The organism is Chelativorans sp. ZYF759, assembly GCF_012911015.1.
In the GTDB taxonomy this organism is placed as follows: domain Bacteria; phylum Pseudomonadota; class Alphaproteobacteria; order Rhizobiales; family Rhizobiaceae; genus ZYF759.
In genome coordinates, this window is sequence record NZ_WVVV01000014.1 from 1 (window position 1) to 55,060 (window position 55,060).

61 protein-coding genes (1 of these 61 cut by a window edge) are annotated in these 55,060 nt (G+C 63.6%); 17 read left to right on the forward strand and 44 right to left on the reverse strand.

The features are described 5' to 3' along the window. From GRZ55_RS18280 to rpsL, 4 genes are all read right to left on the reverse strand, one after another. Window positions 1–148: GTP-binding protein (locus GRZ55_RS18280; protein WP_246734594.1), on the reverse strand; the 148-nt coding region annotated here is incomplete at its 3' end. 65 nt (window positions 149–213) lie between these two features. Continuing rightward, entirely contained in the window at window positions 214–2,304 is a 2,091-nt protein-coding gene (gene fusA / locus GRZ55_RS18285) for an elongation factor G (protein WP_169288401.1), read from the reverse strand. Window positions 2,305–2,340: 36 nt separating this feature from the next. Beyond that, entirely contained in the window at window positions 2,341–2,811 is a 471-nt protein-coding gene (rpsG, locus tag GRZ55_RS18290; protein ID WP_169288402.1) for a 30S ribosomal protein S7, read from the reverse strand. Between the two features lie 62 nt (window positions 2,812–2,873). Further along, window positions 2,874–3,245: a 30S ribosomal protein S12 gene (gene rpsL / locus GRZ55_RS18295; protein ID WP_169288403.1), complete on the reverse strand. Its 372-nt coding sequence runs from the start codon at window positions 3,243–3,245 to the stop codon at window positions 2,874–2,876. 490 nt (window positions 3,246–3,735) lie between these two features. Between rpsL and GRZ55_RS18300 the strand changes: the two genes are divergently transcribed. Next, window positions 3,736–4,017: a transcriptional regulator gene (locus GRZ55_RS18300; RefSeq protein ID WP_169288404.1), complete on the forward strand. Its 282-nt coding sequence runs from the start codon at window positions 3,736–3,738 to the stop codon at window positions 4,015–4,017. 69 nt (window positions 4,018–4,086) lie between these two features. On the opposite strand, the gene GRZ55_RS18305 is transcribed toward GRZ55_RS18300, so the two are convergent. The 3 genes from GRZ55_RS18305 to GRZ55_RS18315 all read right to left on the reverse strand — a co-directional run bounded on the left by GRZ55_RS18305 (window position 4,087) and on the right by GRZ55_RS18315 (window position 7,482). Then, window positions 4,087–6,216 (reverse strand): sodium-translocating pyrophosphatase, encoded by a 2,130-nt coding sequence (locus GRZ55_RS18305; RefSeq protein WP_169288405.1) that lies wholly within the window; start codon window positions 6,214–6,216, stop codon window positions 4,087–4,089. Between the two features lie 202 nt (window positions 6,217–6,418). Continuing rightward, window positions 6,419–6,697, reverse strand: a complete 279-nt coding sequence (locus GRZ55_RS18310; RefSeq protein WP_368856644.1) for an Atu4866 domain-containing protein — start codon at window positions 6,695–6,697, stop codon at window positions 6,419–6,421. Between the two features lie 62 nt (window positions 6,698–6,759). Further along, a complete protein-coding gene (locus GRZ55_RS18315) occupies window positions 6,760–7,482 on the reverse strand; it encodes an SDR family oxidoreductase (protein ID WP_169288407.1) in 723 nt (240 codons plus the stop codon). Window positions 7,483–7,578: 96 nt separating this feature from the next. Here GRZ55_RS18315 and GRZ55_RS18320 point away from each other — a divergent pair, with 96 nt between their 5' ends. After that, complete coding sequence (locus tag GRZ55_RS18320; RefSeq protein WP_169288408.1) at window positions 7,579–8,499, forward strand: LysR family transcriptional regulator; 921 nt, start codon at window positions 7,579–7,581, stop codon at window positions 8,497–8,499. Between the two features lie 6 nt (window positions 8,500–8,505). Here the strand turns inward: GRZ55_RS18320 and GRZ55_RS18325 are convergent, their stop codons facing one another. The 10 genes from GRZ55_RS18325 to GRZ55_RS18370 all read right to left on the reverse strand — a co-directional run bounded on the left by GRZ55_RS18325 (window position 8,506) and on the right by GRZ55_RS18370 (window position 17,160). Further along, entirely contained in the window at window positions 8,506–9,723 is a 1,218-nt protein-coding gene (locus GRZ55_RS18325; protein ID WP_169288409.1) for an MFS transporter, read from the reverse strand. Then, complete coding sequence (gene nusB / locus GRZ55_RS18330; RefSeq protein WP_169288493.1) at window positions 9,720–10,226, reverse strand: transcription antitermination factor NusB; 507 nt, start codon at window positions 10,224–10,226, stop codon at window positions 9,720–9,722. The genes GRZ55_RS18325 and nusB overlap by 4 nt, the downstream gene beginning before the upstream one ends. A 5-nt stretch (window positions 10,227–10,231) precedes the next feature. Next, entirely contained in the window at window positions 10,232–10,678 is a 447-nt protein-coding gene (locus tag GRZ55_RS18335) for a 6,7-dimethyl-8-ribityllumazine synthase (protein WP_169288410.1), read from the reverse strand. A 149-nt stretch (window positions 10,679–10,827) separates the two neighbouring features. Next, entirely contained in the window at window positions 10,828–11,436 is a 609-nt protein-coding gene (locus GRZ55_RS18340) for a riboflavin synthase (protein WP_169288411.1), read from the reverse strand. Beyond that, a complete protein-coding gene (gene ribD, locus GRZ55_RS18345; RefSeq protein ID WP_169288494.1) occupies window positions 11,436–12,512 on the reverse strand; it encodes a bifunctional diaminohydroxyphosphoribosylaminopyrimidine deaminase/5-amino-6-(5-phosphoribosylamino)uracil reductase RibD in 1,077 nt (358 codons plus the stop codon). Before ribD ends, GRZ55_RS18340 begins: the two co-directional genes overlap by 1 nt. A 47-nt stretch (window positions 12,513–12,559) precedes the next feature. Then, window positions 12,560–13,018 carry a transcriptional regulator NrdR gene (gene nrdR, locus GRZ55_RS18350; RefSeq protein WP_169288412.1) on the reverse strand — a complete coding sequence of 153 codons (459 nt, stop codon included), beginning with the start codon at window positions 13,016–13,018 and terminating at the stop codon, window positions 12,560–12,562. Between the two features lie 35 nt (window positions 13,019–13,053). After that, on the reverse strand, window positions 13,054–14,367 hold the full coding sequence (glyA, locus tag GRZ55_RS18355) for a serine hydroxymethyltransferase (protein WP_169288413.1): 1,314 nt from the start codon (window positions 14,365–14,367) through the stop codon (window positions 13,054–13,056). Between the two features lie 179 nt (window positions 14,368–14,546). Further along, window positions 14,547–15,815 carry a murein L,D-transpeptidase gene (locus GRZ55_RS18360; protein ID WP_169288414.1) on the reverse strand — a complete coding sequence of 423 codons (1,269 nt, stop codon included), beginning with the start codon at window positions 15,813–15,815 and terminating at the stop codon, window positions 14,547–14,549. A 253-nt stretch (window positions 15,816–16,068) separates the two neighbouring features. After that, window positions 16,069–16,584, reverse strand: coding sequence for a MarR family winged helix-turn-helix transcriptional regulator (locus tag GRZ55_RS18365; RefSeq protein WP_169288415.1), 516 nt, complete (start codon window positions 16,582–16,584; stop codon window positions 16,069–16,071). Between the two features lie 144 nt (window positions 16,585–16,728). Then, window positions 16,729–17,160 (reverse strand): DUF6163 family protein, encoded by a 432-nt coding sequence (locus GRZ55_RS18370; protein WP_246734864.1) that lies wholly within the window; start codon window positions 17,158–17,160, stop codon window positions 16,729–16,731. A gap of 165 nt (window positions 17,161–17,325) precedes the next feature. Between GRZ55_RS18370 and hemB the strand changes: the two genes are divergently transcribed. The 5 genes from hemB (at window position 17,326) to GRZ55_RS18395 (ending at window position 21,770) form a co-directional block, all read left to right on the forward strand. Further along, complete coding sequence (gene hemB, locus GRZ55_RS18375) at window positions 17,326–18,357, forward strand: porphobilinogen synthase (protein WP_169288416.1); 1,032 nt, start codon at window positions 17,326–17,328, stop codon at window positions 18,355–18,357. A 75-nt stretch (window positions 18,358–18,432) separates the two neighbouring features. After that, entirely contained in the window at window positions 18,433–18,903 is a 471-nt protein-coding gene (locus GRZ55_RS18380) for an RDD family protein (RefSeq protein WP_169288417.1), read from the forward strand. 125 nt (window positions 18,904–19,028) lie between these two features. Continuing rightward, a complete protein-coding gene (locus GRZ55_RS18385) occupies window positions 19,029–19,787 on the forward strand; it encodes an arginyltransferase (RefSeq protein ID WP_169288418.1) in 759 nt (252 codons plus the stop codon). Between the two features lie 128 nt (window positions 19,788–19,915). Further along, entirely contained in the window at window positions 19,916–20,860 is a 945-nt protein-coding gene (locus GRZ55_RS18390; protein ID WP_169288419.1) for a diacylglycerol kinase family protein, read from the forward strand. Between the two features lie 4 nt (window positions 20,861–20,864). Beyond that, complete coding sequence (locus GRZ55_RS18395; RefSeq protein WP_169288420.1) at window positions 20,865–21,770, forward strand: metallophosphoesterase; 906 nt, start codon at window positions 20,865–20,867, stop codon at window positions 21,768–21,770. Here GRZ55_RS18395 and GRZ55_RS18400 read toward each other — a convergent pair. From GRZ55_RS18400 to GRZ55_RS18475, 16 genes are all read right to left on the reverse strand, one after another. After that, on the reverse strand, window positions 21,736–21,987 hold the full coding sequence (locus GRZ55_RS18400) for a GlsB/YeaQ/YmgE family stress response membrane protein (protein ID WP_169288421.1): 252 nt from the start codon (window positions 21,985–21,987) through the stop codon (window positions 21,736–21,738). The genes GRZ55_RS18395 and GRZ55_RS18400 overlap by 35 nt on opposite strands. Window positions 21,988–22,049: 62 nt before the next feature. Continuing rightward, window positions 22,050–23,228 carry a lipid-A-disaccharide synthase gene (gene lpxB / locus GRZ55_RS18405; protein WP_169288422.1) on the reverse strand — a complete coding sequence of 393 codons (1,179 nt, stop codon included), beginning with the start codon at window positions 23,226–23,228 and terminating at the stop codon, window positions 22,050–22,052. Then, a complete protein-coding gene (locus GRZ55_RS18410; protein WP_169288423.1) occupies window positions 23,225–24,115 on the reverse strand; it encodes an LpxI family protein in 891 nt (296 codons plus the stop codon). The genes lpxB and GRZ55_RS18410 overlap by 4 nt, the downstream gene beginning before the upstream one ends. Further along, on the reverse strand, window positions 24,099–24,929 hold the full coding sequence (gene lpxA / locus GRZ55_RS18415) for an acyl-ACP--UDP-N-acetylglucosamine O-acyltransferase (RefSeq protein ID WP_169288424.1): 831 nt from the start codon (window positions 24,927–24,929) through the stop codon (window positions 24,099–24,101). The genes GRZ55_RS18410 and lpxA overlap by 17 nt, the downstream gene beginning before the upstream one ends. Before the next feature lie 17 nt (window positions 24,930–24,946). Further along, complete coding sequence (gene fabZ / locus GRZ55_RS18420) at window positions 24,947–25,426, reverse strand: 3-hydroxyacyl-ACP dehydratase FabZ (protein ID WP_169288425.1); 480 nt, start codon at window positions 25,424–25,426, stop codon at window positions 24,947–24,949. Next, entirely contained in the window at window positions 25,419–26,474 is a 1,056-nt protein-coding gene (lpxD, locus tag GRZ55_RS18425; RefSeq protein ID WP_169288426.1) for a UDP-3-O-(3-hydroxymyristoyl)glucosamine N-acyltransferase, read from the reverse strand. Before lpxD ends, fabZ begins: the two co-directional genes overlap by 8 nt. 54 nt (window positions 26,475–26,528) lie before the next feature. Then, window positions 26,529–28,889 carry an outer membrane protein assembly factor BamA gene (gene bamA, locus GRZ55_RS18430; RefSeq protein WP_169288427.1) on the reverse strand — a complete coding sequence of 787 codons (2,361 nt, stop codon included), beginning with the start codon at window positions 28,887–28,889 and terminating at the stop codon, window positions 26,529–26,531. 205 nt (window positions 28,890–29,094) lie between these two features. Beyond that, window positions 29,095–30,234: an RIP metalloprotease RseP gene (gene rseP / locus GRZ55_RS18435; RefSeq protein WP_169288428.1), complete on the reverse strand. Its 1,140-nt coding sequence runs from the start codon at window positions 30,232–30,234 to the stop codon at window positions 29,095–29,097. A gap of 75 nt (window positions 30,235–30,309) precedes the next feature. Continuing rightward, window positions 30,310–31,173 carry a phosphatidate cytidylyltransferase gene (locus tag GRZ55_RS18440; protein ID WP_169288429.1) on the reverse strand — a complete coding sequence of 288 codons (864 nt, stop codon included), beginning with the start codon at window positions 31,171–31,173 and terminating at the stop codon, window positions 30,310–30,312. Further along, window positions 31,170–31,931, reverse strand: coding sequence for an isoprenyl transferase (locus GRZ55_RS18445; RefSeq protein WP_169288496.1), 762 nt, complete (start codon window positions 31,929–31,931; stop codon window positions 31,170–31,172). The genes GRZ55_RS18440 and GRZ55_RS18445 overlap by 4 nt, the downstream gene beginning before the upstream one ends. Then, entirely contained in the window at window positions 31,932–32,492 is a 561-nt protein-coding gene (gene frr / locus GRZ55_RS18450) for a ribosome recycling factor (protein WP_169288430.1), read from the reverse strand. 63 nt (window positions 32,493–32,555) lie between these two features. Next, window positions 32,556–33,278: a UMP kinase gene (pyrH, locus tag GRZ55_RS18455; RefSeq protein WP_169288431.1), complete on the reverse strand. Its 723-nt coding sequence runs from the start codon at window positions 33,276–33,278 to the stop codon at window positions 32,556–32,558. A gap of 100 nt (window positions 33,279–33,378) precedes the next feature. Continuing rightward, entirely contained in the window at window positions 33,379–34,302 is a 924-nt protein-coding gene (tsf, locus tag GRZ55_RS18460) for a translation elongation factor Ts (protein WP_169288432.1), read from the reverse strand. Window positions 34,303–34,409: 107 nt separating this feature from the next. Then, the gene (gene rpsB, locus GRZ55_RS18465; protein ID WP_169288433.1) at window positions 34,410–35,255 is read right to left on the reverse strand and encodes a 30S ribosomal protein S2; all 846 of its coding nucleotides are present in this window, start codon (window positions 35,253–35,255) and stop codon (window positions 34,410–34,412) included. 188 nt (window positions 35,256–35,443) lie between these two features. After that, window positions 35,444–37,492 carry a hypothetical protein gene (locus tag GRZ55_RS18470; RefSeq protein ID WP_169288434.1) on the reverse strand — a complete coding sequence of 683 codons (2,049 nt, stop codon included), beginning with the start codon at window positions 37,490–37,492 and terminating at the stop codon, window positions 35,444–35,446. 117 nt (window positions 37,493–37,609) lie between these two features. After that, window positions 37,610–38,431 carry a cell envelope integrity EipB family protein gene (locus tag GRZ55_RS18475; protein WP_169288435.1) on the reverse strand — a complete coding sequence of 274 codons (822 nt, stop codon included), beginning with the start codon at window positions 38,429–38,431 and terminating at the stop codon, window positions 37,610–37,612. Between the two features lie 132 nt (window positions 38,432–38,563). Between GRZ55_RS18475 and GRZ55_RS18480 the strand changes: the two genes are divergently transcribed. The 6 genes from GRZ55_RS18480 (at window position 38,564) to GRZ55_RS18505 (ending at window position 42,898) form a co-directional block, all read left to right on the forward strand. Continuing rightward, window positions 38,564–39,031, forward strand: coding sequence for a RidA family protein (locus tag GRZ55_RS18480; RefSeq protein WP_169288436.1), 468 nt, complete (start codon window positions 38,564–38,566; stop codon window positions 39,029–39,031). 10 nt (window positions 39,032–39,041) lie between these two features. Further along, entirely contained in the window at window positions 39,042–39,752 is a 711-nt protein-coding gene (locus GRZ55_RS18485) for a glycerophosphodiester phosphodiesterase (RefSeq protein ID WP_169288437.1), read from the forward strand. A gap of 88 nt (window positions 39,753–39,840) precedes the next feature. Then, window positions 39,841–41,043 (forward strand): GNAT family N-acetyltransferase, encoded by a 1,203-nt coding sequence (locus GRZ55_RS18490; RefSeq protein ID WP_169288438.1) that lies wholly within the window; start codon window positions 39,841–39,843, stop codon window positions 41,041–41,043. A gap of 23 nt (window positions 41,044–41,066) precedes the next feature. Further along, window positions 41,067–41,210: a DUF2256 domain-containing protein gene (locus tag GRZ55_RS18495; protein WP_368856643.1), complete on the forward strand. Its 144-nt coding sequence runs from the start codon at window positions 41,067–41,069 to the stop codon at window positions 41,208–41,210. Between the two features lie 85 nt (window positions 41,211–41,295). Next, the gene (locus GRZ55_RS18500; protein ID WP_169288439.1) at window positions 41,296–41,718 is read left to right on the forward strand and encodes a CopG family transcriptional regulator; all 423 of its coding nucleotides are present in this window, start codon (window positions 41,296–41,298) and stop codon (window positions 41,716–41,718) included. Window positions 41,719–41,743: 25 nt separating this feature from the next. Further along, window positions 41,744–42,898 carry a PHB depolymerase family esterase gene (locus GRZ55_RS18505; RefSeq protein WP_169288440.1) on the forward strand — a complete coding sequence of 385 codons (1,155 nt, stop codon included), beginning with the start codon at window positions 41,744–41,746 and terminating at the stop codon, window positions 42,896–42,898. A gap of 45 nt (window positions 42,899–42,943) precedes the next feature. Here the strand turns inward: GRZ55_RS18505 and GRZ55_RS18510 are convergent, their stop codons facing one another. Beyond that, complete coding sequence (locus tag GRZ55_RS18510; protein ID WP_169288441.1) at window positions 42,944–43,273, reverse strand: multidrug efflux SMR transporter; 330 nt, start codon at window positions 43,271–43,273, stop codon at window positions 42,944–42,946. A 173-nt stretch (window positions 43,274–43,446) separates the two neighbouring features. On the opposite strand from GRZ55_RS18510, the gene GRZ55_RS18515 reads away from it, so the two are divergent. Then, window positions 43,447–44,058, forward strand: coding sequence for a LysE family translocator (locus tag GRZ55_RS18515; RefSeq protein WP_169288442.1), 612 nt, complete (start codon window positions 43,447–43,449; stop codon window positions 44,056–44,058). Window positions 44,059–44,214: 156 nt separating this feature from the next. Beyond that, complete coding sequence (locus tag GRZ55_RS18520; RefSeq protein WP_169288443.1) at window positions 44,215–44,643, forward strand: HIT family protein; 429 nt, start codon at window positions 44,215–44,217, stop codon at window positions 44,641–44,643. Here the strand turns inward: GRZ55_RS18520 and GRZ55_RS18525 are convergent. From GRZ55_RS18525 to GRZ55_RS18545, 5 genes are all read right to left on the reverse strand, one after another. Continuing rightward, a complete protein-coding gene (locus tag GRZ55_RS18525) occupies window positions 44,640–44,987 on the reverse strand; it encodes an AzlD domain-containing protein (protein WP_169288444.1) in 348 nt (115 codons plus the stop codon). The two genes, GRZ55_RS18520 and GRZ55_RS18525, sit on opposite strands and share 4 nt — an antisense overlap. Further along, window positions 44,984–45,739 (reverse strand): AzlC family ABC transporter permease, encoded by a 756-nt coding sequence (locus GRZ55_RS18530; RefSeq protein ID WP_169288445.1) that lies wholly within the window; start codon window positions 45,737–45,739, stop codon window positions 44,984–44,986. Before GRZ55_RS18530 ends, GRZ55_RS18525 begins: the two co-directional genes overlap by 4 nt. 85 nt (window positions 45,740–45,824) lie before the next feature. Continuing rightward, window positions 45,825–48,302 carry an ATP-dependent Clp protease ATP-binding subunit ClpA gene (clpA, locus tag GRZ55_RS18535; protein WP_169288446.1) on the reverse strand — a complete coding sequence of 826 codons (2,478 nt, stop codon included), beginning with the start codon at window positions 48,300–48,302 and terminating at the stop codon, window positions 45,825–45,827. Window positions 48,303–48,312: 10 nt separating this feature from the next. Further along, complete coding sequence (clpS, locus tag GRZ55_RS18540; protein WP_169288447.1) at window positions 48,313–48,642, reverse strand: ATP-dependent Clp protease adapter ClpS; 330 nt, start codon at window positions 48,640–48,642, stop codon at window positions 48,313–48,315. 255 nt (window positions 48,643–48,897) lie between these two features. Further along, a complete protein-coding gene (locus GRZ55_RS18545) occupies window positions 48,898–49,227 on the reverse strand; it encodes a phasin family protein (RefSeq protein WP_169288448.1) in 330 nt (109 codons plus the stop codon). A 233-nt stretch (window positions 49,228–49,460) separates the two neighbouring features. Between GRZ55_RS18545 and GRZ55_RS18550 the strand changes: the two genes are divergently transcribed. Next, window positions 49,461–50,930, forward strand: coding sequence for a D-alanyl-D-alanine carboxypeptidase (locus GRZ55_RS18550; protein WP_169288449.1), 1,470 nt, complete (start codon window positions 49,461–49,463; stop codon window positions 50,928–50,930). Window positions 50,931–50,974: 44 nt separating this feature from the next. Here GRZ55_RS18550 and GRZ55_RS18555 read toward each other — a convergent pair whose 3' ends face one another. The 5 genes from GRZ55_RS18555 to GRZ55_RS18575 form a co-directional block, all read right to left on the reverse strand. Beyond that, window positions 50,975–51,670 (reverse strand): DnaJ domain-containing protein, encoded by a 696-nt coding sequence (locus tag GRZ55_RS18555; protein ID WP_169288450.1) that lies wholly within the window; start codon window positions 51,668–51,670, stop codon window positions 50,975–50,977. Continuing rightward, complete coding sequence (locus tag GRZ55_RS18560) at window positions 51,667–52,407, reverse strand: VWA domain-containing protein (RefSeq protein WP_169288451.1); 741 nt, start codon at window positions 52,405–52,407, stop codon at window positions 51,667–51,669. The genes GRZ55_RS18555 and GRZ55_RS18560 overlap by 4 nt, the downstream gene beginning before the upstream one ends. A 79-nt stretch (window positions 52,408–52,486) precedes the next feature. Continuing rightward, on the reverse strand, window positions 52,487–52,897 hold the full coding sequence (locus tag GRZ55_RS18565) for a universal stress protein (protein WP_169288452.1): 411 nt from the start codon (window positions 52,895–52,897) through the stop codon (window positions 52,487–52,489). Window positions 52,898–52,996: 99 nt separating this feature from the next. Next, the gene (locus GRZ55_RS18570) at window positions 52,997–53,428 is read right to left on the reverse strand and encodes a CBS domain-containing protein (protein ID WP_169288453.1); all 432 of its coding nucleotides are present in this window, start codon (window positions 53,426–53,428) and stop codon (window positions 52,997–52,999) included. 98 nt (window positions 53,429–53,526) lie between these two features. After that, window positions 53,527–54,246, reverse strand: a complete 720-nt coding sequence (locus tag GRZ55_RS18575) for a rhomboid family intramembrane serine protease (RefSeq protein WP_169288454.1) — start codon at window positions 54,244–54,246, stop codon at window positions 53,527–53,529. Between the two features lie 341 nt (window positions 54,247–54,587). On the opposite strand from GRZ55_RS18575, the gene GRZ55_RS18580 reads away from it, so the two are divergent. Then, a protein-coding gene (locus GRZ55_RS18580) for a PAS domain-containing protein (protein WP_246734867.1) crosses the window boundary here: on the forward strand, window positions 54,588–55,060 show its 5' portion. It continues 178 nt past the right edge of the window; the window shows 473 of its 651 coding nt (coding positions 1–473); its start codon is at window positions 54,588–54,590; its stop codon lies off the right edge, out of view.

Here is a 55,060-nt window from a genome sequence, read left to right on the forward strand (position 1 = left end):
CAGGCGCCGCGTCGATCTGGTCATAGGCGCGGAACTCGCCGAAATACTTCGTGATCGCAGCCGTCAAAGACGTCTTGCCATGGTCAACGTGACCAATCGTGCCAATGTTCACATGCGGCTTGTTGCGCTCGAATTTGCTTTTGGCCATGTGAGTTCTCCACTTCTATCAGCCCAGCAGGGGCCTGAATTAACTTGTTGTTCTGGAACGCCCGATCAGGCGAATTTCTTCTGGATTTCCTGGGCGACAGCAGTCGGCACAGGCTCGTAATGGTCGAACTGCATCGTGTACTGGGCGCGGCCCTGGGACATCGACCGCAGCGTATCGACGTATTTGAACATGTTGGCGAGCGGGACCATCGCATTGATCACCACCGCGACGCCGCGTGTCTCCTGACCCTGGATCTGGCCACGACGGCCGTTCAGATCGCCGATCACGCCGCCCACATAGTCTTCCGGCGTCACCACCTCGACCTTCATAATCGGCTCGAGAAGCTGAGCGCCCGCCTTCTGGGCACCCTCGCGGAAAGCCGCACGCGAGGCGATTTCGAAGGCAAGAACGCTCGAATCGACGTCGTGATAGGCACCATCGATCAGCGTCGCCTTGACGCCAAGCATCGGGAAGCCAGCCAGCGGACCGGAGGACAGAACACTCTGGATGCCTTTCTGGACGCCCGGGATGTATTCCTTCGGCACGTTGCCGCCGACGATCTTGGATTCGAAAACGAACTCGTCGCTTTCCGGGTTCGGCTCGAAGACGATCTTGACGCGGGCGAACTGACCCGTGCCACCGGTCTGCTTCTTGTGGGTGTAGTCGATCTCGGCAACCCGCGTGATCGTCTCGCGATAGGCAACCTGCGGCGCACCGACATTGGCCTCGACCTTGAACTCGCGCTTCATGCGGTCGACGAGAATGTCGAGGTGAAGCTCACCCATGCCCGCGATGATCGTCTGGCCGCTTTCCTCGTCGGTCTTGACGCGGAAGGACGGGTCCTCAGCGGCGAGGCGATTGAGCGCGAGGCCCATCTTCTCCTGGTCGCCCTTGGTCTTGGGCTCGATCGCGATCTGGATGACCGGATCGGGGAACTCCATGCGCTCGAGAATGACGGGGTTCAGCGGATCGCAGAGCGTGTCGCCCGTGGTCGTGTCCTTCAGACCGGCCAGCGCAACGATGTCGCCCGCATAGGCCTCGTCGATGTCGGAACGGGAATTGGAGTGCATCTGCAGCATGCGGCCGATGCGCTCCTTCTTGCCCTTCACGGTGTTCTCCAGCGAAACGCTCTTCTTCAGGACGCCCGAATAGACGCGGCAGAAGGTGAGCGAGCCGACAAAGGGATCGTTCATGATCTTGAAGGCAAGCATGGAGACCGGCTCGTCATCCGAAGACTTGCGGGTGATCTCCTGCTCGTTCCTGGGATCGACGCCCTTGATGGCGAAGACATCCACGGGCGAGGGAAGGAAATCGACCACACCATCAAGAAGCGGCTGCACGCCCTTGTTCTTGAACGCGGAACCGCAGAACATCGGGAAGAACTTGACGAGGATGGTGCCCTTGCGGATGAGCGTGCGGATCTCGTCATTGGAGGGCATTTCGCCTTCCAGATAGCGCTCCATCGCGGCCTCGTCCATTTCGACGGCCTGCTCGATCATCTTCTCGCGGTATTCCTCGGCCCTGTCCTTGAGGTCGGCCGGAATCTCGACGATGTCCCACTCGGCGCCGAGGTTCTCGGACTTCCAGACGAGGGCCTTCATCTCGATGAGGTCGACGACGCCGACAAAATCATTCTCGGCACCGATGGGCAGCTGCACGACAACCGGGTCGGCACCCAGACGGCTCTTCACCATCTCGACGGAGCGGTAGAAGTCGGCGCCGATCTTGTCCATCTTGTTGCAGAAGATCATGCGCGGGACGTGATACTTGTCGGCCTGGCGCCAGACGGTCTCGGTCTGGGGCTCCACGCCGGCATTGGCATCGAGAAGCGCGATTGCACCATCGAGCACGCGCAGCGAACGCTCGACCTCAATGGTGAAGTCGACGTGTCCGGGGGTGTCGATGATGTTGAAGCGGCGCTTCTTGCCGTCACGGCCTTCCCAGAAGGTCGTGGTCGCGGCGGACGTGATCGTGATGCCGCGCTCCTGCTCCTGCTCCATCCAGTCCATGGTCGCGGCGCCGTCGTGGACTTCGCCGATCTTGTGCGACTTGCCGGTGTAGAAGAGCACGCGCTCGGTGGTCGTGGTCTTGCCGGCGTCGATATGCGCCATGATACCGAAATTGCGGTAGTCTTCGATCTTGTATTCGCGGGCCATGGGGAGGATGCCTTTCGAGTCTCGATCGCGCCGGTATTACCAGCGGTAATGGGCGAAAGCGCGGTTGGCTTCGGCCATCTTATGGGTGTCTTCGCGCTTCTTGACGGCGGTGCCGCGGTTGTTGGCCGCGTCCATGAGTTCGCCGGACAGGCGCTCGATCATGGTCGTCTCGTTGCGGTTGCGCGCAGCGGTGATGAGCCAGCGGATGGCCAGCGCCTGACGGCGCTCCGGACGGACATCGACCGGCACCTGGTAGGTCGCACCACCGACGCGGCGGGAACGAACCTCGACATGCGGAGCGACGTTCTCGAGCGCCTGGTGGAAGACGCCGACCGGCTCCTGCTTGGTCTTGTCGCTGACCTGATCGAGCGCACCGTAGACGATGCTCTCGGCAGCCGACTTCTTTCCGTCATACATGACGGCATTCATGAACTTGGTGATCACCAGATCGCCGAACTTGGGATCGGGGTTGATCTCACGCTTTTCTGCACGGTGGCGTCGGGACATATCTTTAGTCTCTCACGATCAGCGGCCGGCGCCCGAAAACGGAAGCGCCGAAGCCGGAAAACCTACTTCGGACGCTTTGCGCCGTACTTGGAGCGGCGCTGCTTGCGGTTCTTGACACCCTGGGTGTCGAGCACGCCGCGGATGATGTGGTAGCGCACGCCGGGCAGATCCTTCACGCGACCGCCGCGGATCATGACCACCGAGTGCTCCTGAAGATTGTGGCCTTCGCCAGGAATGTAGCCGATCACCTCGAAGCCATTGACGAGGCGGATCTTGGCGACCTTACGCAGAGCCGAGTTCGGCTTCTTCGGCGTCGTGGTGTAGACGCGCGTGCAGACACCCCGCTTCTGCGGGTTTTCCTGCATGGCCGGAACCTTGTTGCGCTTCACCGGCGCAGTGCGCGGCTTGCGGATCAGCTGGTTGACGGTAGGCATCAAACCTTCCTTCTGTCTCAATACCTGTCGAGCCCAAAGGGCCGTTACGAACATTTCCATGCACAAATCCGGGCAACGCACCGCTTGCTTGCGGTCCTGCCCGAACAAATCGCAGAGGAAGCGCCTGGGCACTTCATGCAGCCGGAGATGTCATTCGCTCGTAGAACGAACCCTGTTTGAGGCGAACTTCAGCGCGGGTCGCACCGAATGAACAGGCCTCACATCGGCTCAGTTGATGCGGCTTCTATCTCCAGACCCCTTCCCCGTCAACCCCGAAGCCACGAAAATCGCGGATCAGCGGGCTGTACCGAGCCTTGCGGAAGATTCTTTCGCGAGACCGGCGACACGTCATACAAAATGACTGTCCGGAGACTGCCCCCATGCCCCCATCCATGTAAAAATGGCAGCAGAAGACAGGGCGGGGTGAAGCCCGACTCGTTAAATGGGCGCCCAGGCACGAATCGCAAGACCAGGCAGGAAGGGAATCAATGTGAACGACAATGAAGAATCGCGGGTCACGCTGATCTCGGGTCGCGTCTGGAAGGAAAAAGGCGGCGACAGCGAGGGCGTGCATGTCATGCTGGTGGCGCCGGATGACGATTCCGCGGTGCGCCTGGCGCTCGAGGCTCTCGCGCAGGAGGGTTATGCGGAAGCCGAGCTCGACCAGATCGGGGAGATGGAAGGCCAACCCCTCGAGGAGCCGCATCAGTCGGCATGGCAGGGTGCGATCGAGGGCGATGTGTCGGTCGTCACCTTCGAGGAACCGGTCTGACCGAACCGGTCCCGGAATCAAGAGGGCCGCGGGAGCAATCCCGCGGCCCTCTTCAATTTCCGCTGCCGATCAGTGTGCCAGTACGGCCAGGAGCAGCAGGGCGATGATGTTGGTGATCTTGATCATCGGGTTCACGGCCGGGCCGGCCGTATCCTTGTAAGGGTCACCCACCGTGTCGCCGGTGACGGCAGCCTTGTGGGCTTCCGAGCCCTTCTCGTGACGTACGCCGTCCTTGTCGACGAAGCCGTCCTCGATCAACTTCTTGGCGTTGTCCCAGGCGCCGCCGCCGGCGGTCATGGAAATGGCCACGAACAGGCCCGTGACGATGACTCCGAGCAGCATCGCGCCCACGGCGGCAAAGGCCTGGTCCTTGCCGGCAACGAAGTAGAACACCAGGAAGACCACGATCGGCGAGAGCACCGGCAGCATCGAAGGAATGATCATCTCCTTGATGGCCGCCTTGGTCAGAAGGTCGACGGCGCGGCCGTAATCCGGCTTGACCTCGCCCTTCATGATGCCCGGGTTCTCCCGGAACTGACGGCGCACCTCTTCGACGATCGCGCCGGCCGCCCTGCCGACAGCCGTCATCGACATGCCGCCAAACAGGAACGGCAACAGCCCGCCGATGAGCAGACCGGCGACGACATAGGGGTTGGACAGCGCAAAGTCGACGGTCACCCCCTCGAAGAAGGAACCAGGTTCGGCGACGGAGGCGAAGAACCGGAGGTCCTCCGTATAGGCGGCAAAAAGCACCAGCGCGCCGAGACCGGCCGAGCCGATCGCGTAGCCCTTGGTAACCGCCTTGGTCGTGTTGCCAACGGCGTCAAGCGCGTCGGTGGTGTTGCGCACCTCCGGCGGCAGGTCGGCCATCTCGGCGATGCCGCCCGCATTGTCCGTGACCGGCCCGAACGAATCGAGCGCCACGACCATGCCCGCAAGGGCCAGCATGGTCGTCACTGCAATGGCGATGCCGAACAACCCAGCCAGAAGATAGCTGATGACGATGCCCGCAACGATGACGATCGCCGGCATGGCGGTCGCTTCCAGCGAGACGGCGAGGCCCTGAATGACGTTGGTGCCATGGCCCGTCACGGAAGCCTGGGCGATGGAGCGGACCGGGCGATAGTTGACGCCGGTATAATACTCCGTGATCCAGATGATCAGGCCCGTGACGGCAAGCCCCACAACGCCGCAGAAGAAGAGGTTCGACGCCGGAAATGTGGTGCCGTTCGCCATCGTGTAGGCGGTGCCGCCGCCGAGCCAGCCCCAGACGATGATGCCGACGGCGATCACCGACAGACCGGCCGTCGCCCAAAAGCCCTTGTAGAGCGCGCCCATGATCGAGTTGTTGGCACCGAGCTTGACGAAGAAGGTGCCGGCGATCGATGTGACCACGCAGGCCGCGCCGATCACGAGCGGGAACAGCATCAGCGTGAATGCCGTATCGCCGGTGAAGAAAAGAGACGCCAGCACCATGGTGGCGACCATGGTCACCACATAGGTCTCGAAGAGATCCGCGGCCATGCCGGCACAGTCGCCGACATTGTCACCCACATTGTCGGCAATCGTGGCCGGGTTGCGCGGATCGTCCTCGGGAATCCCGGCTTCCACCTTGCCGACGAGATCACCGCCGACATCGGCGCCCTTGGTGAAGATGCCGCCGCCCAGTCGGGCGAAGATCGAGATGAGCGAAGCGCCGAAACCGAGCGCCACCAGCGCGTCAATCACGGTGCGTCCGGTCGCGTCATAACCCATGCTCAGCAGGACCGCGAAATAGACGGAGATCGACAAGAGTGCGAGACCCGCCACCAGAAGGCCGGTGATGGCGCCCGACTTGAAGGCGATGTCGAGGCCGGCGGCCAGGCTGTGGGAGGCTGCCTGGGCGGTCCGCACATTGGCGCGGACGGAGACATGCATGCCGATGAACCCGGCGGCGCCGGAAAGCACCGCGCCGAGCAGGAAGCCCACGGCCGCCGCCCAGGTCAACAACCACCAGGCCAGCACGAAGACCACTGCGCCGACGATGGCGATGGTCGTGTATTGTCTTGTCAGATAGGCTTGCGCACCCTCCCGGATCGCACCCGCGATTTCCTGCATGCGTGCATTGCCCTGATCGGCCGCGAGGACCGACTGCGTCGCCCATATGGCGTAAAGGACTGAAAGCAGACCGCAGGCAATGACGACGTAAAGCATTGTCATGCCGAATTTCCCTTATTCTGGCCCGAACGTTACCCCTCCCCGGACCGATGAAGGCAGACGGAATCGCCGGAGCGAAATCCGGCGCCATTCGCACTTATCGGAAACACTTCTGTCAAGATCAGAAGTTGGCGGGTGTGCATCGGTACTGGAAAAGGTCCCCCCAACCACCCGACTCCGCGGCTTGGTCAGGCGGCATCGGCGATCACTGCCGGTGGAGAACCATCCCCGCATGATAGAGAACGTCGTCAACGAACTCGCCATCCGCGGTGAAACCCGTATCGTCCCAATAGTCGATATGGTCGCCTCGGATCTCATAGCGCCCCTGATAGGCGCGTTCGCGGTTGCCTCTGGCCTCGACATATCTGCCATTGGGCAGCAATTCGTGCCGAATGTGTCCGTCTGCGGTATGCCACATACCGACATAGGCATGTTCTGCCATGGGGGAATTCTCCAATGCGTGGATGGCCGATGTCGCCAGGATCCCGGCGGCCGTGACCAGCGAGGTCAGCGCCGAGGTCCTGCGGCAATTGCGGCTGCGAAAGGTCACCGCGGCGAGGCCGTGGGGCGGATGGTGATCTCACTGGTATCAACATCATCCGGCGCCTCGACGACATGGCGGACCGCGCGCGCGATGTCCGCGGGCTTCAAGGCGATGGCGCGGTACTCATCCATCGCCGCCCTGGTCTCTTCATGGGTAATGGTGGAAGCCAGTTCGCTCTCGACGACACCGGGATTGACGCAGGTGACCCGTATCTTGGAACTCTCCTGACGCAGGCCTTCGGAAATGGCGCGCACGGCGAACTTGGTCGCGCAATAGACGGCTGCGGTCGGCACCACACGCAACCCACCGATGGAGCCGATGTTGACGATCTGCCCATGCCCCTGCCGTTCCATGATCGGCAGGACCGCACCGATCCCCCACAACACCCCCTTGATGTTGACGTCCACCATTCGCTCCCACTCGTCGTGCATGCCGGCCGACAGCGGCGAGAGCGGCATGATGCCCGCGTTGTTGACCAGGACATCCACGCGTCCCCAACGATCCTGGGCGGCGCGCACGAAATCAAACATCGATTGCCGGTCGGCGACATCGAGCCCCACGGCATCGGCGGTGCCGCCCGTCAGGCGGATTTCGGCCGCTATCGCCTCGACGCGTTCGAGACGGCGCGCGCCGAGGAGCACGGTGGCGCCGTGCGCGGCCAGTTCCCGCGCGATCGCCTCCCCTATCCCGCCAGATGCACCGGTTACCAAAATGACCTTGTCCATTGTCCACTCCTGTTCGTTTGCCAAACAAGAGTGGACCTTCCTGGCTGTTGTCGGTATCCGTCCAGTGCTTGACTTATTGGTTATCAGAGCTGGACAATGAAAATCGACATGAACCTGCTGGCGCTGTTCCAGGCCGTCTCCGAAGCGAACAATTTCCGTGCTGCCGCAGACCGGCTCGGGGTAACGCGTTCCGCCGTTAGCCAGGGCATACGCCGGCTCGAGGATCTGCTCGGCATCGCGCTCGTCACCCGCACCACCCGCTCGGTCCGCCTGACGGAAGCGGGCGAGCGGCTACGCGACAGCGTGTCCGGGCCGATGACGGACATCATGGCTGCACTGGAAGACGTCTCGGCGGACGACGCACCGCGTGGCCTGCTCCGGCTGGCCGTCACCTCGATCGCGGAGGAATTCCTATCCGGCCCGCTGTTGGCGAGCTTCGCTGAAGCGCATCCCCGCATAACCATCGACGTGACGGTGACCGACGACATCTTCGACATCGTAGCCGAAGGATTCGATGCGGGAGTGCGGCTGGGCGAAGTTGTCGAACAGGACATGGTCGCCGTGCCGATCACCGGCCTCCAACGTGAGGCCGTGGTGGCGGCACCAACCTATGTTGCCGCGTATGGCGCGCCGTCCCATCCGCGCGACCTCGTCCATCATCGCTGCATCGGGTGGCGTCCAGCGCCCCACTCGGCACCGTATCGTTGGGAGTTCGAGGAGAACGGCATTGCCCTGGACGTGGCGGTCAATCCCCGCATCACGACGAACGACCTGCGGCTGATGCTGCGTAGCGCACTCGCCGGTGCCGGGATCACATTCGCGACACGCGAGACGTTTCGCCCCCATGTGGAGAAGGGTGATCTCGTCTGGCTGCTCGAAGATTTCCTGCCGCCGTTTCCGGGTTTCCAACTCTACTATCCGCAACGCCGGAACATTGCCCCGAAACTGCGCGCGCTGGTCGACCATGTCCACCGCTGGCGGCGGAGCCGGGAGGAGGATGCGCGCAAGAGTGTCTGAAAACCCTCAGGGGGTGGCGAGCGGCGTGCGGCGGGCAACCATCACCAGATAGGCCAGCGCGACAAGGCAGAACACCGTGACCGGGAAGACGATCCAGTTCAGCATGTCCCAGCCCCAGACATTGTAGACCACGCCCGACATGAAAGAGCCGAAGGCGACGGTGGAGAACAGGATGAAGTCGTGGAAGCCCTGGACCTTGCTGGTCTCGCTCGGACGGTAGGTCACCGCGACCATGACGGTCGACCCGATGAAGGCGAAATTCCAGCCCACACCAAGAAGAACGAGCGAGGTCCAGAACTGCCACAGCTGGATACCCGATAGCGCGACGATGGCAGAGCCGATCAGGAGGATCATGCCGGTCGTCACGATCGTCTCCTTGCCGAAACGCCCGATCAGGCGCCCGGTCACGAAGCTCGGAGCGAACATGGCCAGCACATGCCAGGAAATGCCCAGGGCGGCTTCATCCGGCGTGAAGCCGCAACCGACCATGGCCAGCGGCGCGCCGGTCATGACGAAACTCATCAGCGCATAGGAGCCGACACCACAGCTCATGCCGGCGATGAAACGCGGCTGGGAAACGATCTGCTTGAGTTCGCGGGCCGGCTGGGGCGGCGTGGCCGCCGCGACCGGGACCGAGGCATCCGGCACACGCAGAAAGGACAGGACGAAAAGACCGAGAAGCGCCAGGACGACGATGGCCGCGAAGGCACCCGCAAACATCACCGGGGCAAAAAGATCGCGGGTCCAGATGACGGCTTGCGGGCCGATGATGGCGGCAAAGACACCGCCAGCCAGCACCCAGGAAATGGCGTTGGCCTTGAACTGGGCCGGCGCGTTGTCGGCGGCGGCAAAACGGTATTGCTGGACGAAGGAATTGCCGGCGCCGACGATCAACAGGCCGATGGCGAACAGCCAGAAATTGCCCTCGAATAGCGCCAGCGTCGCCACCACGCCGCCGATCGCGGTGACCACGGTGCCGCTCATGAAGCCGTTGCGACGGCCGATCCAGCGCATGATGGCGGCCGCCGGCAGCGCGCCCAGGGCGACGCCGATATTGAAGCCCGTGACGGGCGCGGTCGCCAGCGACTTGTCGGCTGCCAGCAGGTAGTAGCCCGCCAGACCGCCGAGCGAGATGGTGATGGGGGTGGCAGCGCCGACAACGGCCTGGGAAACGGACAGAACGACAGCGTTCCGCTTTGCCTCGCCGGCACTGAGCACGGTCATCGCGCGGCGCCTCCGGAACGCCCCTCTCCCCGAAGTCGCAGGGCGACCCGGTCAAGCACGGCGTTGACCAGCTTGGGCTCGTCTTCCTCGTAAAAGGCCTTGGCGATGTCCACGTACTCAGAAAGGATGACGGCGACGGGCACGTCCTTGCGCTTCATCAATTCGTAGACGCCGGCACGCAGAATCGCCCGCAAGGTCGAATCCAGGCGCGAGAGCGGCCAGTCTTCGGTCAGCGCCTGACGGATGACGGGATCCACGACCTTCTGGTTCTCGACCACGCCCGACAGGATGGCGCGAAACCATTGCGGATCGGCTTCACGGTAGAGGTCGCCATCGACCTCCTTGCCGAGGCGATGCGATTCATACTCGGCGGTGATTTCGAGCAGGCCACTTCCCGCCACGTCCATCTGGTAGAGCGCCTGAACCGCAGCAAGACGCGCGGTTCCACGCTTGTTGGCGGGTCGCCAACCGCGTGCGGGTGTATTGTCGTCCGTCTTTTCCACCACGCTCAGGCTCCCAGTCGGTCCCTGAGGGAAATCATGGTCAGAGCCGCGCGCGCGGCAAATCCACCCTTGTCACCGCGCTCGACATCGGCGCGTGCCCAGGCCTGCTCCTCGTTCTCGACCGTGAGGATGCCGTTGCCGATCGCCAGCTGTTCCTCGACCGACAGCGTCATCAGCGCGCGGCTCGATTCGTTGGCGACGATCTCGAAATGATAGGTCTCGCCCCGGATGACGCAGCCGAGCGCGACATAGCCGTCATACTCAGAGCCTTCTTCGTCGAAGGTGAAGGCGATCGCGGCCGGAATCTCCAGCGCACCGGGCACCGTGACCACGTCATAGGTCGCACCGGCCGCCTTGAGCGCGGCCGTCGCGCCCTTCAGCAGCGCGTCGGAAATGTCGTCGTAGAAACGCGCTTCCACGATGAGAAGCTTGGGGGATTCGGGCTTGGCCATAAATGTCTCCGGCAATCGCCGGTGACTTAGGCCGATATGTGCTCATCCGCAAGCGGTTGATTGGATACCGATCCGACATGCGGCCTTACCGCGCAAGCCGGATCGGTAATCACCCGGCCCCGGACGCAAGGCCTCGCCGGGGCAGCGCCTTACGGGCGGGTTTCGAGCAGGCGGGCGGCGTAGCGGGCCATGGTGTCGACTTCCATGTTGAGCGCGTCCCCGACCTGACGCTCTCCCCACGTCGTCACCGAGAGAGAATGGTGGATGAGAAGGACGTCGAAGACGTCGCCCTCCACGGCGTTGACCGTGAGCGAGGTGCCGTCGAGTGCCACGGACCCCTTGGGCGCGACGAAACGGGCCAGTGCGGTGGGCGCCTCGATGCGGAAGCGGACGGCCTCACCTTCTTCTTCGCGCCCCACGATCACCGCCATCCCGTCGACATGGCCCGAGACGATGTGGCCGCCCAGTTCGTCACCGACCTTGAGGGCACGCTCGAGATTGACGCGGGTGCCCTCCTCCCAGGCTCCCGCGGTTGTCAGCCGCAGCGCTTCCTCCCAGGCCTCGACCTCGAACCAGCGCTGGTTCGTACCCGGCTCGGGCAAGGCGACCACGGTCAGGCAGACACCCGCGCAGGCGATGGAGGCGCCGATATCGATCGTTGCAGGATCGTAGGCCGTGGCAATGCGAAAGCGGCGGCCCTTGGGCAGGGCCTCGATACCGTCGACGGTGCCGATATCGGTGACGATGCCGGTGAACATCAGAGGGACCTCACATATTCGCGATAAACGTCGTCTCCGAACCGCTGGTGGCGGCTGGCAGTGAATTCCGGACCGACGGTCGCCGGCAGGACAGGCGCGGCGATGCCCTGCGGCCCGATCGCAGCCGGCCCCTCGAACAGGCAGAGACGATCAACGAGGCCCTCATCCAGAAAGGCGCGCGCAACCGCGGCGCCACCTTCGACCATGAGCGTGGCGATGCCGCGTTCGGAAAGATCCTCCAGGAGTTCGGGAAGCGCGACGCGGCCCTCGAAACGTTCCGTTCCGAGGATGGTGACGCCGGCATTGGCCAGAGCCTCCAGGCGCCGCGGGTCCGCATCCGGCGCGGCGGCGAGGAGAAGCGGGACCTGTCGCGCGGATGCCACGAGGCGGGAAGCGAGCGGCAGGCGCGCCGCGCCGTCGAGAACGATGCGGATGGGCGAGCGCTGCGCCATGCCCGGCAAACGGCAGGTCAGCTGCGGGTCGTCGGCGAGCGCGGTGCCGATGCCGATCATGATCGCGTCGGATTCCGCACGCATGACATGCACCTGGCTGCGCGCGATCTCGCCGGTGACGGCCACCTGCCCTTCGCCGTGCCTCCCCATCATGCCGTCGGCCGAAATGGCAAGTTTGAGAGTCACTTCGGGGCGCTTCTTCACCGATCGAGTCAGATAACCGCGCATGAGATCGGCGGCAGATTCGCGGCAGATGGCTTCGATGACCTCGACGCCGCCCTCGCGCAGAATGGCGTAGCCACGACCCGAAACCCGGGCGTCGGGGTCGCTGGCGGCGCCGATGACGCGGGTGACGCCGGCGGAGACCAGCGCCTCGGCGCAAGGCGGCGTGCGGCCGTGATGGGCGCAGGGTTCGAGCGTGACATAGGCGGTCGCGCCGCGCGCCAGTTCGCCGGCTTCGGCCAGCGCCTGGGTCTCGGCATGCGGCCGGCCGCCCAAAGCGGTGACGCCGCTTCCCACGATGTAGGGGCCGGCGCCCTCATCCCGCACGATCAGCGTGCCGACAGACGGATTGGTGCCGGTCAGGCCCAAATGCCTGCGCGACAGACGAATGGCGGCTTCCATGAAGCGGCGGTCGACATCCTCGCCGAAACCCGATCGGCCAGCCACGGCTATTCCTCCTCGCCCTTCAGCTCGCCGAGAAGATCGTGGAAGTCACGGGCTTCGCGGAAATTGCGGTAGACCGAGGCGAAACGCACATAGGCGACGTCGTCGAGCCCCTTGAGCGCTTCCATCACAAGGCGGCCGATCTCATCGGCGGCGACCTCCGATTCGCCGGAGCTTTCCAGCTGGCGCACGATGCCGGAGACCGCACGCTCGACCCTGTCGGGATCGACGTTGCGCTTGCGCAACGCGATCTCGACAGAGCGCATGAGCTTGTCGCGGTCGAAGGGCACCTTGCGGCCCGACTTCTTCAGGACCGCCAGTTCACGCAGCTGCACGCGCTCAAAGGTGGTGAAGCGCCCGCCGCAATCGGGACACACGCGCCGGCGTCGGATGGCCACGCCATCCTCCGCAGGGCGCGAATCCTTCACCTGCGTGTCTTCGGACTGACAAAAGGGACAGCGCATCGGCGCCTCTTATCGTGCTGGCGTGGTCAGCGCCCTCAACCCAGATATGGATAGAGAGGAAAGCGCTGGCACAAGGCCTCAACCCTGCTCCGAACCGCGGCCTCGACCGCTGCATTGCCCTCGTCCGAATTGGCTGCCTTGAGGCCGTCCATCACCTCGGAGATCAGCTGGCCGATCTCACGGAACTCGGCGACGCCGAAGCCGCGCGTCGTGCCTGCCGGCGTGCCGAGCCGGATGCCGGAGGTCACGAAGGGCTTTTCCGGGTCGAAAGGAATGCCGTTCTTGTTGCAGGTGATGTGAGCGCGCCCGAGAGCTGCTTCGGCCCGCTTGCCCGTTGCGTTCTTGGGACGCAGGTCGACCAGCATCGAATGGTTTTCGGTACCGCCCGACACGATGTCGAGCCCGGTCTCCTGGAGGCTTGCAGCCAGCGCCTTGGCGTTGGCCACCACGTCATGCGCGTATGTCTTGAATTCCGGGCGCAGCGCCTCGCCGAAGGCCACGGCCTTGGCGGCGATCACATGCATCAGCGGTCCACCCTGCAGTCCGGGAAACACCGCCGAATTGACCTTCTTGGCGATCTCGGGATCGTTGCTGAGGATCAGGCCGCCGCGCGGGCCACGCAGCGACTTGTGGGTGGTCGAGGTGACCACATGGGCGTGCGGCAGGGGCGACGGGTGCGCGCCACCGGCCACAAGGCCAGCGATGTGCGCCATGTCGACCATCAGATAGGCGCCGACCGAATCCGCGATCTCACGGAAACGCTTCCAGTCCCAGATGCGCGAATAGGCGGTACCGCCAGCGATGATCAGCTTCGGCTTGTGCTCGTTGGCGAGGCGCTCGACCTCATCCATGTCGAGCCGGTTGTCGTCCTTTCGCACACCGTAGGAGACGACATTAAACCACTTGCCCGACATGTTGACGGGCGAGCCATGGGTGAGATGGCCGCCTGAATTGAGGTCCAGGCCCATGAAGGTGTCGCCCGGCTGCAAGAGGGCCAGGAACACGGCCTGATTCATCTGACTGCCGGAATTGGGCTGCACATTGGCGAATTCGCAACCGAACAGCTTCTTCGCGCGCTCGATGGCGAGGGTTTCGGCCACGTCGACGAACTGGCAGCCGCCATAATAGCGCTTGCCGGGATAGCCCTCGGCATATTTGTTGGTCATCACCGAGCCCTGCGCTTCCATGACAGCGCGGCTGACGATGTTTTCGGATGCGATCAGCTCAATTTCCTGGCGTTGGCGACCGAGTTCACCAGCGATGGCGGCAAAAATTTCGGGATCGCGGTCCTCCAGCGGCTGGCTGAAGAAGTCGTCGGCCTTCGCCTCGGTCAGTGCGGCATTCGCCATGTCGAGAAACCTCTCTGCGTGGATGTTCAGATCCGGAGCCTGGGAACGGCGCGCCTTAGCACAGATGCCGACGGGCTTCCATGCGACATGCTGGAAAATCATTGCGGTGCAAGACGCCCGGCCTTAACGCGAAAAGCCGCCCCGAGGGACGGCTTTCCGGCAGAAATGCCTGCGGCAAATCAGAAGGCGGACGATATCTGAAGCTCGGCGACGCCATCCTTGCCGTAGACGTCATCACGGAAGTGGACAACGTTCTGTCCGGTCGACCAGGCCGAAAAATACGTGAAATAGACCGGCACGGGATCACCAAGACGTACGGTCACGTCGGCATCGTTGTGAATCGTCTCCTCGAAGCGGCGGCGGTCCCACCCTTCAGTGCCCTGCAGCATCCAGGTAACCAGATCGCGGACGTTCTGGACGCGGACACAGCCCGATGAGTGAAAGCGCTCGATGTCGTTGAACAGGCTCTGCTGGGGTGTGTCGTGCATGTAGACGGCATGCTGGTTCGGGAAGTTGATCTTCACCGAGGCCATGGCGTTGATGCGGCCCGGATCCTGGCGGAAGCGAAGGCGGGTCGCCTCATCCGTCGACCAGTCGACGGTCATGGGATCGACCTCGTTGCCGCTTCCATCGATCAGCCGGATCGCGTTGTCCTGCAGATAATTGGGGTTTTCACGCATCAAGGGGATGATGTCGCGGCGCACGATGGAGACCGGCGCGTTCCAGTATGGATTGACGATCACCTCGTGGATGCGGGATTCGAGGATGGGCGTCTGGCGGTCGATCTTGCCCACGATGGCGGTGTGACGCGAGACCACGCGGCCATTCTCGACAGCCTCGATCTGGGCAGCGGGAATGTTGACCATCACGTATCGACGGCCGAGATCACCATTTGCCATGGAGTTGAGGCGAACCAGATTGGTCTCAAGCTGGCCGAGCCTGACCTGCGTCGAGACGTTCATGGCGGCAAAGGTGTGCTGAGAGGTGACGCCATCGGCCGGAAGGCCGTGACGGCTCTGGAAGCGCTTGAGTGCCGCATCGACATAGGTGTCGAAGGAGGGGCTGATGCCGGCGCGCTCGGACAGGTCGCCGGAGAACATCAGACGCTGGCGCAGGGCCTCGACATCCGAATCGACAACGCCGATCCGCAGCTGCTTGCCGGCAGGCACCATCGGCCAACCGCCACGCGCGGCCAGGTTGGAGTACTGGGCGATCGCCTGTTCGACGTTGTAAAGCGTCTCGGTGCTCATGATGGGCTGCGACGTGACCAGCGAATTGACGACCTCGCCACCCTCGCTTACGCGTGCGTCGAACTGGTCGTTCCACGTCCCGCGCCTGGTCGATCCGAAGATCTCCTCAAGAACACCCTGCGCATGGGCGGTGCCCGCAAGCGCGGTGGCCGCCGCCGCGCCAACACCCGTGATGAAGCTGCGTCGACTGGTTTTCATCGATGGTTCCGATTGCCAATTGAGTGATGCCCAGCGCCCGAGGCGCTTGCGGCAAGACTAGATGAGGTAACCTTAACAAATTGCCCCATCGCGTCCACCGCCCTTCCAGGTCAAAACATGACCCAAGGTCAGAGCGGAAGTCACATTGCAATATGGCGGCATCGTGGCGCCCGCGCCTCAACGCGCATCAAACGGCAAGCGGGCCGGCGATTATCGCGCCAGCCCTCCAGACCGAGAGGTCACCTGCCCTACCCTACATGCGATAGGCGATGGTATCGTTCCAGAAGCGATCCAAACGCTGCAGAGCGCGGTTCATCTGCTGGAACTCGTCCAGATCGATGCCGCCCACCTGCTCGATGGACCCGATGTGACGCTCATAGAGGCCGTTGACCACCTCCGCGACGTCCATGCCCTTCGGGGTCAGGCTGACGCGAACCGAGCGACGGTCGATCCGCGAGCGCTGGTGGTTGATGAAGCCGAGTTCGACCAGCTTCTTCAGATTGTAGGAGACATTCGAGCCCAGATAGTAGCCGCGGGTGCGCAGTTCTCCGGCGGTCAGTTCCGCATTGCCGATATTGAAGAGGAGCAGAGCCTGGATCGCGTTGATGTCGCTGCGGCCCTGCCGCTCGAACTCGTCCTTGACGACATCAAGCAAACGGCGGTGCAGCCGCTCAACAAGCTGAAGGGATTCCAGGTAAAGGGAGCGAATCGCATCCTTGCGATCTTCGTTGCCTTCGGCGGTCTTCGCCGCCATACGCGGGTTCATCATGGTGGTGCCTCTCGTTAACGCCTGGTGATGTGTTTTTTCTTCTCACCTTGACGCCACACTATCGAATGCACCTAAAATTCGACTTAAAGCGCAGACTTAACAGAGCCTTACGCGCCGACATTCCCCGCGATGGGCAAGAAAGGGTTAACGCCCGGCGCGCCGCTTCTGGATATGGATGACCAGCCGGAAGCCGAGATAGAGCAAGGCCACGAACATATGCGAGAGCACGAGGCTGGGGCGCGCGCCGAAAAGCTCCGGATAACCCAGATACATCACCCCCTCGATGATCGCGCAGAGAAACCAGACGACCGGCCCCCAGGAGGCCAGCATCCACAGCCCGCTCGCGGCAAAGGGAAAGAGCACGGCGAGCGTCGACGCGGCGATCTGCCAATGCACGGGCATGAGGTCGAAACGCCAGTCGCCGCCCTCATAAAAACCGACGAGCCTGACCCAGTAGAGCAGTCCGAACAGCAGGCAGTAGAGCGCGACAAGGCGGTAGAACCACTGAAAGGCCAGCTCGGCCAAGCTCGGTTGCAGAACCTTGCCCTTTCCCTCCTCTGCAGTCAGCGCCATCATGCCCCCGATCCGCGAGCCGTTCCGCATCGTGCGGCTGGCTGACGATTCGCGGCACAATAATTGGACAGGCGGGGCGAAGGAAGAGCGCCAGCCCCCCGCACGTGCCGGTCCAGCTTTGATCCGGCGGGGCCGCATGCTAGATCGTGCCAGGAAAGGGAGCCGCAGATGAACAGACACACGCCGATCGGGACAGCCATGCAGCGCAGCGTGGATGAAATCACCCAGGGCCGCCGGCTTCGGCGGATGCGCAAGGCGGACTGGTCGCGGCGGCTGGTGCAGGAAAATCGGCTGACGGTCGACGACCTCATCTGGCCCGTCTTTGCCATCGAGGGCGAGAACCGACGCGAGTCGATCGCAGCCATGCCGGGCGTCGAGCGGCTTTCACCCGACCTTCTGGCACGCGAGGCGGAGCGCGCCGCGCGGCTCGGTATTCCGGCCCTGGCGATCTTTCCGAATGTCGACATGTCGCTGCGTGACGAGACCGGCTCCAACATCCTGGTCGCGGACAATCTGATCAACCGCGCCACGCGCGCAATCAAGGACGCCGTACCGGAGATCGGCGTGATCACCGATGTCGCGCTCGATCCCTTCACCAGCCACGGCCATGACGGGATCCTGCGCGACGGCATCATCGTCAATGACGAGACGGTCGCCCAGATCGCGGCGGCGGCCGTCTTGCAGGCAGAGGCCGGCGCGGATGTCATTGCGCCATCGGACATGATGGACGGACGGATCGGCGCCATTCGCGATGCACTGGACGCAGCCGGCCACCAGGATGTCGCCATCATGAGCTATGCGACGAAGTTTGCTTCGGCCTTCTACGGGCCCTATCGCGAGGCGATCGGCACCGGCGGTCTGCTCAAGGGCGACAAGAAGACCTATTATATAGACCCGGCGAACACGGACGAGGCCGTTCGCGAGACAGAGCAGGATCTCGCGGAAGGCGCCGACATGATCATGGTCAAGCCCGGCCTGCCCTATCTCGACATCGTGCATCGGTTGAAGGCCACCTTCGCCGTGCCGACCTTCGCCTACCAGGTGTCGGGCGAGTACGCGATGATCGAGGCGGCCAGCGCCAATGGGTGGCTGGATGGCGAAAGAGCGATGATGGAGAGCCTGCTGGCCTTCAAGCGTGCCGGCTGCGACGGCATCCTGACCTATTTCGCGCCGCGCGTGGCGGAACTGCTGCAACGCTAGACGCGTTCCCTTGATCGTGAGGCCGCCGTACCCATCTCAAAGGGCGGGGCATATCACCAGGATCAGGGCAGAGATATGAGCATCGAGACGCTGGACGGCGAAATCATCACTTCACGACTGGACGATGCGCGCACCTATGAGGGCGTGCGCACGCGGCGCATCTTCGCGTTTATCGTTGATTATGTGATCGTGGCTCTACTGTGCGTGCCCTTCGCGATCATCGTCTTCCTGCTCGGCATCCTTACGCTCGGGCTTGGCTGGATGCTGTTCGGCGCGCTGTTCCCCACGGTGGCGCTGCTCTACATCTGGTTCACGCTGGGCAGTGCAAGCCAGGCGACGGTCGGCATGAACATGATGGGAGTCCGGCTCGAGCGGCTCGACCAGCGCCCCGTGGATGGCGTGCTCGCGCTCGTTCATACGGTGCTCTTCTGGGCAGGCAACGTCATCCTCACGCCGCTGATCCTGCTGGCGCCGCTGTTTCTCGACCGCAAGCGGACCCTCCACGACCTGCTTCTCGGCACCGTCGTCGCACGCACGGATCGCTAGAACCCGGCCATCGGGCCAATGTGACATCTGCGGGCTTGCCAAGCCAGCAAAGTTGACGTCTTCATTGGTATTCGAGACCTTCATCCGAGGTTGCACATCCGGGGCGAATCGCCAGTCGACGGTCCATGAAGCATCAGCCAACCAATTCTCCGCAATTCTTCCTCACGGCACCTTCGCCCTGTCCCTACCTGTCCGGCCAGTTCGAACGGAAGGTGTTTACCCACCTCGTGGGCGACAAGGCGCCCGAGTTGAACGACCTCTTGACGCAGGGCGGCTTCCGACGCTCACAGAACATCGCCTATCGCCCGGCCTGCGAAACCTGCCGCGCCTGCGTGTCGGTGCGCATCCTTGCGCAGGAGTTCAAGGCGACCCGCAACATGAAGCGCGTGTGGCAGCGCAATGCCGACCTGATCGGCGTCGAGCACCAAGCCGAACCCTCGACCGAGCAATATTCGCTTTTCCGGCAGTATCTGGACGCCCGTCACAAGCGCGGCGGCATGTCCGACATGACGGTGCTCGACTACGCCATGATGGTCGAGGACACGCATGTGGAGACGAAGGTCATCGAATACCGCAAGCGTGGTCCGGCTTCCTTCATCACCGGCAAGGGCGAAGGGGATCTGATCGGCGTTGCCCTGACCGACCGGATGGCCGACGGGCTGTCGATGGTCTATTCCTATTTCGATCCCGACATGGAGGACCGCTCGCTCGGCACCTACATGATCCTGGATCATATCGAGCGGGCGCGGGCAGCCGGCCTGCCGCATGTCTATCTCGGCTACTGGGTCGATGGCTCGCCGAAGATGGCCTACAAGGTACGCTACCGGCCCCAGGAGCATCTCGGCCCGCGGGGATGGGAGCGTTACGGGGAACCGTCAGGCTGAACTCCCCTTCGACGCCACAACTCAGACCAACGCAATGAAATAATCGGCCGTGGAACCGCGACGCCGTCGGCGTCGTTGTGGCAGTCTGTCCGCAAGGCCCCGCTTCGGACCGCAGGATTCGCAAGCCAATGCGCTGTCACGTCATATTCAATTCCAATTCCGGCACCGCCTTGGAAACAGGTCTCACCGGCGATGATCTTCGTGACCGCCTGGTCGACTACGGTCACGAGGCGACGGTGGATGCCGATGCCGACCGGCCACTGGCGGAACGGATCGCGGAAGCAGTGGCGAGCGACGCGGAAGTTCTCGTCGCGGCCGGCGGCGATGGCACGGTAACGGCATTGGCCGGCGCCATGATCGACAGCGACAAGGCGCTCGCGATCCTGCCGATGGGCACGGCCAACCTGCTGGCCCGCGACCTTGCCATCCCGCTCGATCTCGACGAGTGGCTGGAGGGCTCGGCCGGCATGCGGGTGCGTCACATCGATGTCGGTTTCGTCAATGGCCACCTCTTTCTGCACAAGGTGGTGATCGGCTTCGTGCCAGGTATCGCCGCCGGGCGGGAGCTTCTTCGCGGACGCGAGAGCTTCGTCGCCAAGCTGGCGTTCATGCGCTATTTCTTCCGCCGCCTCTTCCGTTCCCGGCGGCTGGCGGTCGAGATCGCCCATTCAGACGGCGAGCGGCGCATCCACAGGGTGCAGGCCGTGGCGGTGGCCAGCAATGCCTATGCGGAGGGTTTTGCGCGCTTTTTTTCGCGCCCGCGGCTCGATGCGGGCATCCTCACTCTCTACATCCTCAAGCATCTGAGCGTGGGCGATCTCCTGCGGCTCTGCTTCGGCTTTCTGCTCGGACGGTGGCGCAGCGACGACGCTCTACAGGTCGAGAGCGTCGAGGACGTGACCATACGCAGCCGGAAGAAATCGCTGAACGTCATGCTCGACGGAGAAATCGTTGCGATTGAGCCTCCCCTTGCTTTCTCGATACGCCCCGGTGCACTGAAGGTGCTGGCGCCGCCGGTGGCCACAGATGACGAGACAATTGAAGGCCCCGCATCGGTGGGCCGGGAGAGCTGAGTTCATGCGGATCGCGCATCTTTCGGACCTGCATTTCGGCAAGCACGACGAGGAACTCGCGGAGGGCCTGGCCGCGGAGCTTTCCGGACAGAAACCGGATCTGGTCGTCATCAGTGGCGATTTCACCCAACGCGGCACCGCGGCGGAATTCGAAGCTGCACGGGCCTTTCTCGATTCGCTCGACATCCCTTTCTTCGCAGTCCCGGGCAATCATGACATACCGCTCGCCAACGTCATGAAGCGGTTCGTCAGCCCCTATGGTCTCTACAAGCGCTACATCTCGCGCGACATTGAGCCGTTCCTCGAACTCGGCGGCGTCGCCCTGGCCGGGTTGCGGACCTCGCGGCGCGCGCGCCTGGGCCTGAACTGGGCAGATGGAACGATCAGCCGCGACCAGTTGAAAGACCTTGAAAAGCGGTTTGCGAAGGCATCTCCCGACGCCATTCGCATCGTCGTCGCGCACCATCCGCTGATGCATCCTGAAGAGCCAATGGCCAAGCCGATGCGCCGGGTCAAGCGGGCCGATCTTGCGCTGGCCACCTTCGCGCGGCTCGGCGTGCGCCTGGTTCTGTCGGGACATTTCCACATGTCCTACGTGCGGCGACACGAATCCGGTGCGGAGATCGCGGCCGGTGCCCCGGTCGGCGCAAACGAAGCGGCAGCAGCGCCGGTCATGGTTGCGCAGGCGTCAACCACGATATCGACACGGCGGCGCGCCGGTCACCTCAACGCCTATAATCTCATCGACATCGAGAACGGCGACGTGCGCGTGGGCCTGCGCGAATGGCAGAAGACCGGCTGGATGACACGGCAGGACGTGACCGCGAAGGCTGCACCGACGGCGGAGACGCCATCGGCTGCCCCCGCGCCGAAGGTCAGCCGCGGCCGCGCACGGACCCCCAAATCGTAAGCACGACGACCGCACCGACGATCGAAGCCAGGAAGCCCGCGGCTTCGCCCTCCTGATACCATCCGATCTCCTGCCCTACCCAAGTGGCCAGAACGGCACCCAGAATGCCGAGGATCGTGGTCAGGATGAAGCCGCCGGGATGATTGTCGCCGGGCGTGACGAGCTTGGCGAAAACGCCGGCGAAGAACCCTATGATGACGGTCCAGATGATCGACATCCCACCCCTCCAATGATTGACTGCCGCACCATAACGCAGATGCGGCTCCATTGTTGCGCGGTTCAGCGCGAAGACGATGCGCGGCGCGCACGCTCGATCTCGCCCAGCACGATATCGGTCGCGATCACACGCGCCGGGCGATCGGTTTCCAACCGGGCACGCATCCTCTGGAAACCTTCGAGCTGCGCCTTGCGGGCGGGGGAATCGACCAGCAACTGCTCAAGCTCGCGTGCAAGACGCTGCGGACGCAGATACTCGTCATAATATTCGGGGATTATCGGCCTGTCGGCGATCAGGCTCGGGAGCGCCGCAGACCAGGTGGTGATCAACCCGCGCGCAGCCCGCATCATCCAGTCGGATTTGTAGCAGGACACCATCGGGATGCCGACGAGAGCAAGTTCCAGCGTAACGGTGCCCGACGCAGCCAAGGCGGCGTCCGCGCGCGCGAAGGCAGCCCATTTCTCCTGTGCACCGGTGACGATCTCCACGGCAAAGGGCCAACCGGCCACGGCATCCCGGATGGCAGGCTCCAGACGCGGCAATGTCGGCACCACGATATCGAGCCGGTTGCCCCGTTCCTTCAACAGTTCGAGCGCCTTGCCGAAAGGTTCGACCAGCCGGGCGACTTCCGATCGGCGCGAACCCGGCAAGACGAGCAGTGTCGGGCTTTCGCTCGCCTCCTCACGTGCCGCCCGCGCCGCGACGACGGACGCGATGTCGGGATCGGCTGTCAAGCGGTGGCCGATGAACGTGCCCCGCGGCCCGTCCAGGCGCCGCAGTTCCTCCGGCTCGAAGGGCAGCAGGCACAGCACGTGATCCACCTGGCTCTTCATCTTGTGCGCGCGACCGGGCGCCCAAGCCCACACGCTGGGGCACACATACTGAATGATCGGAATGTCCGGCCGGCGCGCCTTGATGCGGCCTGCGACCCGCAATCCGAAGGCAGGACTGTCGATGGTGAGCACGCAGTCGGGATCGAAGGCGGAAATCGACCGCGCTGTCTGCCCGATGCGCATGACGAGCCGCGGAAGATCCCTGACGACGGCGGAAACACCCATCAGCGCGATTTCGGAACCATCAAAGAGAGAGCGAAGCCCTCTGGCTTCCAGATGGCGGCCTCCGACGCCGCACAATTCGACGGTGCGACCGGTTCGCGCCTCGATCTCGCCAATCAGATCGGCGGCCAGCATATCGCCGGACTCCTCGCCGGCAACGATTCCGATCTTCAGCGGAGCGGTCATGAGCTGTGGTCCTCGCGTCGGCGTCCCACCACGAAAAGCCCCAATTCGTCCGCAAGTTGGACGACGCGGCTGCACTCGAGGATGAAAGTCCGGTCCGCCTCGACGGCGATGCCGGCCAGACCGGCCTTATGTGCCCCTTCGACCGTGCCCGGTCCGATGGCCGGCAGGTCGGCGCGCATCTCCTGGCGCGGCTTGGCGCATTTTGCGAGAACACCGCCTTCGCGCCCGCCCAGGCGGCCGTGATCGCGCATGGCGGCCATCCGCTCCAGGAGGCCATCCGTTCCCTCGATCCCCTCGAGGGCCACCGCCCGTCCACCAACGGCAACCGCTGCCTGGCCGATATCGAGATCACCGATCGTCACCGCCGCCTGAAAGGCAGCGGCAATGTCGCGCTCATCGGCCTTGGAGGGCGCGCGGCGCGTGAGAAGCTGAAGCGGCGCCAACAGGTCAGGGACAATTTCATGGGCGCCCAGAACCCGGAAGCCACTGGCTTCGAAATAGTCCAACACGGCCCGCAGCAGGCCGTCGTCGCCGCGGGTCAATGCTCTGGCGATCTGCGGGAGCAGCCCCAACATGCCGAGCCGCCACTTCATGCGCGACAGTGCCGGACGACGGGCCACGCCGCCCGCAAATATCATGTGGCTGGCGCCGGCTCGCCGCAGGACGGCAACAAAATCGCAGAATTCCTCCAGCGCCATCGTGACGGTCTCGCAACCTTCGAAATCCTGGGCGCGGGCTTCTTCCGCGAGCAGGATGACGAAGGGATGATGTCCCGTGCGCAGCAATGTCTGCGCGACCTCGACGGGAAGCGCTCCACTGCCTGCAACGATGGCGATCCGGCGCGCGCCCGCCACGGCCGATGTTGCTGGCTCAGTGACCGCCTGCATCCGCATCGTCTTGGCCCCCGCCCCTGTCGGGAAGGGTGAACTGACGCTTGCCGCGTTCCGAAAGGAAAGTGACAATCTGCATGGCCGGCTCGAAGTCGGCATAGGTCTCCCCGGCCCTGGCAAGGTTCTCGGCCAAACCGGCATCGCCAGCAAAGATCGCGCGATAGGCCTCGCGCATGCGCCGGAGTTCGCTGGCGCTGCGGCCCGAGCGACGCAGACCCACCACATTGAGACCGCGCAGGCGCGCGCGGTTGCCCGCGGCGATAGCGTAGGGAATCACATCGCCGACGATCGCCGTCATGCCACCGATGAAGGCGTCATGACCGATGCGCACGAACTGGTGGACAGCCGACAGGCCGCCAATATTGACCCGGTCGCCCAGTTCCACGTGGCCACCCAGCGTGGCAACGCTCGCCATGATGACGCCGTCGCCGACGTGGCAATCGTGGCCGATATGGACGTGGTTCATGAAATAGCAGCCGTCGCCCACAGTGGTGGTGCCCCGGGCGGTATCGGTGCCCAAGTGCATCGTCACGCCTTCACGGATGACGCAGTCGCGCCCGATCGTCAGCGTCGTGCGTCCACCCTTGTGCTTGAAGTTCTGCGGCGGCGAACCGAGGACGGCCATGGGATGGACCTCGCAACCCGCCCCGAGGGTTGTGGCGCCAAGGATCGAGACATTGGAAACGAGTTTGACACCGTCGCCCAGGACCGCATCGGCGGATACATGGCAGAAGGGGCCGACATGCACGCCGGTACCGAGCCGGGCGCCATCCTCGATGACGGCCATGGGGTGTATGAAAGTGTCGCTCACGAACCCATCTCGTCTACCTAAGCCTGCTTGGGCGACATCATCGCCGAAATTTCCGCTTCCGCCACCTTGGCCCCATCGACGATGCCCTCGCAGGCAAAACGCCAGATATTGCCGCGCTGCTTGAGCTTGCGCACGTGCAATTCCAGCCGATCGCCCGGCACCACCGGCTTGCGGAACTTGGCATTGTCGATCGTCAGGAAATAGACCAGCGACGGGCTGCCGCCGCCTTCGGCACGCATCGTGCTGGCGATGCAGATGGCGCCGGCCGTCTGGGCCATGGCCTCGATGATGAGCACGCCTGGCATGACCGGCTGATCGGGGAAATGGCCCTGGAAATGCGGCTCGTTGATCGTCACGTTCTTGATGCCCACGGCCGAATTGTCGCCGTCGACGTCGACGATACGATCGATCAGAAGCAGCGGGTAGCGATGCGGCAACAGCGCCAGAAGGCGCATGATGTCGAATGTCTCGAGCGTGTTGGCTGCGTCTTCAGTCATGTCGTCTTTCCGTGTTTCTGGCGGCAGCCAGTTTGCGCAAGGCGAGCTGCTCGCGGAATAGCTGCTTTATGGGGCGCGCCGGCGTGCCTCCCCAACGCTCGCCGGCCGGAATGTCGTGCATGATCCCGGAAGAGGCGGCAACCGCCGCACCGGCACCGATCGTCACGTGATCGGCGACACCCGCGCCCCCGCCCAGCATGGCCCCATCGCCGATCCTGACGGAGCCCGACAGGCCGACCTGACCGGCGATGACGCAATGGCGACCGATACGGCAATTGTGCGCAATCTGCACCAGATTGTCGATCTTGGTCCCCTCCCCGATCACGGTGTCGCTCAGCGCACCGCGGTCAACGGTCGTGTTGGCACCGATCTCGACCCGGTCCTGGATGACCACGCGCCCGAGCTGCGGAACCTTGTCGAGGCCGGCGGCCCCGGGGATGTAGCCGAACCCATCCTGGCCGATCCGGCAACCGGGCCCGATGATGACCCGGTCACCTAGAAGGGAGAACTGAACCGTGGCGCCGGGGCCGACATAGCAATCGCGCCCAATGCGGCAGTTGGGACCGATAACGGCGTTGGGCGCAATGATGCTGCCGCGGCCGATCGCGGCGCCGGCAGCGATCACCGCGCCGGGTTCGACGATGACACCGGCCTCGAGACGCGCGTCATCGGCGACGTGGGCGGCAGGCGAGATGCCCGTCTCGCCGGTCATGGCGGATGGCGTGATCGACGAGGGGAACAGAAGACCCGCGATCCGGGTGAAAGCGGCGCGCGGCCGATCCGACAGCAGAAGGACAAAACCGGCTGGAATCTCAGCGGCGAAATCATTCGGGCAGAGCAGCGCCGCCGCGGATATGGAGTCCAGCGCAGCCAACTGGCGACGGGATTCCAGAAAGACGAGCTTGTCTTGCCCGCCCTCATCGAGCCCGGCAACGCCGTCGATCACGATATCAGCCGTCTCCGGATCCGCCAGTTCGGCGCCCGTCAGAGCTGCCACTTCACCGATGGTGAAGCGTCGCGATGGTTCGAAGAACACCGGATCCGTCATGCCTGCCTTCGCTCCCGGGCCATATCGGGGGCCCAGGAGAAACTCTGCGCTGGATCAGAACCGCGTCGAAACGCCGAAGCTGAAGTTCTGAACCCGGTCGCCGTTCTGCTTGAGCACGGGGAACGCGTAGTCGAGACGCAGCGGACCAAAGGGCGAGGCCCACATGACACCCACGCCGACGGAAGCCCGCCAAGCCATCGCATCGCCGGTCACCTGACCGGTGAAGGGACTGCCGTAGAGCGTCGCCGCATCGGCGAAGAGCGCACCGCGAAGACCGAAATCGCGAGGAATCGCCGGGAACGGGAACTGAAGTTCAGCCGAACCATGGAAATAGGTCGTCGCACCCAGGTGATCGCCAGTGGCAGAGTCACGCGGTCCAATGCCGTTGTAGTCGAAGCCGCGGATGATGCGCTCGCTGCTGTTGAACAGATCGAACACGCGAAGACCGCCGCCGCCGAGACTGGAGACGTGACCGCCACCCGCCGTCAGCACACCGACCAGATCCAATTCCTCCTGAAGGAGATGGTAGTACTGGCCACGGCCGGTGAACTTCACAAAACGGGCATTGCCACCAAGGCCGGCGAACTCCGTGTTGAAGTTCGCAAAGATGCCGGTGCGCGGATCCCGCATATTGTCGATCGTGTTGTAGCTCAGCCCAGCGCTGACCGAGGACCGGGTCCAGGGACTCTGGTTCTGAATGGCATCGCTCAAGATCGGCGACAGGTTGCAACCAGTAGCGGTCGGATCCGGGTCACAGTTTCCGCGGAAGCGGTACTGATCCTGAACGAAGTTGTAGGCCAGGTTGGCAGTCAGCGCCTGGGTGATCGGCAGGCCGAAGCGAACCGTGCCGCCCGTCGATTCCATGCTGTACTTGTCGAACTGCCGCGTGGAACGGAAGATGTCGAAGCCTGCCGAGATACGCTGGCCCAGGAAGTAAGGCTCGGTGAAGGAGAAGGCGAAGTCGCGCGAGCGCTGGCCACCACCGGCGGAGACGCGGATCGACTGACCGCGGCCGAGGAAGTTGCGTTCGGCGATGGCGCCTTCGACGGAGAAGCCGCTCTGCGCCGTTGACTGACCGGTCGTGTAACCGGCGCCCAGCGAGAATTCGCCGGTTGCCTTCTCGACGACCTCGACGACCAGCACCACCTGATCGGCTTCGGAGCCGGGCGCGGTGGACACGTTGACCGTCTCGAAGAAGTCGAGATCACGCAGACGACGTGCGGCACGCTGAACGAGAACCTGGTTGAAGGCATCGCCCTCGACGAGGTCGAATTCGCGGCGAATGACGTAGTCGCGGGTACGGGTGTTGCCGCGAATCTCGATCCGCTCGACATAGGCGCGCGGGCCCTGGTCGATCTGGAAGACGATGGAGATCGTGCGGTTGTTGAAGTCGCGATCACCGCGTGGCGTGACCTGAGCGAAGGCATAGCCCATGCCGGCCAGATGCTCGGTCAGAGCGACCAGGGAGTTCTCGACCTCACGAGCCCGGTAGGTGTTGCCCTGACGGACATCGAGGAGACGACGCAATGCCTGGGCGTCAACGCCCGGGATGGTGCTGTCGATCTCGATGGCGCCGTAGCTGTAGCGCTCGCCCTCGTTGATCGTGAAGACGATGTTGTACTCGTTGCGCTCCTCATCAAGCTCGCCAACAGCCGAGATCACCTGGAAATCGGCATAACCACGGTTGTAGTAAAAGGTACGCAGCGCTTCCTCGTCGGCGCGCAGGCGATCCTCGTCATAGATATCGTTGCGGGTGATCCACGACAGTATGTGGGACCGCTTGGTGGTGATCACTTCGCGCAGACGCCCATCGCTGAACGCGGTGTTGCCCCCGAAGGTGATGGAGGAGATGCGCGTACGGCCGCCTTCCTGAATGTCGTAGACGATGTTGACGCGGTTGGCGCCGAGATTGACGACTTCGGGACGGATGACCACATCGCCGCGGCCGACGCGCTGATAGGCCGCGCGAATGGCTTCCATGTCGGCGTCGAGTGCCGCCTGCGAGAAGGCGCGGCGCGGCTGAAGCTGCGTGGCCGTCGTCAGCTGATTGTCGCGCACACGGCGGTTGCCGCGGAAAACGACCTGATTGACGATGGCATATTCCGTGACCTGCACCACGAGAGTGGAACCGGACTGACTGATGCGCACATCGGAAAAGAGTCCGGTCTCGAAGAGGCGCTTAACGGCTTCGTCGATGTCGGTATTGGTGAAGTTCCGACCGGGTACGATGCCGATGTAGTCGCGAATCGTCGACGCTTCGACGCGTTCATTACCCTGAACGGAAACATTCGAGACGACGGCCGCAACGGCCTGCGTGACTCCGACGAATTGGAGCGCCCCCGCGCCCGAAAAGATCAATCCGGCCGAAATTGCCGCTGCTGATGCAGCGGATTTGAAACGTGAAGTGGCCTTCATTTGGTGCTCAAACCCTGTTCTCGTTGTCCCCACGGCGAGAAGTCCGGACGCCACGGCTTTCAATGGCTAACCGTAATAGCCGGATTTTCACCACAAGCAAGGAAAACGGTTAAATCGCATTTACTAATCACGAGGGCGTGGCATTCGCGACACGCCTATCCCCGCGCATGGTAAACGAGTCCTCAATCCGACGCTTGCGCGCCCCTCAGCAGCCGAAAATGTCGTTCCAGAACACGAATAGCATGAAACCCAGCACGAGAAACAAGCCAACACGATAAAAGGCTTCCATCACGCGTTCGGAGACCGGTCGTCGCGCAATGGCCTCCACGCCGTAGAAGACAAGGTGGCCGCCATCGAGAGGCGGGATCGGCAGCAGATTGAGAATGCCGATTCCCACCGACAGCAGCGCCACGAGTTGCACCAGCCAGACGAAGCCAAGGGAAGCCGCCTGCCCGGACATCTCGGCGATGCGTACGGGCCCGCCCAGTTGGCACCGATCCTCGCGACCTGCAACGAAGCGCTGCAGGAACTGGCCGGTCCGCTGGATGATGTGCCCGGTCTCTATGACGCCTTCGACCAGCGCTTCCGCAGGATTGTAGGTCACCAGCCGCGGTTGCCCCATCTCCTGGTTGTTGACCACGCCGATGGCGCCGATACGGATCGAATTGCCCAAGGCGTCGGTCTGCTCCAGCAATTCGGGCGTCGCCGCAAGTTCCAGTTCCTGCCCATCGCGCAGCATGACGAAGGTGAGCTGGTCGCCGGCACGCCCTGAGACCAGGCGTTGCACGTCGGAGAAGGTCGACACGCGGGTGCCGTTGATGGAGACGAATCGGTCCCCCGGCGCAAATCCTGCGGCCTCGGCCGGGCTTTCGGCGCGCACTTCGGCAACGGTCGGCTCGGTCACATATTTTCCGTAGAGCGCGAACATCACGGTGAAAACGGCAATCGTCAGCACGAAATTCGCCATGGGTCCCGCGACCACGGTGGCGGCGCGCTTCCATACCGGCTGGATGTGGAAGGCCGTCGGCCGTTCGGCCTCGCTCAACTCCTCGGCATCCTCATGCCGCGGCTCGCTGGTGACAGCCATGTCGCCGACGAACTTCACATAGCCTCCCAGCGGTATCGCTGAGAGTCTCCACCGTGTTCCGCGCCGGTCGGTGAAGCCGAAGAGTTCGGGACCGAAGCCGATGGAGAAGGCCCTGACGCCGATGCCGCACCAGCGGCCGACCAGATAGTGGCCCATCTCGTGGACGAAAACGACGACCGTCAGGACGAAAAGGAACGGCACGAGAATGCCGAACACCAATCCCTGACTGCCGAAGATGGAGGTAAGAATTTCGCCCATTGCGCTGTTGCCGCCCGATGGTTTGCTGGCTGCGTGGATTGATGCCCCTAAAGGCCGGTCCAGAAACGGACCGCCTCAGCCAGCACTGAAGAATGCCTGTGCCGGATCGCTGGGACCGGTGAGCAGGATGCCGACGACATAGAACGCGACCGCGGCTGCTACAAGACCATCCACCCGGTCCATGACGCCACCGTGACCGGGGATGAGGTTGCTCGAATCCTTCACCGTGTAGCGGCGCTTGAGATGTGATTCGAAAAGATCGCCCATCTGGGCGACGACTGACAGCAGCAAAGCCAGCCCGGCGAAGACCGCCAGGCCGAGCCGCACATCTGCAAGCAATGCGACCGTCAGCCCTGCCGCAACCCCGCCAACTGTCCCGCCGATCGCACCACTCCAGGTCTTTCCAGGAGAGATTCGCGGTGCGAGCTTGGCACCGCCGATCGCCCGACCGACGAAATAGGCCGCGATGTCTGTGACCCAGACGACAGCGAACAGGAACAGGATGGCCCAGAGCCCGGCGGCATCCCCGCCCCTCAACATGGCGAGCGCGATCGCCGACAACCCCGCATAGAGGATGCCGGAAGGCGGCCAGTGGTCGTGGCCGGAAAACCGTGCCACGACGACCGCGATCACGGTGGCGACGATCGTCAGGATGAGAAGCAGGCCGGGCGCCGCCCCTGCCACAAGCAGCAGGGCAATGGCACCGAGAAGCGCGGCGATGACCCAGTGGGTTCGCCCCCAGTCCCTTCCCGCAGTGATGGTCAACCACTCATAGATCATCGCCAGCGCGACGATCGCGACGAACAGCCTGAAAGCCAGGCCCCCCATCCACGTCAATGCCAACGCCAGCGGGATCAGCACCAGGGCGGAAACGACCCTCAGGCGCAGATTGCTGGAGCCTGCCGGCTGCTGCCCCGGCGGGGGGCTGGAAACGCTCATAGGGCAACGTCGCGCGCGGCGACACCGCCAAAGCGACGGTCGCGTGCAGCATAGGTCCGCACTGCCTCGGCCAGTCGCTCGGCATTAAAATCCGGCCAGTAGCACGGTTCGAAATGAAGCTCGCTATAGGCTGTCTGCCACAGCAGGAAGTTGGACAGGCGCTGCTCGCCGCTGGTGCGGATGACCAGATCGGGGTCAGGGATGCGCGCCGTGTCCAGGAAGGAGACAAAGCTCTCCGGCGTGATCTCCTCCGGATCGAGGGTGCCGGCCGCGGCAGCCTGGGCAATGGTGCGGGCAGCCCGGATGATCTCGTGGCGCGACCCGTAATTGAAGGCGATGACGAGGTTCATCGCCGCGTTGTTCATGGTGAGGTTCTCGGCCTCATCGACCATCGAACGAATGTCAGGCTCAAGCCCTTCGCGGTCCCCGATCATGCGCACGCGCACGCCGTTCTGGTGGATTTCAGCGAGATCGCGACGCAGGAACAGGCGCAGGAGCCCCATCAGGTCGCTGATTTCGGATCGAGGGCGAGACCAGTTCTCGGAAGAAAAAGCGTAGACGGTCAGCCAGTCGATGCCGAGGTCGCCGGCGGCACGAACGGTGCGCCGAAGCGCTTCGACGCCGGCGCGATGGCCGGCAGCCCGCGGCAGGCCCCTCGCCTTCGCCCAGCGGCCATTGCCGTCCATGATGATCGCCACATGCGCGGGTATCAAATCGGGATTCCTTTCCCGTTTCCGGGTCCGCCGGGCATCCTGCAGCTAGACTTGCATGATCTCGGTTTCCTTGTCCGTCAGAAGCGTATCCACCTGAGAGATTGTCTCGTCGGTCATCTTCTGGACGCGGTCGGCGTGCGTACGCGAATCATCCTGGCTGATTTCGCCGTCTTTTTCCGCCTTCTTCAAGTTCTCCATTCCGTCGCGGCGTACATGACGCACGGCCACCTTGGCACCTTCGGCATATTGATGCGCGATCTTCACCAGTTCCTTGCGGCGCTGCTCGTTCAGTTCGGGCAGCGGGATACGCAGATTGGTGCCATCGACAATAGGATTGAAGCCAAGATTGGATTCGCGGATGGCGCGGTCGACGGCGCCGACCAGCGACTTGTCCCACACATTGACGGCGATCATACGCGGCTCCGGCACGGTGACCGTCCCAACCTGGGTCAGCGGCATAGTCGACCCGTAGGCCGGAACCTGAATCGGGTCGAGCAGATTCGCCGAAGCCCGACCCGTCCTGAGCGAGGCCAGATCGGATTTAAAGGCACTGATGGCGCCATCCATGCGCCGCTGCAGGTCGGAAAAATCAATTCCGGAACTCATGAAGAACTTCCTCCTTGGCCGGGGTCCTCGCGTCGCATCAGGGAAAACCCCCGAAGGTTCATCTCAGAGATCCGCCACGAGGGTGCTACGCCCCTGGCCCCTCAGGATGGCGCCGAAGCCGCCCTTTTCGTGAATCGAGTAGACGATTATCGGAATGTTGTTCTCGCGCGCAAGAGCAATCGCGGCGGTATCCATGACGGCTAAGCCTTCGCGAAGCACGTCCTGGTGGCTGATCTGCTCGTATCGGGTGGCGGTGGGGTCCTTCTTCGGATCGGCCGAATAGACGCCATCCACCTGCGTGCCCTTGAAGAGGGCATCCGCGCCGATCTCGGCCGCGCGCAGGGCGGCCGCCGAATCGGTCGTGAAGAAGGGGTTGCCGGTGCCACCGGCAAAAATGACCACCTTGCCCTGGTCGATATAGGCGGTCGCCTGGCGCTGCGAGAAGCTCTCGCAGAGCTCCGGCATGGCGATTGCCGAAAGCACCACGGCATCAACGCCAAGCTTGACCAGCGAGGTTCTGAGCGCCAGCGAGTTGATGACTGTGGCGAGCATGCCCATGTGGTCGCCGGTAACCCGGTCACCGCCCTTGGACGCGACGGCAACGCCGCGGAAGATGTTGCCGCCGCCGATGACGACACCCACCTCCACGCCCATCTTGCGCGCCTCGGCGATGTCGGCGGCGATCCTGTCGACCACGGACACGTCGATGCCGAAACCCTGATCCCCCATCAATGCCTCGCCGGATGCCTTGAGCAGGACGCGGCGGTAGCGGGGGATATCGGACATGGCACTCTCTCGTGTGGGGCGGTTTTCGCGGGCCTCGATACACGAGGGGCGCCGCGATGTCACGCGGCGCCCCTCGGCAATTCAGATGTGCAGAGAAGGTCTACTTCTTGACCGCCGCGGCAACCTCGGCAGCGAAATCGGACTCTTCCTTCTCGATTCCCTCGCCGAGCGCGAAACGCACGAAACCGGTGATCGTGGCGGTGGCGCCGATTTCCTTCTCGGCATCCTTCAGGGCCTGCTCGACGGTCACGTCGGGGTTGATGACGAATGCCTGCTTGAGAAGAACGACCTCCTCGAAGAACTTGCGCATGCGGCCTTCGACCATCTTCTCGATGATGTTTTCCGGCTTGCCGGACTGGCGCGCCTGATCGGCATAGATGGCCTTCTCCCGCTCGACTTCCGCCGCATCGACCTCTTCGGCCGTCAGCGCCAGCGGGTTGGTGGCGGCGACATGCATGGCAACCTGACGCGCGAAGGAACGCGCGGCATCGGCGTTGCCTTCGGTTTCGATCGCAACAAGCACGCCCATCTTGCCGAGATTGTCGGCGACGGAATTGTGAACATAGTTCGCAACCGCGCCCTGGCCGACGGACAGCTTTGCCGAGCGGCGGAATGCCAGGTTCTCGCCAATGGTGCCGATGGCGTCCGTGACGGTCTCCGAAACACTCTTGGCGGCGCCGGGGTAGCGCGCCTGCGAGACCGCTTCGACAGTCCCGTCGGTGGTCAATGCCACTTCGGCGATGTTGGAAACGATCTGCTGGAAGGCTTCATTGCGGGCCACGAAGTCGGTCTCCGAATTGACCTCGACGACCACGGCGCTCGATGCATCGGCAGCGACGCCGATAAGACCTTCGGCGGCGGTGCGGCCGGACTTCTTGTCGGCCTTGGCGATACCCTTCTTGCGCAGCCAGTCGACGGCTTCCTCAAGATTGCCATTGGTCTCTGCCAGCGCAGCCTTGCAGTCCATCATGCCAGCGCCGGTCATCTCGCGGAGTTCTTTGACCTGTGCAGCGGAAATGCTCATCTTCGTCTCGTTCCTTCATGTTCCTGAAATGACGCGGCGCACCGTGGATTTCGCCAGGTGCGCCCGCCGTGATGTCCGATATGCTGGCCGCGAACGGCCGCCGGGGGCTAAGCCTGCTTGTTCTCGGTATCGCCTTCGCTGGCGGCCGGGCTCTCGGCCGACGTGCTGGCAGGCGTCTCGGCAGGGGTTTCGGCAGGCGTCTCGTCGAGCGCCGGTTCGGCCGGGGCTTCGACCGCCTCGCCGATGTCGACACCCATGGCGCCCTGCTGGCGAGCGATACCGTCGATGGCAGCCTTGGCGATGAGTTCGCAATAGAGCGAGATCGCGCGTGCCGAATCGTCATTGCCGGGGATCGGGTAGTCGACCTTATCCGGATCGCAGTTGGAATCGATCACGGCGACGACCGGAATGCCGAGACGCTTGGCCTCCTGGATGGCGATCGCTTCCTTGTTGGTGTCGATCACGAACATCAGGTCGGGGGTCGAGCCCATGTCCTTGATGCCGCCCAGCGCACGGTTCAGCTTCTCGCGCTCGCGCTCGAGGTTGAGCCGCTCCTTCTTGGTGAAGCCGGAGGCCTCGCCAGCGAGGAGGTCGTCGAGCGTGCGCAGGCGCTGGATCGAATTGGAGATCGTCTTCCAGTTGGTCAGCATGCCGCCGAGCCAGCGGGCGTTGACGTAGTACTGCGCCGAACGCTGAGCAGCGTCAGCGACGATCTCGGACGCCTGGCGCTTGGTGCCGACGAAAAGAACGCGGCCACCCTTGGCGACGGTGTCGGAAACGAGCTTCAGCGACTGGTGCAGGAGCGGCACCGTCTGCGAGAGGTCGATGATGTGGATGTTGTTGCGGACGCCGAAGATATAGGAGTCCATCTTCGGGTTCCAGCGGTGGGTCTGGTGGCCGAAGTGAACACCAGCTTCCAAGAGCTGGCGCATGCTGAAATCAGGCAGAGCCATTCGATCTTTTCCTTTCCGGTTAAGCCTCCACGGGCCAACGGCGAAAGAAAATCTATCGCCACCGGGGGCGTCCGCCGGATTTCTCCCGGACGGAAACCAAAAGCCCGTGTGTGGAATGAGCGCGCATATAGCGGCAGAAACCACCATTTGCAAGCGCCGGGGGGTTGCGGCTTTCGGGGCCCCGGCGGTTATTGGCTGCTGACCTCGACGTTGAGCATATCGACGACCCGCCCGGGATCGGAATCGGCGGCCTCCATGAGCTGCATCATGGGCACCGGTTCATCGGGCCGCATCTCGATACGCAACGTGCCGGGATCTTCCAGGAAGGCGCCGGCCGCGGCCGTCACCATCGTGAGGAAGTCAGGGCGCTGCAGGGCCGCAAGAACGAAGGGCAGGATTCCCGCCGCCTGGGCGCGCATGGTCTCGATGTCGGTGCCCTGGTCCTGGGCGAGCATCGATAGAACCCGGTCCGTCAGGGATGCGTCGGTGAAGACGGCCGAGGCCTCGTTGAGCGTGATGCCGAACGCTACGAACATCAGGCTCATCGGGTTTTCCAGCGCGCCGCGCGGAATCCCGCCAAATGTCGCGTCAAGCCCGAGCGTTCCCCCGTCCTCCAATGTGGTGCTGGAGGAAAGCGCTATCGTCTCGCCCGCCTCCTCCCAGGTCAGGCTGAGTTCATGGGAGGCCGCGATCTCTTCATATCCAAGCGCTTCGAACGTCTCGAGCGCCTCCTCGTCGTCGATCATCCATGTCGGCATGCGCAGATCGTCGATCAGGGTGGCAATGCGCGTGGGAATCGGGCCGATATGGTCGGCCATGGTAATGTGGGCGCGGGCAAGGCTCAGTTCGGCGACGAAGGGGACGTGCAAGACCAGTCCGCCGAGCGAGAGACCGCCCAGTGTGGGAACGGCGCGCAGCATCGTGTCGATATCGCCGCTCTCCTGCGCCTGTTCGAGCGCCAGGAGTGCGGCCAGCGATGGGAAGCCGAGATCGCTGATGGTGAAGTCGCCGAGGGCGATCTCGACATCGCCTGCGTCGTCCCCAGCCTGCAGTCCCCGATAGTAGATGGTTTCGATGCCGTCCGAGGAAAGACCGGTGACGCCCGTGGCCGCAAGGCTGCCGCCGAACTCGTCGGCCTCGAAGGCCAGCCCGGTCGCCTCCATCAGTCCGAGCCGGAAGGCGCCATAGGTGGCCGCCACAAGTTCCACGAGTTCGATCGGGTCCGGCTCCTGGTCGTTCTCGATCGCGAGGTAGAGCGCATCCGCCCTGGAAAGGACAGGAAGCGGCGGACGGCGGCCGCCCAGGTCTTCCATCCGCAATTCCTCGATGGTGACCTCGACACCTTCCGTCGCGATCGTCCAGTCGGTAGCTGAAAACCAACCATTCATGGTTTCGAACGCATCGCCGCCCGCTCCCGGTTCGATCGAGGGATCGAACAACCGGACCATGTCGCCGTAATTATATTGCCGGACCGCGATGCTGCCGATCTCCATTTCGTAATCGACCGCGACGCCGTGGTCGGCCTCCTCTGCCTCCCTCGCCGAAGCGCTCAGCCAGATGCCGTCCATCGTCATGGTCGAGATGTTGCCGCGTTCGGTCGATCCGACCGTGCCCGCTCCATACTGAATGGCGGTCGTCATGGGCGGGTCCGAGGTTTCCGACACCAGGTCGAGCACGCCGAACTCCATCGACTCGAAGCTGACATCGACGAGGGCTGCGGCGAGCGGGTAGAACCGGGAGACTGGCCGCGCCGGATCCTCCGCGATGTCGGGAAGGCGCGCCCAACGCAGATTCGCGGCCGCCAGCCCGTCATAGGAACCGGTGGTGCTGCTCGATCCCTGGCTTTCGCTGTCGATCTGGAAATCGATGAGCAGTTCCTCGGCCTGAATACGGTCGGCGACATAATAAGCGCCGTCCACATCAAGCCCCTCGAAAACAAGGCTCGGGAAGGCAAAAATATAGCTCAAATCGACGCTGTCGGCTTTCCCGTCCGTCGTCGCGCCGGGCAGATCCGAAAGCTCGATCGAGATCTCCAGGTCCTTGACGGTTGTGGTGCCGGAGGCGGCGTCATGGTTGACGCCTGCATGAGTGATTTCCAGCCACTCGAAACGTTCCGACTGCGCGATCCAGTCTTCGACGATCTCGATGGGCGCTTGCGCAAAGGCCGGCGGTACGACCAAGATTGCCGCGGCCGCCCCCAGATACGCGCCCCACCGCATGCCGATTGCATCTCGCATGCTACCCCCCTGCCCCTCTCCCAAACACCGGGCAAATTAGGGCAGGAAATCCAGCCGATTGGCAAATGTTAATTTACGCAGCGACAGCAGCCAGCGACCCGCGATGCCCTGCGGGCGTCAGTTGCAATCCTCGACCCGGTCGAAGGCTTCCAGCTCGACCAGCTGACCGGCAATGGCGAAGTCGCCATAATCCATGATTAGGTCGTGGGTGATGCCGGCTTCGTTGAGCTTGAAGGCGATGCGGTAGGTCGGCATGCCCTCGCCCGTGGCGTCGCCGTTCTGAAGATCGAAATAGGCGATGTTGACGGGCCAGAAATTGGTATCGCCAGCCGCGGCGAGCAGATCATGCTCCGGGTCGGTGGCCGGGAGTGCCGCCTGCCGCCCTACAACGACGGTCGTCGTCATGACCTTGCTGCCGGCCTCCGAGCCGTCGAATATCGTCGTCTCGTAGAATGTGCGGCCCTCGGCGATCTTTTCGAGGAGGTCCTTCAGATGTTGTGTCGGGAAGAGGCTCGGGCCAAGATCGTGCTCGGTCTGCTCGGGCCGCTCGACGGAGACGTGGGTGCCGCCATCCTCGGGTACGGCGCTGCCACGCGATTCCCGGTCCAGATTGCCGTCCAGATAGGAGCGCATGGCGAAATCGAAGGATTCGCCGTCCGGCCCCTCATAAGTGGTCGACTGTTCGTCTATGAGGCGCGAGAATTCCTCGGTGTCGAACTCGGTGACGAAACGGAAATTCACGGTGTAGCCGTCACATGACGAGCCATTGAACTCGTAGACCATGCGGCCGCTAATGGCGGTGATACCCGAGCGTTCGGAACGCTCGTGGAGCGACAGGTCATAGACGGCGCGATGCGGCAGCAATTCTTCGGCGAGCGCCGGGCCCAGACCGCCCCCCGCCAGGAACGACGCGAGGATTGCGAGGTGAATGCCCTTCATGCGCATCAAGTCTTCTCCGTCAGAGTGGATGAACCGGTGTCCACACAAGGCGATTTTCGTGGCACAAGCACGGCGGGAATCGCCTCCGGCGCCGGTCTCAATACGCGCCGTCTTCAAAAATAGGAAGTGAACATGGCCGAAACGATCGAACAGCGCCTCCGCGAAATGGGCGTGGAACTACCGGAAGTCGCGCTGCCTGCTGCCAATTATCTGCCCTTCGTGGCGAGCGGCAACATGCTGATGACCTCAGGTCAATTGCCGCTGCAGGCGGGCAGGCTGGTGGCGACCGGGCTTCTCGGTCGGGATCTCGACACAGAGGCCGGACAGGCTGCCGCGCGCATCTGCGCCATCAATGTGCTGGCCGCCGCCAAGGCGGCGCTCGGCGATCTCGAACAGATCCGCCGGACGGTCAAGATCACCGTCTTCGTGGCCTCGGCGCCGGGCTTTGCCGAACAGCATCTGGTTGCCAATGGCGCCTCCGATTTCCTGGCCGAGGCGCTGGGCGATCGCGGACGACATGCGCGGTCGGCAGTCGGTGTCGCCATGCTGCCGCTCAATGCGCCGGTCGAGATCGAAGCCATCATAGAGTCACGCAACTGACGGACGGACCATGACCGATATATCCTGGCTTACCGCGCGTCCTATCGCGCATCGCGGTTTTCACGACCTCAACAAGGCACGATGGGAAAACACGCTGTCGGCCTTCGAGGCGGCGGCGGATCGCGACTACGCCATCGAATGCGACGTGCATCTGTCCGCCGATGGCGTGCCGGTTGTCTTTCACGACCGCGAACTGGACCGGCTGTGCGGCATCCAGGGACTTCTCTCCGACCTCGACGCGTCCGCGATTTCGACGCTGCGGGTCGGGGGAACCGACGACCGCGTGCCGACTCTGGCCGAAATGCTCGAACGCGTGGCCGGACGGGTGCCGTTGGTCATCGAACTCAAGGGCAGCGAGGGCAAGGACGAGGGTCTCGTGGCGGCAGTAGCCAAGACGCTCGATGACTATCGGGGCAAGGTCGCGCTGATGTCGTTCGAGCACCGCTTCATCCGCCGCTTCCCCAAGGATGCACCCGGGCTCGTCTGCGGCCTGACGGCCCACGGCCGCACGCCATCCGATCTCGAAGCGCATTTTTCGATGCTGGCCCACGGGATCGACTTCGTGTCCTTCCACGTGGCGGACCTCCCCAACCGCTTCGTGGAGACGATCCGCGACAGACTTTCCATGCCGGTCATCACCTGGACAGTGCGCGAACCATGGGCCGTCGACGTGACGCGAAGCCATGCCGACCAGATGACGTTCGAAGGTTTCGAGCCTTAGGCGTCACGGTTTGGCTCGGGCTGGTCAGGAGGATTTCATCGCGCCTGCCCATCTTGCATTGCACAAGCACTGCCGTATCTAGACGGGCATGACAGCGAGCGGTCCCACGGCGGAGGAACAGAAGGGCGAATTCGTCCTTCGCGTTACCCAATCGCTGGACGGCTTTACGGCCGAAGAATGGAACAACCTTGGCGTTGCCTCGAAAGACGGGGCCGTCGCCTACAATCCCTTCGTCAGCCACGCCTTCCTGTCCGCCCTCGAAGACAGTGGCTGCGCCACTGCGCAGACGGGCTGGCTTGGTCAGCATATGCGGCTCGAGGCACCCGACGGCAGGATGCTGGGCGCGGTGGCGGGCTATCTGAAAAACCACAGCCAGGGCGAGTACGTCTTCGACCATGGCTGGGCCGACGCCTTCGAGCGGGCCGGGGGGCGCTATTATCCCAAGCTGCAGGTATCGGTGCCGTTCACGCCGGCGGCGGGGCCGCGGCTGCTGGTAGCCAGCGACGCCGCCAACCCGGATGCGGTTCGCCGCGCGCTCGCGGAGGGGCTTCGCACGCTTGGCGATCGGCTCGGTGCCTCCTCGGTGCATGTCACCTTCGCGGCAGAGGCCGACATCGAGGCGCTAACCGATCGCGGCTATCTGCACCGCACCGACCAGCAGTTCCATTTCCACAATGAGGGTTATGGCTCCTACGATGATTTCCTGTCCACGCTGGCGTCGCGCAAGCGCAAGGCGCTGAAGCGCGAGCGCCGCGAGGCGCTGGAAAACGGCATATCGGTCGAGTGGCTGACCGGAAGCGACCTCACCGAAGCGGTCTGGGACGATTTTTACGCCTTCTATCTCGACACCGGCAGCCGCAAATGGGGCCAGCCCTATCTCAACCGGCGCTTCTTCTCGCTGATCGGCGAGCGCATGGCCGACGACATCCTGCTTGTCATGGCGAAGCGGGACGGACGACGCATCGCAGGCGCCATCAACTTCATCGGCTCGGACCGGCTGTTTGGCCGAAACTGGGGCTGCGTGGAGGACCATCCCTTCCTGCATTTCGAGGTCTGCTATCATCAGGCGATCGATTTCGCGATCGAGAAGGGTCTCAGGATCGTCGAGGCGGGCGCCCAGGGCCAGCACAAGCTGGCGCGCGGCTACATGCCCGTCACCACCCATTCAGCCCATCACATCGCCCATCCAGGCCTGCGCGATGCGGTTGCCAACTATCTGGATCGCGAACGCCGCGAGGTGGAGATGATCGGCGGGCTGCTCACCGAGCACGGACCTTTCCGCAAGGGCTGAGCGGCAAGGTGCGAGGCAGAGCCGTGGCGAGCAAGCAGATCAGCAAGGCGGACCTCCCGACCAAGATATGCGCGGCCTGCGGCCGACCCTTCGCCTGGCGCCGGAAGTGGCGCAAGGATTGGGAGGCGGTGAAATACTGCTCCGACGCGTGCCGGAAGAAGAGATAGAGCGGTACGGGACTGCCCCCTGCCCTTGCATGTCGTCCATGAACATCCATATACCATCCATGTGGATGGTTTGCGGAGGTTCGAGATGGCCAAGGCGACGACCGGCGGGACACCTGCCAAGACACCCGATTCCGAAAAGCTCACCATCAATCTGGGCTTCGTCGATCTCGGCCAGATCGAATTGCTGGTCAAGGAAGGCTTCTACTCCAATCGAAGCGACTTCATCCGCACCGCCATCCGTAACCAGATCGAGCGGCACGCGGAGACAGTGCGCCAGATCGTGGTGCGCAAGAGCGTCGACCTCGGACTTCGCCACATCACGCGCGAAGAACTGACAACCGCGCAAGCAGCAGGCCAGATGCTGGATATCCGGGTCCTGGGTCTCGTGGTTATCGCCCCTGATGTCACGCCCGAGCTTGCCCGCGATACGATTTCCGCCCTCTCCATCCTGGGCACCCTGAACGCCAGCGAGGCGGTCAAGTCCGCGCTGGCAGACCGCATGTCCTGATCCTCCCACTTCAGAAAGCACCCCCATGACCACTCCCTTCACCCGCGGCATGTCCCGGGCCACCGAACTGACGCGCGCCGGCAGGCTGGACGAGGCGACGGCATTGATCCAGTCGCTCCTGCAGCCCCAGCCGCCGGCCGCCGACCACCCTGCAGACAGCATGGTGATCGAAGGCGACTTCAGCCGGCTGGGCGATTCCGTTTCCGCCCCGCCTCGACGCGCCGCTGGAAACGCTGCGTCGGGCATCCGCGAGGGGCTGGGCGAAACGCTGCGCAGGATCGCGGCGGGCGGCATGCCGGGGCGCGGACCTCTGACGCCCCAGCCGCTCGATCTGCCGGAAGGCGCACGGTTCCTGTCGCTGACCCACAACGGCGGCCATGGCAGCCGCCACTACCGCCTTTATGTGCCAGCCCGGCAGCCGGAGACGCCGATGCCGCTGATCGTTATGCTCCATGGCTGCACGCAATCGCCCGAGGATTTCGCCCTCGGCACCGGCATGAACGGGCTGGCCGAGGAGTTCGGGTGCCTGGTCGCCTGGCCCGCACAGCCCCAGGGAGCGAACGTCCAGAAATGCTGGAACTGGTTCCGGCCGGAGGACCAGGCGCGCGACCGGGGCGAACCCGCCCTCCTGGCGGGGATCGTCCGCGACATCCTGCGCGATCATCCAGCCGATGCGGGCAGGATCTATGTCGCAGGTCTGTCGGCGGGCGGCGCGGCGGCGGCCATCCTGGGAGCGGCCTATCCCGAATTGTTTTCCGCGATCGGCGTTCATTCCGGCCTGCCCGTCGGCGGGGCGCAGGACGTGCCGTCGGCTTTCGCCGCCATGCGCAGCGGCTCAAAGGGCAAAGCCCAGGACCGCTCCGTTCCGGCGATCGTGTTCCATGGGCTGGCAGACGGAACCGTGCATCCCAGCAACGGCCACGCGGTCGTGCGGCAAGCCCTGCAGGCTGGTACCGCCGTCAAGCGCAGCCGCGTTTCGGGCACCTCTGAACGAGGACGGGCGTACCGGTTGAACCGCCACGAGAATCCGGAGGGACGAAGCATCTGCGAGCATTGGGAGATCGAGGGTGCCGGCCATGCCTGGTCCGGCGGGCAGCCAGGCGGGAGCTACACGGACCCGCAGGGTCCGGATGCCTCGCGCGAGATGATGCGGTTCTTTCTGCAGCATCGGCAGGCATAGGCCCCAGCTGGGGCCATCGGCAGCCGCGGACCGGCGTCGGAGCGCTCAGTGGACCACGGTCTTGGAGAAGATGTTGATGACCAGCACGCCGCCCAGGATCATCGCGATGCCGAGCAGCGCCGGCAGGTCCAGCATCTGGCGGAAGACGGACCAGCCGATCAGCGTGACGAGGACGATGCCCGCGCCCGACCAGACGGCATAGACCACGCCGAGCGGCATGGTTCTCAGCGGCAGCGACAGGAAGTAAAAGGCAAATCCGTAGCCGATTATGGTCAGAAGCGACGGCCAGAGCCGCGTGAAGCCCTCGGTCTGCTTGAGCGCCGTGGTCGCCAGGACCTCGAAGACGATGGCGATCGCGAGATAGACGAAATTCATGGCGCACTCCTTGAGGTGGGGCGTGGAGGCCACGTTCCGGCTCGCATTTCATTTCACGACGATGCACGTCGTTCGAAGATATGGCGCGCCAAGTCGGGCAACGATTCTCCGCCGCGACGCGTTCCGCATGACATGACCGTCGACCTTGGACAAGATCTTTGACACTCGGGCAAGTGGCACTCTTCATTCCGGCAGCAATCATCGTTGCCCTGTCTCCTGGCGCGAACAATCTCCTGGCCTTCGCCAATGGCAGCAGGCAGGGGCTGTCACTGGCGATCATTGCCTTGTCCGGCAGATGCGCGGCATTCGTCCTGATGATCGGCATGGTCATCATCGGGTTGGGTGCCGTGCTCGCGGCATCGGAMCTCGCCTTTCAAGTCGTGAAAKGGGKGGGGGKGGGGTATCTAATCTATCTTGGCATCAAGGTGTTCTTCGATCGCGAGGTCCCTGGGGTAGAAGGCGGCCCTTCGGCAGCGTCTGGCTTCACACTGGCCAGGCGGGAATTCGTCGTCGCCATGAGCAATCCGAAAGCAGTGCTTCTCTTCACCGCGTTTGTTCCCCAGTTCATTCATCCCGAATACGGCTCATCGTTCGGACTTCAACTGGCGATGCTTGGCACGCTCTACATTGCGATCGAATTCCTGGCGGCCATTGTCTGGGCCGTTTCGGGGGCATTCCTGCGTACGTTGCAACCTTCAGTGCGCAATATGATCCTGATGAACAAGCTCACCGGAACCTTGATGCTGAGCGCCGCGGCGATGCTTGCGACGGCTAAAAGAACCTAGCATGACGTCAACCCGAAACGGGTTGAGCCTACCTAGCGTGCGCGCGCGACTTCCCCGCCAGTTCCGGCAGCCGTCACATGGCCGACCGGGTTGACCTCACACACGCCCTACCGCAGAAAATGGGTTCGAGAAAAAGGCCCCAGGGACGGAGTTTCCATGACGACCGAATATGACAGCGGCAACATCTTCGCCAAGATCGTGCGCGGGGAGTTGCCCTGCCACAAGTTCTACGAGGACGAGGCGACCTTCGCCTTCATGGACATCATGCCGCGCGGCGACGGGCATGCGCTGGTCATCCCGAAAGAGCCGGCGCGCAATGTGCTCGACGTCGAGGCCGACAGCCTGGCGGCCGTCATGCGCACGGTGCAGAAGGTGGCCAGGGCCTCGATGAAGGCTTTTGGCGCCGATGGGGTCACGGTGCAGCAGTTCAACGAGCCGGCGGGCGGCCAGGTGGTCTTCCATCTGCATTTCCACATCATCCCGCGCTTCGACGGCGTCGGGCTGAAGCCGCATACGGGCGAGATGGAGAAGCCCGAGGTCCTCGCCGCCAACGCCGAGAAACTGCGCGCGGCTCTGGCCGGCTAGAGCAGAAAGATGCCGGCAAGAAGTACGGCCTCGGCGACCACGATGCTGAGCAGCACGGATCGGCCGAGCACGAGATACGCACCGAAGCCGGAAAGCGCGGCACCGACTCGAAGCGCTGCCGGCGTGTCGGCAAGCGCGCCGGAGGGAAACACGATCAGATTGGCGATGACGGCAGCGACGAGCGCTGTCGCCACGCACCGCACCAGCACGAGGATGTCGGAATCCTCGGCGATGCCGCCGGCCAGAAATACGCCAAGGAACCGCCAGATGTCGGTCGCCAATGCACCGCCGATCAGGATGAAGAGATAGGGCCACCACCAGGCATCGATCGCTTCGAATGTCATGCGGTTCTCCGCGACCAGACATGCCAGCCATAGGCGGCGAGGCCCGCAATGGCGCCGGTGGCCAGAAGGCTGGCGCCGGGTGCGAAGAGATGAACGATCGGACCGAGTACGAGGCCTAGCGCCATGGCGACATTGCCCGCCTTCTCGCGCGCCGATCCCCAGAGCGAGGTCAGGAAGTAGATCGGCGTGATCAGAAGAAGCGCGGCGGAAGCGGCCGGCGGCAGGTCGCGGGCGACAAGATAGACCGCCGTGACCACGCACATGTTGATAAAGACCAGCGTCGAGCCAAGCCCGCCATAATAGGCGGTGCGGCGCGCCCGCGGGACGTTGCGTATTGTCTCCAGCGCCAGCACCCAGGAGGTGACGGCCACAAAATGGGACAGAAGATACAGCACCCAGAGGCGTGTCCTGGGCGTGCGCATTTCCGGCACCAGGGCGACCACCATCGGGGTCAGCCGCACCGCCGATAGTGCCACGGCGAAAGCGGCAGCCAACAGACCGTTGCCGGCCATGATCGCACCGACCAGAACCACCTTCGAAGGCAAGGCCCAGACGACGGCGGTCATGAAGACAGCCTGGCTCATGGTGACGCCTGCTTCCAGCGCCAGCGCCGCGAAGCCCACGAAGCTGCATGCGAGAATGAAGGCCGGCAACGAGATGGCGGCCACGGCACCGCGAAGGAACCAGCGAAAATTGCCGAGATTGTCTGTTTCTGGCGCGGGCAGCGGGCCGGCGGGGCGTTCTGAAGTCATGTCACCCGCCGCATAGCACGGCAGGAGCCGTCATGCGACGCATGAAAAGTCATGCCGGGCATGCAACTGCCCGGCATGATCTCAATCAGCCCTTGCGGGGCAGTTGCGGCACGATCGAGCGCTTCTGCGCCTCGCCAGAACCCCGCGTCGACTTCGCCTTGGCTGGAGCCGCCGGCTTCTTGGCCGCCGGCTTCTTGCGCGGCTTGCGGGCAACGGGCTTCTCCGGCTCTTCCTTCTTCGGCTTGACCGGCAGTTCGTCGGCCAACGCCTCGAGCTTCAAGCCGGTCTCGCCGGTTTCCTTCGTCTCGACCAGGATGCGGACGGTGCCGCCCTTGCGCAGCTTGCCGAAGAGCACCTCGTCAGCCAGCGGCTTCTTGATGTGCTCCTGGATGACGCGACCCAGCGGACGCGCGCCCATACGCTCGTCATAACCCTTGTCGGCGAGCCATTCGACCGCCTCGTCGGTGAGCGCGAAGGTGACGCCGCGTTCCGCGAGCTGGGCCTCGAGCTGCATGACGAATTTCTGCACCACCTGGTGGATCACCGGCACCGGCAGGCCACCGAAGGGGATGATCGCATCGAGGCGGTTGCGGAACTCCGGCGAGAAGAGACGGTTGATGGCCTCCATGTCGTCGGTGTCGCGCTTCGACGAGCCGAAGCCGATGGCCGGCTTGGCCAGATCGGCGGCACCCGCATTGGTGGTCATGATGATGACCACGTTGCGGAAGTCGATCCGCTTGCCGTTGTGATCGGTCAGCTTGCCGTGATCCATGACCTGCAGAAGGATGTTGAACAGATCGGGATGCGCCTTCTCGATCTCGTCAAGCAGCAGCACGGAATGCGGATGCTGGTCGATACCGTCGGTCAGCAATCCGCCCTGGTCGAAGCCGACATAGCCGGGTGGCGCGCCGATGAGCCGCGAGACGGTGTGGCGTTCCATGTATTCCGACATGTCGAAGCGCAGCAGTTCGACGCCAAGCGAGGCAGCCAGCTGCTTGGCGACTTCGGTCTTGCCGACGCCGGTCGGGCCCGAGAACAGATACGAGCCGATCGGCTTCTCCGGTTCACGCAGGCCGGCGCGTGCCAGCTTGATCGACGAAGCAAGTGCCTCAATGGCGGTATCCTGCCCATAGACCACCCGCTTGAGTTCAGCCTCCAGGTTGACGAGCACCTTCTCGTCATCGGCGGAGACCGTCTTGGGCGGGATACGCGCCATGGTGGCGATCGTGTTCTCGATCTCCCTGACGCTGATCGTCTTGCGCCGGCGCGATTCGGGCAGCAGCATCTGCGATGCGCCCGTCTCGTCGATCACGTCGATCGCCTTGTCGGGCAGCTTGCGGTCGTTGATGTAGCGCGAGGACAGTTCCACGGCCGCCTTGATGGCGTCGTTGGTGTATTTGACCTTGTGGAAGCTCTCGAAATAGGGCTTCAGCCCCTTCATAATCTCGATGGCGTCCTCCACGGTCGGTTCGTTGACGTCGATCTTCTGAAAGCGACGCACCAGGGCTCGGTCCTTCTCGAAGAACTGGCGGAACTCCTTATAGGTCGTCGAGCCGATGCAGCGGATGGCGCCCGAGGAGAGCGCGGGCTTCAGGAGGTTCGAAGCGTCCATCGCGCCGCCGGACGTGGCGCCTGCACCGATGACGGTGTGGATCTCGTCGATGAAGAGAACCGCGCCGGGAAAATCCTCGAGCTCCTTGACGACCTGCTTCAACCGCTCCTCGAAATCGCCGCGGTAGCGGGTGCCGGCCAGAAGCGTGCCCATGTCGAGGGCGAAGATGGTGGCATCTTCCAGGACTTCCGGCACATCGCCGTCGACGATGCGCTTGGCGAGGCCTTCGGCAATCGCCGTCTTGCCAACGCCCGGATCACCCACATAGAGCGGGTTGTTCTTGGAGCGACGGCACAGGACCTGAATCGTGCGGTTGATCTCGCTCTCGCGGCCGATGAGAGGGTCGATCTTGCCGGCCCGCGCCTTGAGGTTGAGGTTGACGCAATAAGCCGTCAGCGCGTCCTGCTGCTGCTGCTTCTTCTTGCCACCGCCCTCCTCTGCCTCGTTGCCGGCCTGGGGGGCGCCGCCGTCTTCCTCCGCGCCACGCGGGGAGCGGGCGTCCGTGGCGCCCGGGCGCTTGGCTATGCCGTGGCTGATGTAGTTGACGGCGTCGTAACGCGTCATCTGCTGTTCCTGAAGGAAATAGGCGGCATGGCTCTCGCGCTCGGCGAAAATCGCGACGAGAACGTTGGCGCCTGAGACTTCCTCGCGGCCGGAAGACTGGACATGGATGACGGCACGCTGGATCACGCGCTGGAAGCCAGCGGTGGGCTTTGAATCCTCGTCATAACCGGTGACCAGATTGTCGAGCTCGGTATCGATGTAGCCGAGCACGGTCTGCCGGAGTTCGTCGATATTTACGTTGCAGGCGCGCATGACGGCAGCCGCGTCCTGATCATCGATCAGCGCGAGCAGCAGATGTTCCAGCGTGGCGTATTCATGCCGACGCTCATTTGCATGGGTCAGCGCCTGATGGAGCGCCCTTTCGAGACCTGGCGAGAATGCCGGCATTAGAGTTTCCTCATTTCTTTTCCATCACGCATTGGAGCGGATGCTGGTGCTGGCGCGCGAAATCCATGACCTGGGTAACCTTGGTCTCCGCAACCTCGAATGTATAGACCCCGCATTCGCCCACACCGTGATTGTGAACGTGCAGCATGATGCGCGTGGCCTCGTCCCGGTTCTTCTGAAAGAACCGTTCCAGCACGTGGATGACGAATTCCATCGGGGTGTAGTCGTCGTTGAGAAGCAGCACGCGATATAGGCTGGGCTTCTTTGTCTTGGTACGTGTCCGGGTGATCACCGCCGTGCCGCGACCACCGCCGCGACCATTGTCGTCCCCGCCTTGCATTATCGGCCTGTTCCCCGCCATGATTATGGGTCGCTCGTTCCAATCTGCTGGCTTCTCGAAGCGTTGATCGAACACTGCATGTAGGCATCCGTCGTTCGATTTTAAGCCCTTCATTCGTGCTGACAATATGGTCACCCGTTCAATCACGTCGAAATTGAACGACGAGGAGCAGGCGCGCACCCGCGGGACGCAAAAAAGCCCGGTCGCCGTCGGGCGCCCGGGCCATCTCATTCGAACCGCGTGAAGTCGATCGCCTTACTTGGCCTTGGCGATGACGCCCTCGAACGGCTTGTAGATTTCCTTCGCCATGTCGGCGTAGAGCTCGCTCATGCGGGTAGCTTGCGCCACGAAGCCCTCATAAGCCGTCTTGGCATGCGCCGCCTGGACTTCCATGACCGTCTCGGGCGTCTTGGCCGAAAGCATCTTCTCCATCACGGAGGATTGGGCCGCGAACGACTTCTTCGAATAATCGGCAGCTTCGGAAGCGATCGTCTGCATGCTGCTGGTCATGGCGGCGAAGCTCTGGAGGCTCGTGTCGACAAATTCCTTGCCGAGCTTGCCTGCCTGTTCGAAGTTCTGTTCCATCGAGAGACCTCTTGAAAAAATTGCGTTGTGCGCTGCAGCGAACCTATACCGCATTGCACTCATTCGCAACCTCCCCCGTCCGCGCCGCCGCGATCGCGCGGAGTCGAGCGAATTCGTCAACCTTCCGATTACCATAAACGGATTGGTAACGACCCGCCCCTAGGGTGACGGGAGGGGCGGTCCTTCAAGAAACCGCCGGTCTCGAACCAATAAGACCAATAGTAGGTGTAGCCATGCGTCGGACGTCGGCCTTTTTTGCCGTGCAGAAGCCCTTTCGCCAGAAGTCCCTCGTCACTCTAGTCATTGCGCTCATGTTGGCGTTCTCATTGGCCGGTACAGCATCGGCCAATCCGCGCTACGCAGCCTATGTGCTGGATACGAATACCGGACAGGTCCTCTTCTCGCGCAACGCGGACGCTCAGCGCTTTCCCGCGTCGCTGACGAAGGTCATGACGATCTATCTGCTGTTCGAGGCGATGGAGACGGGCCGCATCAGCAAGAGCACGCCCATTCCAATGTCGCGAAATGCGGCTGCAGAGCCACCGACCAAGCTCGGCATCCGGCCCGGCTCGACGATCACGGTGGACAATGCAATCAAGGCGCTCGTGACGCGTTCGGCAAACGACGTGGCTACGGCCGTCGGCGAGTTTCTCGGCGGATCCGAAGCCAATTTCGCCCGCATGATGACGGCCAAGGCCCGCCAACTCGGAATGAACTCGACCACCTTCCAGAACGCGCACGGCCTGCCCAACAACCGGCAGGTGACGACGGCGCGCGACATGGCTATCCTCGGTCTGGCGGTGCGCGAGCACTTTCCCGACCTCTATCCGTATTTCAGCACGCGCCAGTTCAATTTCGCCGGCCAGACCATTGGCAATCACAATCGCCTCCTGGGCCGCGTGACCGGCGTCGACGGCATCAAGACCGGCTTCATCCGTGCCTCCGGCTTCAACCTCGTGACCTCGGTTCGTACCGGCGGACGCAGCATCGTGGCCGTCGTCATGGGAGGGCAGTCCGGGGCCAGTCGCGACAACCACATGGCCGCCCTCATCCAGGAGCATCTGCCGCGCGCCTCCACCAATCGGCCGAGCCAGCCGCTGGTCGCCCGTGGCACGCCGCTGACCTCGTCGGTCAACGTCGTTTCGGTGATGCCGGAGCGCATGGCCGTTCCGCAGTTCCGCCCCCGGCAGGCTGCCGTGGCGGCCGCCTACGCACCCGAGCAGTCCGCACCCCGTCCCGTCGTCGCGGCGGCGGCACCCGTGGTGGCATCGGCGGCTCCCGCGCAGCGTCCCGCGGAAGGCGCGTCCGCCGCCAGCACCCAGACGGCCTATGCCGCGCCGTCAGCCAATCGCTTTGCGCCGCCCATGCCCGTCGGCAATCCGGTGCGCGAGCAGGCCTCCGCGGCAGCAGCCAATCCCGGCGTCGACACCATGACTACGAACTCGACCCGCCCGACGGGGGGCTGGGCCGTCCAGGTGGGTTCGCTCGGAAGCGAGCAGGAGGCGCAGGCCTTCCTGATGCGAATCGCCAAGGAGGCCGGCGGCATCCTCAGCAACGCGTCGGGATTCACCGAGCCCTTTACCCGTAACGGGACCAACTACGTGCGCGCCAGGTTCGGCGGTTTCCAGTCGAGCAAGGAAGCATGGGACGCCTGCAACGCGCTGAAAGGCAAGCGAGTGGATTGTTTCGCGGCGGAGCTGTGAGGTTCCGTCTGCCCCTCCGGGTGAGTAATCGAGTCGAAGGAGAGTTATCGTTGACCGGACAGCAGAACGTCCTTGGCCTCGTTGATGCGGGCCGCGAGAAAAGAGGACCCGCCGACGTCGGGATGAAGGCGCTGCATCAGGCGGCGATGGGCCTTGCGGATGTCGGCCGGTCCCGCCCCCGCTTCAAGACCAAGGATCTCGTAGGCCTCCTCCTTTGTCATGCTGCCAGAACGCGGCGTGCCGCCCTGCCTGTCGCCAGCATCCGCCTGCACGTGCTCGCGCCAGACGGGAAACCGGCCATCAAGATAGGTCTCTAGAAGGCGCAGGCTTTCCTCGTCCGAGGAGAGTTCGCGCGCCAGATCGAGAAGATCCGGCAAGTCCAGCTCGGCAAGGTTTCGACCCTCGAACGTCCCGGCAAGTATGGTCCCCGACAGATCACCGCTGTCGTGGTCGAGTTCCATCTCGAGAGCCGCCGTGCGGACATTCGAACGCGAACCCGGCGACTTGCGTGCCTGTCGACGCGAACGCGAGGAGCCATACCAGGCGAGTGCGGCGGATATCATCATCGCACCGACCCCCACGCGACCGATCAGGATCAGTCCGAGCCCCAGCACGCCGACGATCAGCGGGCCAGCCAGACGCAGGCTCGCGGCAAGGCGTGCGGCATCCGCCTTCAGCAGCAGATAGCCGGCCAGACCGATGACGAGCAGCAAAGCCGCCGCATACAGGATCGCCGTCATTTGCCCTTGCCGCGGAGATTTTCAAGCAGCAGCCGGTCCGCCGCCCTGCCCCGAGCCTCAAGCGCCTTGAGGCCGCCGGTTGCATAGACGGCGATGGCCGAGAGCAGATTTGCGAGCGTAGCGGCCGCAGAGGCGTCGAAGCGGAACCAGGCCCCCTTGGAGAGGCGCGCAATCTCCTTGAAGGCGGATTCGGCGACCGGGTCCCTCCCCTCCTGAAAGACGAAGACGGGCACTCCCTTGAGGCCCAGATGCCCTGCCTTGTCGGCAAGCGAATCGACATCCTCCTCCATGGCGTCGCCGATGAAGACCAAGGCGTTGACGCGCCCCCGGGCCGTTTCCTTCAGCGTATGTGAAAGCACCTTGCCGATCTGGGTATGGCCACCCCTGCAGTCGATGCGCGTCATGAGGGATTTGAGCGCGCCGGTGTCGGACACGAATTTCGACGCACGGCATTCGCCGAAGCCACGGAAATAGACGAGTTGGACGTTCAGGTTGCCTGACTTGCCCACGGCGTCGAACATTTCGGCCTGCAGCGAGCAGGCCAGATCCCAAGTCGGCTGGCGGCTCATCGTTGCATCGAGCGCCAGCACGATACGGCCGCTGCCATCGCCGCCGACCCCACGGGCGCCGCCGACCGCACGGGCCTGTCGAATGAAATCCGCGATGGCGCCCGAGCCGCTGCGGGATTGCGGGGCTTTGGGCTTGGTGGGCGGGGCGGGTGTTTTCTTGTCACTCATGGTGCAAGAAGGATGTGCCGCCACCGCGCCGCTTTCAAGTCCCCGCGACACTCCGCGTCACCGCAGGCGCCACTGCCGCCTAGCGAATCACGTGCACCGAGCACGTGGCGTGCCGCACCACGCGCGCGGCGGTCGAGCCGAGAAAGTAGTCCTGCAGGCCCGGGCGGTGCGAGGCGATGACAATGACGTCGGCATGCCGCTCGCTGGCGACGGCCAGGATCCCCGAAGCGGGATTGCCCTTGCGCACCTCGACCGGCAGTTCCATGCCGGCATCGCGCCCAATCTTGCGCATTTCTGCGCGCGCGTCCTCGGCCGCGCTTTCCAAGAGCCCCGCGGGCAACTCGGCGGCAATGTAGCCCGGCACCTCTTCAATCACCGTCACGAGGACGATTTGCCCGTCCTCGCCACCAAGCTGCTTTGCCACTTCCAGCATGGCGTGCACCTTTTCGATCTGCGCGAGCGCAACCGGCACGATTATGGTCTTGGGCATCGTCACCTCCACTTGGGTCTGTCTTGGTGCCCACACGACCACGCAATGTCACGCCAGGCCTTGTCACAGATCAATGGAGGGTTTGCCGCAGCCTGGCCGTCAGGCGGTTGCGATGTAGTTGCGAATCTCCTCGGCCTCGCGCTCAACATCCTCGATGCGCTGCTTGACCACGTCGCCGATCGATACGATGCCGATGAGGCGTCCATCTCGTTCCACGGGGAGGTGGCGGAAGCGGCCGCGGGTCATGATGCCCATGACCTCGTTGACGGTGTGATGCTCGCCGCAGACCTTCACGCTGGTCGACATCGCCTCGGACACCGCCCCGGACAGTGCGTCGGCCCCCTGCTCCCCGATGACCCTCACGATGTCCCGCTCGGACAATATGCCGACGATCTGGTCGCCCGGACCTGTCACCACCACCGCACCGATACGGTGCTGCGCCAGCGCACGCGCCGCATCCGCGAGCGTGCTCGAGGGTCCGATCGTGACAACGTCATTGCCCTTGGTGGCCAGGATATCGCGTACCGTCATGCCTTCCTCCCTGCGGAAGCCGGCCGACAGCCTCGGGACGGCCGCGCTTTGGAACACCATGGTGCGCCGGGGCCCGGATCATTGCAAGAGGCGGGCGATCAATAGGGGCGACGGTCGAACAGGCGCAGGCCCAGGAAGCCCATCAGAAAACCGCCGATATGGGCCTCCCAGGCGATGCGGGCGCCGTCGGGTCCGCCAAAGCCAAGGCCGAGCGCAAGGTTGATGATCATCCAGATCGCGAGGAAAGCGACCGTCGTCCGATAGGTGAAGACCGCCGCCATGGAGAGGATCGGGCCGGTAAACGCGGCATGCCGCTCGCTGCGATCGATGCGGAAGGCGAAACGCGCGGCTGCGCCCATCATGCCCGAAATCGCGCCGGATGCCCCCACCAGCGGCGTCGGGTCGGCTGGATGCAGCACATAATGCAGCGCCACGGCCGCGAGGCTGGTCGCCGCCCAGAACGCGACAAAACGCGGGACGCCGATGCGGTTGGCAAGCGGGGCGCCAAACGCCGCCAGCCAGATCATGTTGACCGCCAGATGCACGATGTCGCCATGGAGGAACGCATAGGTAAGCGGGCTCAGCCACGCATAGATATCGATGACGTAGTCGCCGGAATAGCGCAGCGGGATGAAGGCGAACCGGACGATGAGTTCGAAATCCTGCGCGTTGTTCAGGACATAGGCGCGCAGGAGGTGCACCCCGACACAGGCCGCAATCAGCGCCGTCACGATGGCGGGCAGGTTGAACACCGGCTGGCGCGGCGGCGGCGGATAGCGATGATCGGCATCGTCGCCGATCGGCTGGGGCTGGCTCATGAGGGATTCCGTTTGCGGTCGGCACACAGGTAAGCCCCCCGACCTGCCCGCTCAAGTGACCGCGACAATATGAAAAAAAAGAAACGGCCGACCGGGCATTCATCCCGGTCGGCCCGTCGAGCCCCCTGTTCCCCCGAAAGCCGAGGTGTCCTTTCCGGACGTGGGGATGATGTCCCACATCCGCGGCCGAAGGTGCAATCGAAACCATTTGTTAACCTTAACCAATTGGAAAACCGTTAAGAACCTTTCTTGGAGGTGGCATGCCCCATGCATCGTGACGCAATAGGTCGCCTAAAGCGGCCCCGTGTGTCCGACGATGACACAACGGCAGAAGTCGAGGCATGGAGCACCAGGGAATGAACCAGGAAGGGACAATGGCGCTGTTCCAATATTGGAACGACTTGCGCGGACCGCGCCCTTCCCCTCGTCGCACCGAAATCGAGCCAAGCGACATCCGCAAGCTGCTGGCCGATACCTTCATCCTTGAAATGGACGCGCGTTCGCAACCCGTCTTCAGGCTCGCCGGCACGCGGCTGTGCGCCACCTATGGACGCGAACTGAAGGGGCATGCCTTTACGCCGATCTGGTCCGACCGCGACCAGCCGATGATGTCGCGCCTGACGGGCAACGTGTTTCGCGACAATTCCGTGGTGGTCATCACCTATCTCGGCATCACCCACGGCGGCCGGACCAACCCGTTCGAAATGCTGCTCCTGCCGCTCGATGGGGGCCAGAGCAGCCCGCGGCTTCTCGGCTGCGCCCTCCCCGTCAAGAAGCCGTTCTGGCTGGGGGCCGACACGGTCTTCGAGAACCG

Coding starts and splice junctions, on each gene's coding strand:
- GRZ55_RS18440 (WP_169288429.1), bottom strand. CDS start 31,173: ATGAGCGTTTCCAGCCCCCCGCCGGGGCAGCAGCCGGCAGGCTCCAGC.
- GRZ55_RS18305 (WP_169288405.1), bottom strand. CDS start 6,216: ATGACAATGCTTTACGTCGTCATTGCCTGCGGTCTGCTTTCAGTCCTT.
- GRZ55_RS18500 (WP_169288439.1), top strand. CDS start 41,296: ATGGCCAAGGCGACGACCGGCGGGACACCTGCCAAGACACCCGATTCC.
- GRZ55_RS18390 (WP_169288419.1), top strand. CDS start 19,916: ATGCGCTGTCACGTCATATTCAATTCCAATTCCGGCACCGCCTTGGAA.
- lpxD (WP_169288426.1), bottom strand. CDS start 26,474: ATGACGGATCCGGTGTTCTTCGAACCATCGCGACGCTTCACCATCGGT.
- GRZ55_RS18410 (WP_169288423.1), bottom strand. CDS start 24,115: ATGCAGGCGGTCACTGAGCCAGCAACATCGGCCGTGGCGGGCGCGCGC.
- rseP (WP_169288428.1), bottom strand. CDS start 30,234: ATGGGCGAAATTCTTACCTCCATCTTCGGCAGTCAGGGATTGGTGTTC.
- GRZ55_RS18570 (WP_169288453.1), bottom strand. CDS start 53,428: ATGACGGTACGCGATATCCTGGCCACCAAGGGCAATGACGTTGTCACG.
- clpA (WP_169288446.1), bottom strand. CDS start 48,302: ATGCCGGCATTCTCGCCAGGTCTCGAAAGGGCGCTCCATCAGGCGCTG.
- GRZ55_RS18490 (WP_169288438.1), top strand. CDS start 39,841: ATGACAGCGAGCGGTCCCACGGCGGAGGAACAGAAGGGCGAATTCGTC.
- nrdR (WP_169288412.1), bottom strand. CDS start 13,018: ATGCGCTGTCCCTTTTGTCAGTCCGAAGACACGCAGGTGAAGGATTCG.
- GRZ55_RS18335 (WP_169288410.1), bottom strand. CDS start 10,678: ATGGCCAAGCCCGAATCCCCCAAGCTTCTCATCGTGGAAGCGCGTTTC.
- GRZ55_RS18365 (WP_169288415.1), bottom strand. CDS start 16,584: ATGATGAACCCGCGTATGGCGGCGAAGACCGCCGAAGGCAACGAAGAT.
- frr (WP_169288430.1), bottom strand. CDS start 32,492: ATGAGTTCCGGAATTGATTTTTCCGACCTGCAGCGGCGCATGGATGGC.
- rpsL (WP_169288403.1), bottom strand. CDS start 3,245: ATGCCTACCGTCAACCAGCTGATCCGCAAGCCGCGCACTGCGCCGGTG.
- GRZ55_RS18550 (WP_169288449.1), top strand. CDS start 49,461: ATGCGTCGGACGTCGGCCTTTTTTGCCGTGCAGAAGCCCTTTCGCCAG.
- GRZ55_RS18555 (WP_169288450.1), bottom strand. CDS start 51,670: ATGACGGCGATCCTGTATGCGGCGGCTTTGCTGCTCGTCATCGGTCTG.
- GRZ55_RS18320 (WP_169288408.1), top strand. CDS start 7,579: ATGAAAATCGACATGAACCTGCTGGCGCTGTTCCAGGCCGTCTCCGAA.
- GRZ55_RS18485 (WP_169288437.1), top strand. CDS start 39,042: ATGACCGATATATCCTGGCTTACCGCGCGTCCTATCGCGCATCGCGGT.
- hemB (WP_169288416.1), top strand. CDS start 17,326: ATGAACAGACACACGCCGATCGGGACAGCCATGCAGCGCAGCGTGGAT.
- GRZ55_RS18530 (WP_169288445.1), bottom strand. CDS start 45,739: ATGACTTCAGAACGCCCCGCCGGCCCGCTGCCCGCGCCAGAAACAGAC.
- rpsG (WP_169288402.1), bottom strand. CDS start 2,811: ATGTCCCGACGCCACCGTGCAGAAAAGCGTGAGATCAACCCCGATCCC.
- GRZ55_RS18400 (WP_169288421.1), bottom strand. CDS start 21,987: ATGTCGATCATCTGGACCGTCATCATAGGGTTCTTCGCCGGCGTTTTC.
- GRZ55_RS18395 (WP_169288420.1), top strand. CDS start 20,865: ATGCGGATCGCGCATCTTTCGGACCTGCATTTCGGCAAGCACGACGAG.
- GRZ55_RS18325 (WP_169288409.1), bottom strand. CDS start 9,723: ATGACCGTGCTCAGTGCCGGCGAGGCAAAGCGGAACGCTGTCGTTCTG.
- GRZ55_RS18480 (WP_169288436.1), top strand. CDS start 38,564: ATGGCCGAAACGATCGAACAGCGCCTCCGCGAAATGGGCGTGGAACTA.
- GRZ55_RS18575 (WP_169288454.1), bottom strand. CDS start 54,246: ATGAGCCAGCCCCAGCCGATCGGCGACGATGCCGATCATCGCTATCCG.
- GRZ55_RS18475 (WP_169288435.1), bottom strand. CDS start 38,431: ATGAAGGGCATTCACCTCGCAATCCTCGCGTCGTTCCTGGCGGGGGGC.
- tsf (WP_169288432.1), bottom strand. CDS start 34,302: ATGAGCATTTCCGCTGCACAGGTCAAAGAACTCCGCGAGATGACCGGC.
- ribD (WP_169288494.1), bottom strand. CDS start 12,512: ATGGAAGCCGCCATTCGTCTGTCGCGCAGGCATTTGGGCCTGACCGGC.
- pyrH (WP_169288431.1), bottom strand. CDS start 33,278: ATGTCCGATATCCCCCGCTACCGCCGCGTCCTGCTCAAGGCATCCGGC.
- bamA (WP_169288427.1), bottom strand. CDS start 28,889: ATGAAGGCCACTTCACGTTTCAAATCCGCTGCATCAGCAGCGGCAATT.
- GRZ55_RS18510 (WP_169288441.1), bottom strand. CDS start 43,273: ATGAATTTCGTCTATCTCGCGATCGCCATCGTCTTCGAGGTCCTGGCG.
- GRZ55_RS18560 (WP_169288451.1), bottom strand. CDS start 52,407: ATGAGTGACAAGAAAACACCCGCCCCGCCCACCAAGCCCAAAGCCCCG.
- GRZ55_RS18520 (WP_169288443.1), top strand. CDS start 44,215: ATGACGACCGAATATGACAGCGGCAACATCTTCGCCAAGATCGTGCGC.
- GRZ55_RS18370 (WP_246734864.1), bottom strand. CDS start 17,160: ATGATGGCGCTGACTGCAGAGGAGGGAAAGGGCAAGGTTCTGCAACCG.
- clpS (WP_169288447.1), bottom strand. CDS start 48,642: ATGCAAGGCGGGGACGACAATGGTCGCGGCGGTGGTCGCGGCACGGCG.
- GRZ55_RS18565 (WP_169288452.1), bottom strand. CDS start 52,897: ATGCCCAAGACCATAATCGTGCCGGTTGCGCTCGCGCAGATCGAAAAG.
- GRZ55_RS18470 (WP_169288434.1), bottom strand. CDS start 37,492: ATGCGAGATGCAATCGGCATGCGGTGGGGCGCGTATCTGGGGGCGGCC.
- GRZ55_RS18505 (WP_169288440.1), top strand. CDS start 41,744: ATGACCACTCCCTTCACCCGCGGCATGTCCCGGGCCACCGAACTGACG.
- GRZ55_RS18340 (WP_169288411.1), bottom strand. CDS start 11,436: ATGTTCACCGGCATCGTCACCGATATCGGCACCGTCGACGGTATCGAG.
- glyA (WP_169288413.1), bottom strand. CDS start 14,367: ATGGCGAATGCCGCACTGACCGAGGCGAAGGCCGACGACTTCTTCAGC.
- GRZ55_RS18545 (WP_169288448.1), bottom strand. CDS start 49,227: ATGGAACAGAACTTCGAACAGGCAGGCAAGCTCGGCAAGGAATTTGTC.
- GRZ55_RS18380 (WP_169288417.1), top strand. CDS start 18,433: ATGAGCATCGAGACGCTGGACGGCGAAATCATCACTTCACGACTGGAC.
- fabZ (WP_169288425.1), bottom strand. CDS start 25,426: ATGACTGAAGACGCAGCCAACACGCTCGAGACATTCGACATCATGCGC.
- GRZ55_RS18385 (WP_169288418.1), top strand. CDS start 19,029: ATGAAGCATCAGCCAACCAATTCTCCGCAATTCTTCCTCACGGCACCT.
- GRZ55_RS18360 (WP_169288414.1), bottom strand. CDS start 15,815: ATGAAAACCAGTCGACGCAGCTTCATCACGGGTGTTGGCGCGGCGGCG.
- GRZ55_RS18525 (WP_169288444.1), bottom strand. CDS start 44,987: ATGACATTCGAAGCGATCGATGCCTGGTGGTGGCCCTATCTCTTCATC.
- lpxB (WP_169288422.1), bottom strand. CDS start 23,228: ATGACCGCTCCGCTGAAGATCGGAATCGTTGCCGGCGAGGAGTCCGGC.
- GRZ55_RS18315 (WP_169288407.1), bottom strand. CDS start 7,482: ATGGACAAGGTCATTTTGGTAACCGGTGCATCTGGCGGGATAGGGGAG.
- rpsB (WP_169288433.1), bottom strand. CDS start 35,255: ATGGCTCTGCCTGATTTCAGCATGCGCCAGCTCTTGGAAGCTGGTGTT.
- fusA (WP_169288401.1), bottom strand. CDS start 2,304: ATGGCCCGCGAATACAAGATCGAAGACTACCGCAATTTCGGTATCATG.